Genomic DNA, 54,157 nt, shown 5'->3' on the forward strand with positions numbered 1-54,157 from the left:
AGGGTTGGCGGCGGCCTGCTTCTGCCTGTTGCCGCGCATCGGTTTTCTCAACGGCGAGCAGTTCGCCGCCGGGGTCAACGTGCGCACCTGTATTTACGTGGCGGGGATCCTGGGGCTGACTGCATTGGTCAGCCACTCGGGGCTCGGCGATCGGTTGGGCGGCGCGCTGCTGGCGATGATGCCGGATCTGCACGGCAAACCGTTTGCCGCATTCGGTTCGCTGGTGGGGATCACCGCGCTGTTGAATTTCGTGGTGACCGCCAACGGCGTGCCGGCGCTGTTTACCCCGCTGGCGCAGGCGTTGTCCGCAGGCAGCGGCTTGCCGCTGCTGACGGTGCTGATGACCCAGGTGATCGGTTACGCCACGCCGCTGTTGCCGTATCAGGCCTCGCCGATCGTGGTGGCGATGGGGATGGGCAAAGTGCCGGCGCGCGAAGGGCTAAAGCTGTGCCTGCTGTTGGCCGCGCTCAGCTTCGCACTGCTGGTGCCGTTGGACTATCTGTGGTTCAGGCTGCTGGGGTGGATCCCGTAAACAGCCCCGCGCCGCCGGCAAAACAGTCTTCGTCCAGCGTCAGGGTGGCGATTTTATGCACCGGTCCGCGCATGCTGACCTGAAAATCGCCGCTGAAGGCGATCTGCAGTTCGCCGCCCGGCATCCGCACACTAACCCGCTCGCCGACTCGTCCCAACTTGCGCATCACGCTGGCGGCGGCGCAGCTGCTGCTGCCGGAGGCGAGGGTAAAGCCGGCGCCGCGCTCCCAGATGCCGATGCGCAGCGTCTGGCGATCGACCACTTCCACCAGTTGTACATTGGTGCGTTTCGGGAACAGCGGATGGCGCTCAATCTGCGGTCCGAGCCGATGCACCTGCGCCAGATCCAGTTTTTCCACCGGCACCACGCAGTGCGGGTTGCCCATCGACACCAGCGAAACGCTTAACGTCTCCTCCTTCAGGGGCAGCGGATAGTTCAGCGCCTCCGGCAGATCGATCAAGGCCGGCAGCGCCGCCGGGCTGAAATTGGCGCGCCCCATCTCCACGGTTATCTGATGCGCGTCTTCCGCCACCTGGCAACGCACGTCGCCGCCGGCGGTGTGCACCAGAAACGGCTGATGCGCCACGCGCTTGCTGTCGAACAGATACCGCGCGTAGATACGCAAGCCGTTGCCGCTTTTCTCCGCTTCGGAGCCGTCCGGGTTGATGATGCGCAGGGTGGGATTGACGGCGTCGCCGCTGTCGATCAGCAGGCCGTCGGAACCGATGCCGTAATGCGGGTGGCACAGCAGGCGGATCTGTTCCAGGCTCAGGCGATCGGCGACCAAACGGTGGCATACCAGGTAGTCGTTGCCCAGACCGTGATATTTGTGAAACAGCAGGGGAGTCATGGCGTTGCTCGGCTCAGCGGGAAGAGGTCGCTACAGCTTACAACAGAACGTTGGCGTTAAAGCAAACAAAAGGCGGCCTGAGCCGCCCTTTTGCACGATTGCCGATCCGGCCATTAATTGTAGATGATCGCGGTGCCGTGCAGTTTGTTGTCACCGGTAGTGGCGATGATCTGGAAGGATTTGGCGCCCGCCGCGTCGGCTTTGGCCGCCAGTTTGTTTTCCAGGCTGCTCAGGTCGGACGCGCCGCTGACGGTAACGACGCCGGCTTTTTGCAGGTCGGCGGGTTGCGTGTTAACCAGTTCGGCGGCGAAGCTGCCGAAGGAGGCGGAAGCCAGTGCGATGGCTGCGATGGTCATTTTCAGGTTTTTCATGGTCTTATTTCCTATCAGTGTTCTTTACGATGTTTGTTTTGTAAGGTCGTTAAATTAATTAACGATCGATAATTTAATGTTAGATGCCGGTTTGACGGATTGCAAGTATTTTTTTAATGCTCGTTAATTAATTTTTTTACGCCCTGGCGTTGTGAGCAATAAGGATATGCAGTCCACAGGTTTAATGCTTTGTTATTGATAGATTTCTGCAGTGCCATGCAGCTGGTTGTTGCCGCCGGCGCTGGTGATGCGGAAGGATTTGGCGCCGGCCTGATCGGCTTTGGCGGCCAGGCTGTTTTCCAGCGAGGTCAAATCGGATGCGCCGCTGACGGTGATGACGCCCACTTTTTGCTGGTCGGCCGGTTGGCTAGTGACCAAATCGGCGGCGAAGCTGCCGAAGGAAACGCTGGCCAGAGTGAGGGCGGCTAAGGTTAGTTTTAAGCTTTTCATGATGTTAATTCCTTTTCGATAACGGTCAATAGAGGGTTTTAATCCGGTTCGCTAATTTTTATTAACGATCGATAACTAAATGCTAATCGGTTCTCGACGAGGGCGCAATATTTTTTTATAATGATCGTTAAGTTATTTGTGCTAAGCCTGCTGTGGAGCGGGATAGGAGAGGAACGATGAGCATCAATGAAGCGGTCTGCGGCAAGAAAAGCCGTGGCAGACCCAAACAATTTGATCGCGACCGGGCGTTGGAAAGCGCACTCGATCTGTTCTGGCGGCACGGGTATGAAGCCACCTCGCTGGCCGATCTGGTGGAAGTGACCGGCGCCAAGGCGCCGACGCTATATGCCGAGTTCGGCAACAAAGAAGGGATGTTCCGCGCGGCGGTGGAGCGCTATCTGCAAAAATACACCACCTGCACCAACCAGCTGTTGGAACAGGATGTGCCGGTGGCCGAGATCGTCGAGGCTTACGTGCGTTCTTCGGTTCAGGTCTTCACCGATCCCGATACCCCCTCCGGCTGCTTTATGGTGTGTGCCTCCGCTGCGCTGTCGTCCGCTTCCGACGACGTCGCCCAGATGCTGCGCAAAAAGCATCATGCGCAGGAAGCGGCGCTGAAGGCCTGCTTCGATCGCAAGGTGCAACAGGGCGAGCTGCTGGCGAAAACCGATACCGCGCTGCTGGCGAAATACGTGATTTGCACCATTGAAGGCATGTCGGTGCAGGCGCGAGAAGGGGCAAGCCGGGACGATCTGTTGCGGTTGCTGGAGGCGCTGATGCTGGTGTGGCCGCGGCTCAGCCAGATTGGCAATAAGGTGTAGAAACAGGCCCGGTTTTTACCGCAATGCTGATCAGTTAGCGTTTTTCTGCAGGCGTTCGTGACATTTTCGGTCGATAAAAGTGAGATGCCCCATGTGGCTCAGGCACCTCGACCGAGCCAGGGGCCGAAGGCGCGGCCCCTGGCAACCCGCGCCTTTGCCCTATCAGACGGTTGGCTTTGCCAACTCCCCTCTCTCCGCCATACCGCATTGAGGCCGGTTGCGACAGGCGTCCCTGCCTGTCTCACCTGAAACCGCCGTCCATGGCGGTTTCGCCTAATGCGCTATGCCTGCGTTCGGCGTCTTCAAGGGCGCCCAACACCGCGCTCATCTCCAACTTCTCTACCAGAACCTCATAAGCGACAGATTTCCCGGTAGCAGCCAGCTCAGGTGTTGACCTTTAGCGCGCATCACCGGCTGCCGAGCAAGACGGCGTTGTCAGGGGCAACCGGCCAGGGAAGGCCGGTTGAGGCGAGACTAACAGGGACGTTTGTCGCAGCCGACCCGCCCGGCAACGCAGACGCGGCGAGGGTATCCGCGTAGCGGACAGACGGTGTTAAGCGAAGGCGCGGGTGGAGGGGCCGCGCCATCGGCCCCTCCAATTGCCGTTCATATTGGCCACAGAGAAATGCGGACATTTACGGCAATTCCCCTGCACAGAACGTCCAGAGGCTGGATAAAAAAATGCCACTCAGGCTTAAGTGAGCGGCATTGCGGCTTTTACCGGGCCATTTAACCCACTACTGGTTGACCGGGATCACCGCGCCCTGGTACTTCTCGCGGATAAAGTCTTGAATCGGCTTGGAGTGCAGCACTTTCACCAGCGCCACGATCTCCGGCTTGTTCACGTCGGCTTTGTGCACGGTGATGATGTTGGCGTACGGGTTGTTTTCGCCGCTTTCGACCGCGATCGGATCCTTGGTCGGATTCAGCCCGGCGTCGATGGCGTAGTTGGCGTTGATCACCACGGCGTCACCTTCGTTGTTGTTGTACATCTGCGGCAGCAGCGCGCCTTCAACGTTAGCCTGGAACTTCAGGTGTTTCGGGTTTTCCACCACGTCGGCGATGCGTGCATCCACCTTGCTCACCCCTGGCTTCAGCTTGATCACGCCTTCCCGTTCAAAGATTGACAGAATGCGGCCTTCTTCCGCTACCGCGTCGCGCATGATGATTTTGCCGTTTTCCGGCAGATCTTTCAGGCTCTTGTACTTCTTCGAGTAGATGCCGATAGGCTCAATATGGATCGCGCCGGCGCTGACGAAGTCATAGCTCTTGTCGTCGGCGTGGTCTTTCAGCACCGAGTTCAGGTAAGGCACGTGCTGGAAGTAGTTGGCGTCGATGTCGTGGCTGGCCAGCGCGGTGTTCGGCAGGATGTAGTCCTGGAAGCGCTTGATCTGCAGATCGATGCCTTCCTTCGCCAGTATCGGTTTGGCCTGTTCGAGGATCTCGGCGTGCGGCACGTTGGAGGCGCCAACCACCAGCTTGGTCGCCGCGGCGGCGCCGTAAGAGGCGAGGGTGGCGACAGAGGCGAAAGCCAACATCAGTAGGTGCTTTTTCATCATCGTTTTCCTTGGTTAATTAACGTTTATCGAGCGTTCTTGTCAGGGTGTCGCCAATGAACTGAATGACGAAAACGATCAGCAGGATCGTCAGCGTCGCCACCAGCGTCACGTCACTGTGGTTGCGTTGGAAGCCTTCCAGATAGGCCAGGTTGCCCAGGCCGCCGGCGCCGATCACCCCGGCCATCGCGGTGTAGCTCACCAGCGCGATCAGGGTGACGGTGATGCCGGAAACCAGCGCCGGCGAGCTCTCCGGCAGCAAGACGCGGAAAATCAGGGTGCGGTTTTTGGCGCCCATCGAGCGCGCCGCTTCGATTACCCCTTTGTCGACCTCGCGCAGCGCGATCTCCACCAGCCGGGCGTAGAACGGCGCGGCGCCGACGATCAGCGCCGGCAGGGCGGCGTCCGCGCCGAGAATGGTGCCGATCAGCGACTTGGTGAACGGGATCAGCAGCACGATCAGAATGATGAACGGAATGGAGCGGAAGACGTTGACCAGCACGGAGATCAGGGTGTAGACCGTGCGGTTTTGCAGCAACTGCCCCTTCGAGGTTAAAAACAGCAGCACGCCGAGCACGATGCCCAGCACCAGCGTGGCCAAACCGGCGATGCCGGTCATGTACAGCGTTTCCCAGGTGGCGTCCCACAGTTGGTCCAGACGCAGGTGGGGGAACAGGGATTCAATCATGTTGGATAACCTCGACGGCGATGTCTCTTTCGTTCAGCAGGCTGAGCATGTCGGCGACGTGTTGTTCGTTGCCTTCGGCGTGGATGTACAGTTCGCCGAACGAACCGTTGAGGGTGTGGCTGATCTTGCCGTGCAGAATGTTGACGGTGAGTGGGTAGCGCCGAATCACCTCGGCGATTACCGCCTGATGAGTTTGTTCGCCGACGAAGGTCAGCTTGAAGATCGCCCCCGGCAGGTGGGCGGTGAGCTGCGGGTTGAAGCTCTCAGCCGTGTCCGCATACTGCGACACCTGTTTGACGAACTGCCGGGTGATCGGCTGCTGTGGCCGGGTGAACACCTCGAGCACCGGCCCCTCTTCGACGATGCGGCCGTTTTCCATTACCGCCACGCGGTGGCAGATTTTGCGCACCACGTGCATTTCGTGGGTGATCAGCACGATGGTCAATTTCAGCTGGCGATTGATGGCCAGCAGCAGGTCGAGAATGGCGTCGGTGGTTTGCGGATCGAGCGCTGAGGTGGCCTCGTCGCACAGCAGCACGCTCGGGTTATTGGCCAGCGCGCGGGCGATGCCGACGCGCTGTTTCTGGCCGCCGCTGAGCTGAGACGGGTAGGCGTTTTCGCGCCCCTGCAGGCCAACCAGCGCGATCAGTTCCGCCACGCGCGGGGCAATCTGCGCCTTGGGGACGCCGGCTATCTGCATGGAAAAAGCGATGTTTTGGCTGACGGTGCGCGACCACAGCAGGTTGAAGTGCTGAAACACCATGCTGATTTTCAGCCGCGCCTGGCGCAGGTGGCTACCTTTGGCGCGGGCGATATCGAATCCGCCCACGTCAATGCGGCCGCTGGTGGGCTTTTCCAGGCCGTTGAGCAGGCGGATCAGCGTGCTTTTGCCGGCGCCGCTGTAGCCGATGATGCCGTAAATTTGCCCGGCTTCTATCGCCAGGCTGACGTCGTCAACCGCCACGACGCGGCCCTGTGCGCTGTCAAAAGTTTTGCAAACGTTCGAAAGAACGATCATAGCGAAGCGGATCCTTATTGATACATCACAGCATTCCGTCCGGGGCGCGTCGCGCCGGACAAGGATCGTTCGGCTTTTCGGCGGGGCACAACCCGGCGGGAAGTGACGGACGGAACCTCTGTTGCGGGTGAATACCGGGCAATCCTACCGAGGGTTGATAGTGACAGGAAGAATGTAAAATCTATTACTTATTCTGATTTGATATATTAGGCGGCGGGCGAGAGAAGGGGGAGAAAACCGGCCGCAGGGCGGCCGGCGGAGGCGGACTAGCGTTTTTCCAGCTTCATGTGCAGCAGCGGGAACGGGTTGCCCTGGCCGTCGAGCGGTGAGCGGCCGGTGATGACAAAACCGTAGTGGCGGTAGAAGCCGCTGGCCTGCGGATTTTGCTCGTTCACGTCCAGCTGCAGCTCATTGTGCAGCGTTTCCGCGTGGGTCAGCAGCGCTTTGCCCACGCCTTTGCCGCGCTGATCGGCATCGATAAACAGCATCTCCACCTTGTTGCCGTTCAGACCGATAAAGCCGCAGGGATGCCCCGGCTGCTCTTCGGCTACCCAAACGTTGACCGCCGGCAGGTAGTCGTTCAGCACCAGCGGGAACAGCTGTGCGATGTTGTCTTCGGTTAAAAAGTGGTGAGTGGCGCGCACCGAACGCAGCCAGATATCTGCCAATTGCGCGTTGTCTTCCGCCGCGCGTGCTCTGATGGTAATCATCGAACTCTCTGCTATCTAAGTTGAAGGAAAAGAAACTAGATAGAGGTTTTGTGGGGTTAGTGCCGAATTAACGTGGGTTAACGCCCTGCAAAGCGCCTCTGCAGTGGATCGAATAGGCCCGCCTGGTTGCAAGCGGTATAACAACTGTAATTCAGTAAGTTAAAGCTTTCAACCGCCGCAGGGCGCAATGAGGCGCTCGCCGCGTGATACACTGGCCGCTGAATGAGCAAGAGGGCGGCAGGATGGAAGCGGTACGCGCAGCGATAGAAAAACAGGTGCTCAGCCTGACCGGGCTGGCGCTCGGCGGCGTCGATTTTGAGAATCCGCCCGGCGATCCGGGGCTGTTCGGCCCGCAGTCTGTCATCTGGCAGGTACACCGCGATTTCACCCCGATGCTGTGCGGCGGCGTCAGCGCCTTGCTGTTGCAAATGCTGCACCCGTTGGCGCTGGCCGGCGTATGGGATCACTCCAACTTCCGCGACGATATGATTGGCCGCCTGCGCCGCACCAGCCAGTTCGTGTCGGTCACCACCTTCGGCCCGACCGCCGAGGCGGAGCGGCTGATCGCCAAAGTCAAAGCCATCCACCTGCGGGTGACCGGCGTCGGCAGCGACGGCACTCCCTATGCCGCCAGCGATCCGGCGCTGCTGACCTGGGTGCACGTGGCGGAGAGCAGCCGTTTTCTGGCCAGCCACCTGCGCTACCGCAACCCGCATCTTTCCCGCGATTTGCAGGATCAATACTATCGCGAAGCGGCGCGCGTGGCCGCCGCGCTGGGGGCGACCGCCATCCCTCAGTCCTGCGCGGAGGTAGACGACTATCTGCAGGCGATGCGGCCGCAGCTGGTCTGTGACGAACGCACCCAAGAGGTGGCGCGCATTCTGCTGAAGGCGCCGGCGCCGAGCGCGTTGGCGCGCCCGCTCGGCGGGGTGGTGATGCAGGCGGGCATCGATCTGTTGCCCGATTGGGCGCAGCGGCAGTTCGGCTTTCATCCGGGCGCATTGCGGCGGCGGCTGGTGCGAACGGGGGCTGCAGGCCTCGGCAAAGTGCTGGGCGCGTCGATGCGCAACGGTTCCTATCAGCGCGCGGTGCGGCGCATCACTCAGCCGTCATGAGCCGCAGCCGCTATAATTAACCTTTGTTTATCTTCGTTTACGGCCGTTTTTGAGACTTTTACGGGTGATCCGGCCAGTAATGCGTTTTACACTTGGGGGCAAAGCCACATTCCATTTTTTGCGCGCAGCCGATTCTGCCGCGCCCTGACCCTATTGAGGTGATATGAACGAGTCATACGTACTTGCTGAAGTCAGCAATGAGAACCAGACGCTGGTCGCGGTGGTTCAGCAAGGGAGCAGGGCAGCCTATTTTTACATCTATCCCGCCGAAGCCTACAGCGATCGCTATCAGGTGCGCGCCTGCTGGCTGCGCAATCTGGCCGCCGCGCCGCTGCAGGAAGATCGCGCCGCGCTGGAGCAGGGGCAACCGCCGATGCTGGCGGCGGAATTTTGCCGCAACCTGGAAGGGGAAGCGCCGCTGAACCCGGAAGGGCTGATGGTGGTGTGGAGCGAAAGCGACGACGGCGCGGCCCTGTGGTATTACGGCCAACTGCTGGCGGTGATCCCCGGCTGGAGCCTGTATATCGACCATTCGGTGTGCTATTCGGCCAGCTGCATCAAGGAGAGCCCGTTGGCCTATCCGCTCGGTTCGGCCTCGACCAACACGCAATATGCGCAGGCGGAAAGCACCCGCCAGTTTTGGCGCAGCTGGCAGCGTGAAGAGGGCAATCCGTGGCCGAAGATGCAGCGCGATTTTCAGGCGCGCTATGAGCAGCATTTCGGCCCTTCGGTAAAATACTACGCCATCGATCAGGGCAAGTGGCCGCCGATGGCCATCACTCAGCACGAGCGCGACGGCATCTATTACTTCCTCACCATGGGCGTCAGCATTCGGCCGATGCCGTGGGTGGAGATCCTGTTCAACGACGAGGCTTCGCGCTATCGCCGCATGGAGATGGCGATCGCCATCGACAGCCAATACATGACCGAAGACAACGCGGTGCAGATGGCCAGCGCGCTGGCCGGTTTCGCTCACGCGCCTTGGGCGCGGCTGACCTGGATCGGCGAAGGGCATACGCTGGAGTCCGACGTGGCACCGTTGGGCTATGAAGGCTATATTTTATCGTCGTCCTTCTACCCGCATCACGCGCACCTGACGTTGCCTCAGCAGTATGGCGACCCGGTGAACCTGTTCTGGGCCAGCCCGGTGTTTACCGCCGAGCGCCAGCTGGCGCACGCCACGCCGAACGGCGGGCACGATCTGGTGCACAGGCTGCGCGAGCAGGGCGTCGACCATATTTTCCGCCCGCGCCAGCCGGTGTGCTGACGCGACTTGTCTTCTCTTCGGGAGCCGCCATGACCAGCGCGCTGTTGATTATCGATGTGCAGGAAGGGTTGTTTACGCCGCCGCCGGCGGATGCTGCGGGCACCGTTGCGCGCATCAACCAACTGAGCGAGCGCGCCCGCCGGGCGGGCGTGCCGGTGATCGTGATTCAGCACCATACGCCGGACGACGAACTGCCGCACGGCAGCGCCGCCTGGCAAGTGCTCGCGGCGCTGAAGGTGGCGCCGGGCGACCATCGGGTGGATAAAACCACGCCGGACTCGTTCCTGCGCACTTCGCTCGGCGCGTTACTGATCGCCAACGGCGTATCGCAGCTGGTGGTTTGCGGCTACTCCACGCCGTTTTGCATCGATACCACGGTGCGCAGCGCGGCGGCGCACGGTTATCCGGTGACGCTGGCGGCGGATGCGCATACCTGCCACGACAAATCCTATGCCGACGGTTTGCTGATCCGCACCCACCATAACGAGACGCTGTCGAATATCGACAGCTTCGGCGTGCCGATCCGCGCCGTGCCCGCGGCGGACATCGTGTTCTGAGAACGGAAAACGGGGGGCTAAGCCCCCGTTCGTTATTTCAGGCCCGCTCGTCGCGCCGCCACCTTGGCCAGCGCCGCCCAGTCCAGATCCGCATCCCCCTGCGCCATCGCGTCGAGGAAATTGTCTTTCAGCACCCCGGCGAACGGCATCGGCGTATGGCTGTCGGCGCCGGCGGCCAGCGCCAGCCCGACGTCCTTCAGCCCCAGCGCCAGCCGGAATCCGGCGGGTGAATACTTCTCGGCGGCGATCAGCGCGCCATAGCCCTGATAGGCCGGGGCGGCGAAGACGGTGCCGCTCAGCATCTGCAGGTAGTCGGCGCCGGAAACGCCGTAGTTGCGCACCAGCGCGCTGCCTTCCGCCATCGCTTCAATGGCGCTGGCCAGCGTAAAGTTGGTGGCGATTTTGACCACGTTGGCCTGCGCCGGATCGGCGCCGAAGTGCCAGGTTTTCTGGCCGAGGGCATCGAACAGCGGCTGCGCTTGCTTCAGCCGCTCGCTATCGCCGGCCGCCAGAATATTCAGCTTGCCGGCGGCGGCCACATCGACCCGGCCCAGCACCGGCGCGGCGAGATAACCGATGCCGTGTTCCGCATGCAGCGTCGTCAGGCGTTTGGCGAGTTCGACCGAGATAGTCGCCATATTGATATGCAGCGCGCCCGGTTTCATCCGCTGCAGCAATCCGCTGTCTACCACCACCTGTTGCGTCGCGGCATCGTCGGCCAGCATGGTGATCAGCACGTCGGCATCGGCCAACTGTTCCGGCCGTTCGGCCTGCCGCGCGCCGGCGCTCACCAGTGGCTGCGCCGCCTGCGGCGAACGGTTCCATACCGTCAACGCAAATCCCGCCTTCACCAGGTTAGCCGCCATGGCGCTGCCCATCCCACCCAGTCCGGCAAATCCGATCTTCATCATGCGCTCCTTTTTCAGGTTGAAGGTTTTACCCTAGCGCGCCGGGCCAGGAACGCAAATGCCGGAGTGTAACGCTGTCTTACGCGCCGGCGGCCGGCTATTGACGCATTGCCGCTGCGGGTATACCTTGATGGCATGAATATATCGATGCACTCCACCCACAATCAGTCATGGTGGCGCCTCTTCTGAGGCGGCACGAGTATTCACATCTCTTTTTAATGCCGCCGGTTTGGCGGCATTATCTTTTGTGGCGTTGATCCGGCGGTCTACAGACCTTCAGGAGCACTGTCATGAGTTACACCATTCTTACCGGCGATCGCGCCACCGGCCCACTGCATTTAGGCCACTTCGTCGGCTCGCTGCGCCAGCGCGTCGCACTGCAGCATCAGCATAACCAAACGGTGATGGTGGCGGATCTGCAGGGCCTGACCGACAACGGCAACAACCCGCAAAAAATCAGCGCCAACGTGCTCAACGTCGTGGCCGACTATCTGGCGGTCGGCATCGATCCGCACAAGACCACGATCTGCCTGCAGTCGGCGCTGCCGGCGTTGGCCGAGCTGACGATGTACTACCTCAACCTGGTCAGCGTGGCGCGGCTGGAACGCAACCCGACGGTGAAAAACGAAATCGCCGAGAAGGATTTCGCCCGCAGCCTGCCGGCCGGTTTTCTGATCTATCCGGTCAGCCAGGCGGCGGACATCACCGCCTTCGGCGCCACCCACGTGCCGGTCGGCGAGGATCAACTGCCGATGCTGGAGCAAACCAACGAGATCGTGCGGCGCTTCAACCACATTGTCGGCCAACCGATATTAACGGAGTGCCAGCCGCTGTTAAGCAACGTCGGGCGTCTGCCGGGGCTGGACGGGCAGGGCAAGATGTCGAAATCGCGCGGCAACGCCATCCCGCTTGGCGCCGGCGCCGACGAGGTGCACAAGGCGGTGATGAGCATGTTCACCGATCCCGGCCATCTCAACGTCAGCGATCCCGGCCGGGTGGAGGGCAACATGGTGTTCACCTATCTGGACGCCTTTTGCGAAGACGCCGCGCTGGTGGCGGAACTGAAGGCGCACTACCGCCGCGGCGGGTTGGGGGACGTGAAGATCAAACGGCTGCTGGAGGATTGTCTGCAGAGCCTGCTCGAACCGATCCGCACCCGCCGCGCCGAATTCATCGCCGATAAAGGCGAGCTGACGCGCATCCTGCAGCATGGCTCCCGCCGCGCGCATCAGGTCAGCCAGCAGACGCTGCAGCAGGTCAAGGCGGCGCTGGGGCTGGACTTCTTTAGCCTGGAATGATGCGCACGCCGGGGCGGCACGCGTCACGCCCCGGCCATAAAACCATCATCCCACTGTCATAAACTTATCCGTTAATAGGTGCCCATAATGATTAGCCACTGAAACCAGAGAAATCATATGGCTCAGGCACTGTTAAAATTGGCGCAGCACGAGTTCCCAGGGCAGCACGCCGCCGCATCCCGCAAAGTGTTATCGGTAAAGGGGCTCGGCAAAGCTTACAAAGCGCAGCAGCGCGTGCTGGATGACATTAATTTCGATCTGCACGCCGGCGAATTCGTGGCGGTGATCGGCCGCTCCGGCGCGGGCAAGTCCACGCTGTTGCATACCCTCAACGGCACCATTCCTTCCAGCTGCGGCGAGATGCTGCACTTCGAAGACGATGGCGTGGCGCAGGATATCGCCCAGCTTGCCGGCCGCCAGATGCGCCAGTGGCGCGCGCGCTGCGGCATGATCTTCCAGGATTTCTGCCTGGTGCCGCGGCTGGACGTGATGACCAACGTGCTGCTGGGGCGCCTGAGCCACACCTCCACCCTGAAATCCTTCTTCAAACTGTTCGATGACGCCGACCGCGCTCGCGCCATTGAGCTGTTGCAGTGGCTTAACATGCTGCCGCACGTGCTGCAGCGCGCCGAGCACCTCTCCGGCGGCCAGATGCAGCGCGTCGCCATCTGCCGCGCGTTGATGCAAAACCCGCAAATCCTGCTGGCCGATGAGCCGGTGGCGTCGCTCGATCCGAAAAACACCCGCCGCATCATGGACGCGCTGCAGAAAATCAGCGAAGACGGCATCGCGGTGATGGTGAACCTGCACTCGGTCGAACTGGTGAAAGAGTATTGCTCGCGGGTGATCGGCATCGCCCACGGGAAGATCGTGTTTGACGGGCATCCTTCGCAACTGAACGAACGGATCCTGCACCAGCTGTATGGCGAGGAAGCCAATCAGATCCATTGAAGCACTTTTGACCTTTACCCTTTACACACAAGGCACACCTGATGAAAAAAGTATTGAGTCTGACCACCCTGATGGCCGGCGCGATGATGGTATTTAATGCTGCCGCAGCGGATGCGCCGAAAGAGCTGAACCTGGGCATTCTCGGCGGCCAGAACGCCACCCAGCAGATCGGCGATAACCAGTGCGTGAAGCAGTTCCTGGATAAAGAGTTGAACGTCGATACCAAGCTGCGCAATTCGTCCGACTATTCCGGCGTGATCCAGGGCCTGCTGGGCGGCAAGATTGACCTGGTGCTCAGCATGTCGCCGTCGTCGTTCGCTTCGGTTTACATCAAGGATCCGAAAGCGGTGGACATCGTCGGCATCGCGGTTGACGACGTCGACCAGTCGCGCGGCTACCACTCGGTGGTGGTGGTGAAGGCCGGCAGCCCGTACCAGAAACTGGAAGACCTGAAGGGCAAGGCCATCGGCTTCGCCGATCCGGATTCCACCTCCGGCTTCCTGATCCCGAACCAGGCGTTTAAAAAGCTGTTCGGCGGCACGGTCGACAACAAATACAACAACACCTTCTCCAGTGTCACCTTCTCCGGCGGCCACGAGCAGGACATCCTCGGCGTGCTGAACGGCCAGTTCGAAGGCGCGGTGACCTGGGCGTCGATGATCGGCGACTACAACACCGGCTACACCAGCGGCGCGTTCACCCGCATGATCCGCATGGATCATCCGGACCTGATGAAACAGATCCGCATCATCTGGCAGTCGCCGCTGATCCCGAACGGCCCGATCCTGGTGAGCAACTCGCTGCCGGCCGACTTCAAGGCCAAAGTGGTCACCGCCATCAAGAAGCTGGATAAAGACGATCACGCGTGCTTTATCAAAGCGATGGGCGGCAAACAGCACATCGGCGACACCACCCTGGCGGAATACCAGACCATCATCGATATGAAGCGCGAGCTGACCAAAGGCGACCGTTGATTCCCGGCTGCCTCGGCCGCCCGAATGAAGGGGTTCAGCATGCTGAACCCCTTGTTCCATAACGATGGAAGACCTGTTTTGAATACCGATTTCGCACACTATTACCAACGGATCCGCAGCAAGCAAAAGCGCGAAGCGCTGCTGTGGTCGCTCGGGCTGGTGGTGCTGTACCTGGGCGCCGGCAACCTCGCCGAGTTCAACCTGCACACCGTCTGGGTGTCTATTCCGCACTTCTTCGACTACCTGGCCGAAACCGTGCCGACGCTGCACTGGAACCTGCTGTTCGCCGATGGGCGTACCGAAGGCTCGCTGGCCTACTGGGGCTATCGCCTGAACATTCAGCTGCCGCTGATCTGGGAGACCCTGCAGCTGGCGCTGGCGGCGACCATTTTCTCGGTGCTGGTGGCGACCGTGCTGGCATTTCTGGCGGCCGGCAATACCTATACTCCGGCCTCGGTGCGGCTCGCGATCCGCACGCTGGTGGCGTTCTTGCGCACCATGCCGGAGCTGGCGTGGGCGGTGATGTTCGTGATGGCGTTCGGCATCGGCGCCATTCCCGGCTTCCTGGCGCTGGCGCTGCACACCATCGGCAGCCTGACCAAGCTGTTCTACGAATCGATCGAAACCGCCTCCAACAAACCGGTGCGCGGGCTGGCGGCCTGCGGCGCCACGCCGCTGCAGCGCATGCGCTTCGGCCTGTGGCCGCAGGTGAAGCCGGTGTTTCTCTCCTACAGCTTCATGCGGCTGGAGATCAACTTCCGCCAGTCGACCATTCTGGGGCTGGTGGGGGCGGGCGGCATCGGCCAGGAGCTGATGACCAACATTAAACTCGACCGTTACGATCAGGTCAGCATGACGCTGCTGCTGATCATCGTGGTGGTTTCCGTGCTCGACTACGTGTCGGGCGAGCTGCGCAAGCGCGTGGTGGAGGGGGCAAAATGACAGCGGGCACTCCGGCATCGGCGGAAACGCTGCGCCAGTTGAAACAGCAGCATCCGGCGATCTTCGCGCAGCAGGGGCGCTACCTGCGCACCGTCGGCCTGATCGCCTTGGCGATCGTGCTGTACTACGTGTTCTTCTTCCTGGTCTTCGGCATTAGCTGGCCGCAGTTTATCAACGGCTGTCAGCAGCTGGGGCGCTATTTCCTGCGCATGTTCGTCTGGCATGACTTCGCCAACTGGCCGTTCATGTACTACTTCCAGCAGATCGGCATCACCATCGCCATCGTGTTCGCCGGCACCATCACTGCGTCGCTGATCGCGCTGCCGCTGTCGTTCTTCGCCGCGCGCAACGTGATGTCGACGCCGCTGCTGCGGCCAATTTCGGTGCTGGTGCGCCGCTTGCTGGACGTGCTGCGCGGCATCGACATGGCGATCTGGGGGCTTATCTTCGTGCGCGCCGTCGGCATGGGGCCGCTCGCCGGGGTGCTGGCTATCGTGATGCAGGACGTCGGGCTGCTGGGCAAACTGTACGCCGAAGGCCATGAGGCGGTGGACAAGTCCCCCAGCCGCGGACTGACGGCGGTGGGCGCCAACGGGTTGCAGAAGCACCGCTACGGCATTTTCACCCAGTCGTTCCCCACCTTCCTGGCGCTCAGCCTGTATCAGATCGAGTCCAACACCCGCTCTGCGGCGGTGCTGGGCTTTGTCGGTGCCGGCGGCATCGGCCTGGTGTATGCGGAGAATATGCGGCTGTGGAACTGGGACGTAGTGATGTTCATCACCCTGATCCTGGTGGTGGTGGTGATGATCATGGACAAGGTCTCGTCGCTGCTGCGCAACAAGTACATCATCGGCGAAGATATCCCGCTGTATCAGCAAAAAAGCCAAATCGATTGAGAAACCCCTTGCCGATCCCTATACTGCCGCACATTCAAGGTGTGCGGCCATACCCGTCATACTTGGAGCTGCCTCTTTGTTGGCTGCATTTGCGCGCCCCGGTCACATAGTTAACTATGCTCCGGGGGCTTACAAATTTGCCGCCGCGATGCAACTCCAATTATTTTGGGTATGGGGCATTTTTTTACAATGCGCACGTCCCCGTTAGACAAGTAAAGGCAATGCAATCCCATGATGAACAACGACGTGCTGCGCAGCGTGCGCTATATGCTGAGCATTAACAACGCCAAAATGGTCGAGATTATCAAACTGGACGATTTCGAGGTGGCGGTGTCGGCGATGGACGCTTACGTGATCAAAGAAGGCGAGCCGGGCTACGAGAAGTGCCCTGACGAAGTGATGGCGCACTTCCTCAACGGCCTGGTGTTCTTCAAGCGCGGCAAGGACGACAAGTTCCCGGCGCCGGCGGTTGAACTGCCGATCACCAATAACCTGGTGCTGAAAAAGCTGCGCGTGGCGTTCGAGCTGAAAGACACCGACATGCACCAGATTTTCACCGCGGTGGACTTCCGCATCTCCAAGCCAGAGCTGAGCGCGCTGTTCCGCAAAGAGGGCACCAAGAACTACCGCCCGTGCGGCGATCAGATGCTGCGCTACTTCCTCAAAGGGTTGGCGCAGCGCGTTCGCGGCGAGTAACGCGCAGCGTTCACCGAACATCAGGCGCAATCGCAAGGTTGCGCCTTTTTTTTTGTCTCCTCCCTCCTACCTTTGTTGTACTGGCCCTCAGCCACCCGCCATCGATGGAGGGCGTGCCGCCCATCCGGTTACTTTTTTAGGGTTCGTTCAATTCAATGTCGATTGAAACGTAAAATCCAGAGGAGTAATTCAATGGCTCAAATGTCAAAAGAAGATCCGCAGCTCAACGCAAAAAATGTCGCCGCTCAGGTCAATGACGGCGGCGAATTCGCTGAATATACCCCTGAGCAGTTCGGCGCCGTAGGCGATGGCCTGGCTGACGATCGAGACGCTGTTAGCGCCATGTTCGCTAAAGTGGCGATTGACGCCGCTAACTCGATGAAAAAACGCCAGGTCAGAATGGCGAATGTCTATCGGTTGACGTTGGGTTCGGCTTGGCAGTCTCTACAGATCCCCAGCAACTGCCATATTTATGGCGGTGGTGAAATTCACCTGGATGACGATACGCCTCAAATCAACATTTTTAATACCGTGGAACAGTCGAATTTCATCGTGGAAGATCTGAGGATCACGAGAAAGGTGACTCAGAAAGATGCAGATCCTATTTGGTGGTATGCCACTCGCGCGTGTACCGGCATGGCTTTCACCCGTTGTGAAAACTTCACCGTGAGAAATTGCGTCATCAGCATGCATACCGATGCTTTGGGCCTTTCTGACTGTACGTCAGTTACCCTTGAGAACAATTTACTTAAAGATCTGGGTGAAGAACCTATCGCCGTTCGTGGCGGACGCCATATTACAATCCAGAATAACGAACTGACGAATCACCAGGGTGACGGGATCTTGCTGAAAACGGGCGTGAACCGAGATGCTTATGACATCTTGATTGTGAACAATCATATTCATGATGGACATAAACCCGCTAAACCTGCTGGGGCCGGGCATACGCAAAGAGGGGGCGGGGTGACATTGAATAATGAAGTGACCGGTACGCCTCATTCATTCACTAACCTGACCGTTGCCAATAACCATATTGTTAATACCAGCTATGGCATCTCGCTGGGTGGAATCAGTGACATTAATATCTCTAATAACTACATCAAAACGATCGAAAGGTTCGGCATTCAGATCGACTATTCCTTAGTGAATAACCCCACCAAAATCCCTACGAATAATTCACGAATTATCGGGAATCACGTTGAAGATACCGTTGAGAATGGCATCGACTATCACGGCAATAACGATATTTCTGTCGCTGAGTCCGTTATCGCAAATAATTTTTTAAATTTCTGCGGCACCTCCAATTCCTCGGCCTTCAATGGCATTGCCGCAACGGAGGCGACCCTCTCAGGCAATATTATCAATAATTGCAAGGTTGCCCTGTTCACCAATAGCTGCGTGATGACCGGCAACAAGATAACCAACTCCGGATGGACCAGCAGCCAGGTATGGATCAAGCTGTACGGCGACCGTACGGTGTTTTCCGGCAATCGGGTCACGGACTCTGGGTTTGGTTATATCCGTTTCTTGAATGGGAAAAACGCCATTATTGAAGGGAATGTGATTAAACTTGCTTCTCCCGCTCGGGCGCTGGAGTTAGGCGGGGCATTTGACGAAACGACTCTCATTGGCAAGAACGTCTGGGATTGCGCTTTTAAACCGATTCTCTCTACGCTTGCAGGGGTAACGGGCAATCAACTCATTCAGTATTCCTTCCCGAATGAAGGCGTGCCCCACATTACCCCTCAGATGTTCGGCGCGAAGGGCGATTGGAATGATACAGCTGGCGTTGGTACGGATGATACGCAGGCGTTTAAACAGGCTATCGCTTATGCGATTAGCCAAGGCTACAAGAAGCTCTATGTTCCTGCCGGCAACTATTACATTACAGATACCTTAAATTTAGGGGGAGAAAACTACACCGGAGATAAAGGCATTGCGATAGAGGGTGAAAATTGGATTAGTACGAAATTCTTCTTTAAGCCGACGTCTAATGATCATGCGTGTTTTGAGTCGAAAGGCGGTTCCGGGATCCATACCAACAGATATATCAGCGATGTGACGATTACGCCGGCCAAGGGCGCGTTATATACGGGCACCGGCTATCGGATCAATGGTTCCTGTTTCATGCGGCATGAAAGATTGCTGATTATGAAGTTTTTTGTGAACTTACATCTGTTGAACGGCTATGCCGGTGCGTTTACCGAGTTCGTCAGTTTTCACTCTTGCCGGTTCCACCGTGGCTTGTCGAACATCTTGATGGAAAGCAATGGCGGGGATAGCTCCTTCCACGGCGTGGGGTTCCATGAAATTCAATGTCAGATCAAGGTCTCCGGCAATCCGGGCGATGGTGGCACAAATACGGATGCCGGCGTGGGGCTGGAGTTGAGAGGAAACGCCAACAGCGTAACGTGGTACAACGGTTTCTGCTATATCCACCTGTTCGGCGGCGTCGGCGCTACGGCGATCAAACTCACCCGAACCAACACCGATAACATCCTGGGGCAGTTTACTTGCGAAGGTGAAACTATTCTTCAGAGTGATGGAAGCACCTTTGAATGTCGGGGCGGTTTCTATAACGTGGGTAATACCACTTACAATGTGGCTGCAGAACCGGTAAACGGCATCGCGGCGGCATTTGTGTTTGATAACATGCTGAGCAATACGACAAGATTCGCCAACGCGGCAATCGCCGATATGGCTCCTAGGCAACTTCCGTGGTCCTTGGCGGACAGGGCCAGCCATGGCGCTTATCCGGCCATTTTCCATGGTATCAAGGACGGCTCCGATAACCTGTTCTATGCCGCCAAAGGAGGGAGTACCAGCTACCATTACTTTGGCGGCATTTCTCCAGGCAATAACCTTCAGGGGTTTGAACCGGGCGTCAGGTTGGCTCAGGACGGGGCTTCTTTAATTAGTTTTGCACCTAAGTTTACGCTTGGCGCTAATAACAATACGACCAGCAGCGGCGTATCCATCTCCCCGGCGGATTTTTCGCCGCAGAAGGATATCGCGACCGCCTTAGGACAACCCTCATTTAAATGGAGCGGGTTGTACACCAAGCAGTTAACGGTTGCGGATAATGGCATCTATCCGGCCGGTAACGGCGCTTATCCTATTGGTGGGCCGAATAACCAATTCTCCTCCGGCCACATAAAAGTGTTGAATATTTATGATTCAGCGAACGTGAACGGAGATCCTGTAGGTGTCAGAGTTGCTGTCCCCGCTTCGGCCGTTGCACCCGGTAAAATAGGCCAATGGTCGGCAGACTCCACGTTTTTTTATATTTGCACGGCGGCCAATACCTGGAGAAGGGTAGCGCTCACCACATGGTAGGTACTGAGCTTGCGGCTGGCGGTTGACCTATCCCCATCGGCCTGCGGGGCGGCGAGTGCGTCGCCCCGGTTTTTCCTCTGCATCATCCCGCCATTGCACTCTTTTTGTTCTCCCGCTGCGCGCCGCTGGTGCAGCCCGTTTGCCGCCGCCGTCATAAGTTTTAATTATAATTTATTGAAATCATGAGATTAAAAATTGGCACGCCGGTTGCTCTGTTGAATCCCATCTTGTGTACCAGATGGAATTCAGTCGATGAGCGAATCTGTTGTAGCGTGCGGTTTTACCCTCAGTGAATGGCAACACCATTACCAAACCCGCCCGGCGGGCGAGCGCCTTGCCTGCGTCAGTGCGACGATCGAAACGCTGGTCGCCGGGCTGAACCCAGACGATAACGCCTGGCTGTATCTCGCCACGCCGGCGCAGCGCGAGCAGCAGTATCGGCAGTTGGCGCAGAGGCTCGAGGCGGTCGCCGGCGATCTCAGCCGCCTGCCGCTGTTCGGCGTGCCCTTCGCCATCAAAGACAATATCGACGTTGGCGGCTGGCCGACCAGCGCCGCCTGCCCGGCGTTCACCTATCAGGCCGCGGCGGACGCCACCGTGGTCGCCCACCTGCGCGCCGCCGGGGCGATCGCCCTTGGTAAAACCAACCTCGACCAGTTCGCTACCGGGTTGGTAGGCACTCGCTCACCGTATGGCGCAGTGGTCAACAGCTTCGACAGCCGCTACGTCAGCGGCGGTTCCAGCTCCGGCTCCGCCTCGGCGGTGGCGCGCGGCCTGGTGCCGTTCGCGCTCGGCACCGACACCGCCGGTTCGGGGCGCGTGCCCGCCGGTTTCAACAACATCGTCGGGCTGAAGCCGACCAAGGGGCGGTTGTCCAACCGCGGCGTGGTGCCGGCCTGCCGGTTGAACGATACGGTGTCGGTCTTCGCGCTGACGGTGGCCGACGCCGCGCTGGTGGCGGAACTGGCGAGCGGCTTTGACGCGGCAGACCCGTATTCCCGCCCCGATCCGCATACCGCGCCGGCGGATATCCCCGCCGCGCCGCGTTTCGCCGTTCCCGCCCAGCTGGAGTTTTTCGGCGACGTTCAGGCCGAGCGGGCGTTTCACCGAGCGCTGGCGCAGCTGCAGGCGGGCGGCGCCACGCTGGAACCCCTCGATTTCGCGCCGTTTCGCACTCTGGCGGAACAGCTGTATTACGGCCCCTGGGTGGCGGAGCGCACGGTGGCCATTGAGCAGGTGCTGGAAGCGAGCCCGCAGGCTATCGATCCGGTGGTGCGCGGCATCGTCGGCAACGGCCTCGGCTACAGCGCCTGCGACGCCTACAAGGCGGAATACCTGCGCGCCGAGCTGGCGCGGCAAATCGCCCAGCGGCTGGCGCCGTTCGACGCGCTGGTGGTGCCGACCGCGCCCACTATCCGCACCCTGGCGGAGATGGCGCAGGAGCCGGTGCTGTTCAACTCGCAATTCGGCACTTACACCAATTTCACCAACCTGGCCGATCTGAGCGCGCTGGCGCTGCCGGGGCCGCTGCGCGAAGACGGTCTGCCGGCGGGCATCACCCTGATTGCGCCCGCCTGGCATGACCGGGCGCTGGCGGCGTTTGGCCTGCGCTGGCAACGGCAAAGCGCCTTGCCGCTCGGCGCTATCGGCCGGGCATTGCCGCCGCAGCCGGCGCCGGCCTCGTCTTCGGGACACGTGCGTTTGGCGGTAGTGGGCGCTCACCTTAGCGGCATGCCGCTCAACGTCCAGCTGACACAGCGCGACGCGGTGCAGGTGGAGCAAACCGCTACCGCCCCCTGTTATCGCCTGTATGCGCTGGCCGATACCGAGCCGCCGAAGCCGGGGCTGGCGCGCGCGGCGCAGGGGGCGGCGATCCGCGTTGAGCTGTGGGACATCCCGCTGGCCCGTTTCGGCGAGTTTGTGGCGGAAATTCCGGCGCCATTGGGCATCGGCACGCTGCTGCTGGCGGACGGCCGGCGGGTGAAGGGGTTTATCTGCGAAGCCTGGGCGCTGGAAGACGCGACGGATATCACTGAGTTTGGCGGCTGGCGCGACTATCTCGCCAGCGTTAAGGGGGCATGAACATGTTTACTACCGTACTGATCGCTAACCGCGGCGAAATCGCCTGCCGCGCCATTCGCACCCTGAAACGCCTGGGCGTAACCAGCGTGGCGGTCTATTCCGACGCCGACCGCAATGCGCCGCACGTCGCCGAGGCCGACAGGGCGGTGGCGCTCGGCGGCGACAAGGCCGCCGACAGCTACCTGCGCATCGACAAGATCCTCGCGGCGGCAGCGGCCACCGGCGCGCAGGCGATCTACCCCGGCTACGGCTTTTTGTCCGAGAGCGCCGAGTTTGCCGACGCCTGCGAAGCGGCGGGCATCGCCTTTATCGGCCCGACGGCGGCGCAGATGCGCGAGTTCGGCCTCAAGCACCGGGCGCGCGAGCTGGCGGCGTTGGCCGGGGTGCCGATGACGCCGGGCACCGGCTTGCTGGAGAGCGTTGAGCAGGCGGTCGCCGCCGCCGCGCGCATCGGCTACCCGGTGATGCTGAAAAGCACCGCCGGCGGCGGCGGCATCGGCCTGACGCGCTGTGACGACGAGGCGGCGCTGCGCGACGCGTACGACAGCGTCAAACGGCTGGGAGAGCAGTTCTTCCGCGACGCCGGCGCCTTTATCGAACGTTTCGTCGATCGGGCGCGCCACGTCGAGGTGCAGATTTTCGGCGACGGCCAGGGGCGGGTGGCGGCGCTCGGCGAGCGCGACTGTTCGCTGCAGCGGCGCAACCAAAAGGTGGTGGAGGAAACCCCGGCGCCGCATCTGCCGGCGGCGACCCGCCAGGCGCTGCACCGGGCGGCGGTGGCGCTGGGCGAGTCGGTGAATTACCGCAGCGCTGGCACCGTAGAGTTTATCTATGACGCTGCGCGCGACGAGTTTTATTTCCTGGAGGTGAACACCCGCTTACAGGTCGAGCACCCGGTCACCGAAATGGTCACCGGCCTGGATCTGATCGCATGCATGCTGCAGGTGGCGGCGGGCGACGCGCTGGATTGGGTGGCGTTGCAACGCGCGCCGCAGGGCGCGGCGATTGAGGTGCGCCTCTACGCCGAAGATCCGCTGAAAAACTTCCAGCCCAGCCCCGGCGTGCTGACCGAGGTGCATTTCCCTGACGACGTGCGCCTCGACGGTTGGGTGGCGACCGGCAGCGAAGTGTCGGCGTTTTACGATCCGATGATCGCCAAGCTGATCGTGCACGGCGCCGATCGGGTACAGGCGCTGGAAAAATTGCGCGTGGCGTTGGCGGCGACCCGTTTGCACGGCATCGCCACCAACCTCGACTATTTGCGGCAGGTGATCGCCACGCCGCAATTTCAGCGCGGCGACGTCTGGACGCGCCTGCTGGACGATGTGCGTTTCCAGCCGCACTGCCTCGAAGTGCTGCAACCCGGCACCTACAGCAGCGTGCAGGATTATCCCGGCCGCCTCGGCTATTGGGACATCGGCGTGCCGCCGTCCGGCCCGATGGACGACTTCGCGTTTCGGCTGGCCAACCGCATCGTCGGCAACCACCCGGCGGCCGCCGGGTTGGAGTTTACCCTGCAGGGGCCGACGCTGCGCTTTCACTGCGACGCCACCCTCGCGCTGACGGGCGCGAGCTGCCCGGCCGATCTGGATGGCGAGGCGGTCGCCTACTGGCGGCCGATCGCGGTGCGGGCCGGGCAGGTATTGACGCTGGGGCGCGCCACGCAAGGCTGCCGCACCTATCTGGCGGTACGCAACGGCTTTGACGTGCCGGTGTATCTCGGCAGCCGCTCCACCTTCGCGCTGGGCCAGTTCGGCGGCCACGCCGGGCGCACCTTGCGCGTGGCGGACATGTTGGCGATCGCCCAACCGTCGCTGGCGGCCAGCACCACGCCGGCGCCGATCGCCGCGCCGCAGGCGATGGACGACAGCCTGATCCCGCACTACGGCGACCAGTGGCACATCGGCGTGCTGTACGGGCCGCACGGCGCGCCGGACTTTTTCACCGCTGAATCGATAGAGGCCTTCTTCGCCACCGACTGGCAGGTGCATTACAACTCCAACCGCCTCGGGGTGCGCTTGGCGGGGCCGAAGCCCGAGTGGGCGCGGGAGGACGGCGGCGAGGCCGGTTTGCATCCTTCCAACGTGCACGACTGCGAGTACGCCGTCGGCGCCATCAACTTCACCGGCGACTTCCCGGTGATCCTGACCCGCGACGGGCCCAGCCTCGGCGGCTTCGTTTGCCCGGTGACCATCGCCAAGGCCGAACTGTGGAAAGTGGGGCAGGTGAAGCCGGGCGACCGCATCCGTTTCCATCCGATCGGCTTCCGGCAGGCGCAGTCGCTGGAGCAGGCGCAGCTCGGCAGCATCGAAGCGCTGGCGGCGGTGAAGGCCATCACCCTGCCGCCGCCGGATCTGGCCCCGGCGGAGACCGTTTCCGCCGCGGTGCTGGCGGCGCTGCCGGCGGCGGACGGGCGCCCGGCGGTGGCGTATCGCCAGGCGGGGGACGGCTACATCCTGATGGAGTACGGCGACAATGTGCTCGATCTGGCGCTGCGGCTGCGCATTCATCTGCTGATGCAGTCGCTGCGTGAGGAGGCGATACCAGGCGTGGCGGAGCTGGCGCCGGGCGTGCGTTCGCTGCAGATCCGCTACGACAGCCGGCAGATTAGCCAGGCCGACCTGCTGCAGCGCCTGCTGGCGCGCGAACGGGCGCTGGGGGACGTCAGCCGCCTGAAGGTGCCGACGCGCACCGTGTGGCTGCCGATGGCGTTTGAGGATTCGGCCACGCTGGGGGCGGTGGATCGCTATCAACAGACGGTGCGCGCCTCGGCGCCCTGGCTGCCGAACAACGTCGATTTCATTCAGCGCATCAATGGCCTGAGCCGACGCGAGCAGGTGCGCGACATTCTGTTCGACGCCTGCTACCTGATCCTCGGGCTGGGCGACGTCTACCTCGGCGCGCCCTGCGCGGTGCCGCTCGATCCGCGCCATCGTCTGCTGAGCTCCAAATACAACCCGGCGCGCACCCACACCGCCGAAGGGACGGTTGGCATCGGCGGCATGTACATGTGCATCTACGGCATGGACTCGCCGGGCGGTTACCAGCTGGTGGGACGCACGCTGCCGATCTGGAACAAGTTTCTCAAAAACCCGCAGTTCACCGCCGGTGAGCCCTGGCTGCTGCGCTTCTTCGATCAGGTGCGCTTCTACCCGGTCAGCGAGCAAGAGCTGGACGAGCAGCGCGAAGCGTTCCGTGAAGGGCGCATGCAGGTGCGCATCGAAGAGAGCGAGTTCGACTTCGCCGCCTACACCCGTTTCCTGGCCGACAACGCCGAGGCGATCGCCGACTTCCAGCATCGCCAGCAGCAGGCGTTCAGCGCCGAAGTGGCGCGCTGGCGCAGCGATGACGACGAGGCCGAGGCGCAGCTGTTGCCGCCGGAGGAAGAAGACGCCATCGACGGCGATTTGGTCAGCGCCGATCTGAACGGCAGCGTGTGGAAGATCCTGGTGGAACCGGGGCAGGCGGTGGCGGCCGGGCAGCCGCTGATCGTGGTCGAGGCGATGAAAATGGAGCTGGCGGTCACCGCGCCGCGCGCCGGGATCGTTAAACGCATCAGCTGCCGGCAGGGGCGGCCGGTCGGGCCGGGCGACGCCCTGCTGTGGCTGGAAAAGGCGGTCTGAACGGAGGAGCGATGATGCAAATCACCAACGGAGAGCACAAGGCGCGCCCGGAGGGGCTGGCGGAGCGCATTTATCTGCAGCTCAAGGCCGACATCTTCGAGTTTCGCCTGCTGCCGGGCGATCGCTTCAGCGAAAGCGACGTGGCGCAGCGCATGGCGGCCAGCCGCACGCCGGTGCGTCAGGCGCTGTTTCGGCTGGAGCGCGAAGGCTATGTCGAGGTGCTGTTTCGCAGCGGTTGGCAGGTGCGGCCGTTCGACTTCGCCTACTTCGAAGAGCTGTACGACCTGCGCATCGTGCTGGAGCAAGAGGCGGTGAAACGGCTGTGCGAACGCCCGGCCGGGGAAACGCCGGACGCGCTGGCGGCGCTGAGCCGTTTTTGGACCGAAGCGCCGCGTCTGGCGGACGGCAAGGCGGTGTCGCAGCACGATGAGCAGTTTCATCAGGCGTTGGTGGCCGCGGCGGGCAACGGCGAAATGGCGCGCATTCACCGCGAACTGACCGAAAAGATCCGCATCATTCGCCGGCTGGATTTCACCCAGCAGGCGCGGGTGGACGCCACCTACCGCGAGCACGCCGCCATTTTGCAGGCGATCCTGCAGCGGCAAAGCGGGGAGGCGCAAACGCTGCTCGGCGAGCACATCGCCGTCAGCAAGGCAGAAGTGCGAAAAATAACGCTGCACATGTTGCACCAGGCGCGGGCTCAGCAGCCTGCGCGCTCGGCGTAACGATTTTGATTTCATACACATCAGGAGTTTGAACTATGCAACGTCGTCGTTTTATCAAAGCTTTTGCGCTGTCCGCCGCCGCTGTCGGCCTGGGCCTGGCCTGGAGCGCGCAGGCCGCCGACACCATCAAGGTCGGTATTCTGAGTTCGCTCTCCGGCACCATGGCGATTTCCGAGACGCCGCTGAAGGATGTGGCGCTGATGACCATCGACGAGATCAACGCCAAAGGCGGGGTGCTCGGCAAAAAGCTGGAGCCGGTGGTGGTGGATCCGGCCTCCAACTGGCCGCTGTTCGCCGAAAAGGCGCGCCAGTTGCTGAGCCAGGACAAGGTGGCGGCGGTGTTCGGCTGCTGGACTTCGGTGTCGCGCAAGTCGGTGCTGCCGGTGTTTGAGGAGCTGAACGGCCTGCTGTTCTATCCGGTGCAATACGAAGGCGAAGAGATGTCGCCGAACGTGTTCTACACCGGCGCGGCGCCGAACCAGCAGGCGATCCCGGCGGTGGAATACCTGCTGAGCGAGGACGGCGGCGGCGCCAAGCGCTTCTTCCTGTTGGGCACCGATTACGTCTATCCGCGCACCACCAACAAGATCCTGCGCGCCTTCCTGCACAGCAAAGGCGTGCAGGACAAGGATATCGAAGAGGTCTATACGCCGTTCGGCTACAGCGATTACCAGACCATCGTCGCCAACATCAAGAAGTTCGCCGCCGGCGGCAACACCGCGGTGATTTCCACCATTAACGGCGATTCCAACGTGCCGTTCTACAAAGAACTCGCCAACCAGGGCGTCAAGGCCACCGACGTGCCGGTGATCGCCTTCTCGGTCGGCGAGGAAGAGCTGCGCGGCATCGACACCAAGCCGCTGGTGGGCAACCTGGCGGCCTGGAACTACTTCGAATCGCTGGATAATCCGACCAACAAACAGTTTGTCAGCCAGTGGAAAGCCTACGCCAAGGCGCACAATCTGCCGAATTACGCCACTGCGGTCACCAACGATCCGATGGAGGCCACCTACGTCGGCCTCCACATGTGGGCGCAGGCGGTGGAAAAGGCCGGCACCACCGACGTCGATAAGGTGCGCGCGGCGATGGCCGGGCAAACCTTCGCCGCGCCGTCGGGGTTCACGCTGACCATGGACAAGACCAATCACCACCTGCACAAGCCGGTGATGATCGGCGAGATCGAGGGCAACGGCCAGTTCAACGTGGTGTGGCAGACCGAGGCGCCGGTGCGCGCGCAGCCGTGGAGTCCGTATATCGCCGGCAACGACAAAAAACCGGATTACCCGGTGAAAGGCGGCAAGTAACGTCACTCAGCGCCGGCGCGGCCCGACGCGCGCCGGCTCAACAGAAGAGGCAGCTGATGCAATCTCCGTTTTTATCCTCTCTGCGCGCCGGGCTGTGGCTGTTGTGCGCCTGGCCCCTGCTGGCGCAGGCTGGGCCGGCCGATGAGTTCGCGGCGGCCACTCGCGCGCAGCAGGCCAAACTGCTGCAGGCGTGGGCGGCCGAGCCGGACGCCGCGCGCCTGCCGTTGCTGCAGGGGCTGCAGCAGGAAACCGTGGCGATCGACGGGGCGAAACGCGCCTTTATCCGCCAGGGCGACCGCTATCTGCCGCTTGAAGGTGAGGCGGCCCCGGTTGGCGAGCCGAAGAAGGTGTGGCTGAACAACCGGCTGCGCATTCTGATCGCCAACGCGTTGTCGGCGCAGCGGTTGGTCAGCGCGGACGCGGCGGTGCGGCTGCAGGCGGCGACCGCGCTGCAGCGTGAGGCGCAGGGCGAGCAGTTGCCGCTGTTGACCCGGCGGCTGGCGCAGGAGAAAGACCCGCAGGTACGCGACGCGCTGAGCATTGCGCTGGCGAACCTGCAATTGGCCGACGCCAGCCCGCAGGTGCGCTTCAATGCGGTGCGGCTGCTGGGGGAATCGGGCGAGCCGGAAACCCGCGCGCGGCTGCAAGCCTTGACCGATGCGGCCAATGAGCCGGACGCCGCGGTGCGCGCCGAGGCGCAGCGCAGCTTGCAGCGCGTGCAGCACCGCCTGATGATCGGCGATCTGCTCGGCCAGGCGTTCAGCGGCCTGTCGCTCGGTTCGATCCTGCTGCTGGCGGCGCTTGGCCTGGCGATCACCTACGGCCTGCTCGGCGTCATCAATATGGCGCACGGCGAAATGCTGATGCTCGGCGCCTATTCCGCCTATCTGGTGCAGGGGTTGTTTCAGCAATTTGCGCCGCAGTGGCTGGCGCTCTACCCGCTGGCGGCGCTGCCGGTGGCGTTCGCCATCACCGCCGGGATCGGCATGCTGCTGGAGCGCACGGTGATCCGCCACCTGTACGGCCGGCCGCTGGAAACCCTGCTGGCCACCTGGGGCATCAGCCTGGTGCTGATCCAACTGGTGCGGGTGCTGTTCGGCGCGCAGAACGTCGAGGTCGCCAACCCGGCGTGGCTGTCGGGCGGCGTGCAGCTGTTGCCGAACCTGGTGTTGCCGTGGAACCGCATCGCGGTGATCGCGTTCGTGCTGCTGGTGCTGGCGTTGACCTGGCTGCTGCTGAACAAAACCCGGCTCGGCATGAACGTGCGCGCGGTGACGCAAAACCGCGCGATGGCGGCCTGCTGCGGCGTGCCCACCGGGCGGGTGGACATGCTGGCCTTCGGGTTGGGATCCGGCATCGCCGGGCTCGGTGGGGTGGCGCTGTCGCAGTTGGGCAACGTCGGACCGGAGCTGGGGCAAGGTTACATTATCGACTCGTTCCTGGTGGTGGTGCTCGGCGGCGTCGGCCAGCTGGCGGGGACGGTGGCGGCGGCCTTCGGCCTCGGCATCGTCAACAAGATCCTCGAGCCGCAGATCGGCGCCGTGTTGGGCAAGATCCTGATCCTGGTGCTGATCGTTCTGTTTATTCAAAAGCGTCCGCAGGGGCTGTTCGCCCTTAAGGGCAGGGTGATTGACTGATGAGCCAACCATTGACAGTAACCGGCGTGCAGAAAGCGCCCCGGCTGGCGTTGAGCATCGGCGGGCTGGCGTTGCTGGCGCTGCTGGTCATGCCGTTCATGACGTTGTTGCCGGCGGATCATCCGCTGGCGGTGTCCACCTATACCCTGACGCTGGCGGGCAAGATCCTGTGCTACGCGGTGGTGGCGGTGGCGCTCGATCTGGTGTGGGGCTATGCCGGGCTGCTGTCGCTCGGCCACGGGCTGTTCTTCGCGCTCGGCGGCTACGCCATGGGCATGTACCTGATGCGGCAGGCGGCGGGCGACGGGCTGCCGGCGTTTATGGCGTTCCTCTCCTGGAACGAGCTGCCGTGGTTCTGGAGCGGCACCCAGCATTTCGCCTGGGCGCTGTGCCTGATCGTGCTGGTGCCGGGCCTGTTGGCTTTCCTGTTCGGCTACTTCGCCTTTCGCTCGAAAATCAAAGGGGTGTACTTCTCGATCATGACCCAGGCGCTGACCTATGCCGGCATGCTGCTGTTCTTTCGCAACGAGACCGGTTTCGGCGGCAATAACGGCTTTACCGGTTTCACCACGCTGCTCGGCTTTCCCATCACCGCCGCCGGCACGCGGGTGGCGCTGTTCCTGGCGACGGTGCTGCTGCTGGCCGCCAGCCTGGCCATCGGCTTTGCGCTGGCGCGTAGCAAGTTCGGCCGGGTGCTGACCGCGGTGCGCGATGCGGAAAACCGCCTGACCTTCTGCGGCTACGATCCGAAGGGCTTCAAGCTGTTCGTCTGGACACTGTCGGCGGTGCTGTGCGGGCTGGCCGGCGCGCTCTATGTGCCGCAGGTCGGCATCATCAACCCCGGCGAAATGTCGCCGACCAACTCCATCGAGGCCGCCATCTGGGTCGCCCTCGGCGGGCGCGGCACCCTGGTGGGGCCGCTGCTCGGCGCCGGCATCGTCAACGGCGCCAAGAGCTGGTTCACCATGGCCATTCCCGAATACTGGCAGTTTTTCCTCGGCCTGATGTTTATCGTCGTCACGTTGTTTCTGCCCAAAGGGGTGATTGGCCTGCTGCGTCGGAGGAAATCCTCATGAAGGCGATGCAAGTGACCGACGAACTGTTTACCCATCCGCTGCCGGCGGACAAATACCGGCAGCAAACCGATCCGGTGCTGCAGCTCGACAACGTCAACGTCAGCTTCGACGGTTTTCGCGCGCTGACCGATCTGTCGCTGCGCATTGGCGTCGGCGAACTGCGCTGCGTGATCGGCCCCAACGGCGCCGGCAAGACCACGCTGATGGATGTGATCACCGGCAAAACCCGGCCGGACAGCGGCAGGGTGTTTTACGACCAGACCGTCGATCTGACCCGGCTGGCGCCGATGCAGATCGCCCATGCGGGCATCGGCCGCAAGTTTCAAAAACCGACGGTGTTCGAGGCGCTGACGGTGTTCGAAAATCTGGAGATCGCCCAGAAAACCCGCAAGTCGGTATGGGCCTGCCTGCGCGCCCGTTTAAGCAGCGAACAGCGCGACCGCATCGACGAGATGCTGAAGACCCTGCGGCTGGGGCATGAGCGCCACCGGCCCGCCGGGTTGCTGTCCCACGGGCAGAAACAGTTTCTCGAGATCGGCATGCTGCTGGTGCAGGAACCGCACCTGCTGTTGCTCGACGAGCCGGCGGCCGGCATGACCGACGCTGAAACCGACTACACCGCTGAACTGTTCCGCGAGCTGGCGGGCAAGCATTCGCTGATGGTGGTGGAGCACGACATGGGGTTTGTGGAAACCATTGCCGATCGCGTGACGGTGCTGCATCAGGGACAGGTGCTGGCGGAAGGATCGCTGGCGCAGGTGCAGGCCGATGAACGGGTGATTGAGGTATATCTGGGGCGCTGAGGAGGCGTAATCATGCTGCAGGTAGAGGAATTGAATCAGTATTACGGCGGCAGCCACATTCTGCGCGGCCTGTCGTTCGAGGCGCGCATCGGCGAGGTGACCTGCCTGCTGGGGCGCAATGGCGTGGGCAAGACCACGCTGCTGAAATGCCTGATGGGGCTGATCCCGGCGCGCAGCGGCAGCGTCCGTTGGCGGGGCGAAACCATCACCGGTAAAAAGCCGCATCAGCGGGTGCAGGCGGGCATCGCCTATGTGCCGCAGGGGCGGGAGATTTTTCCGCGCCTGACGGTGGAGGAAAATCTGCTGATGGGGCTGGCGCGTTTTTCCGGCGCCGACGCGCGCGCGGTGCCGGATCCGATCTATGAACTGTTTCCGGTGCTGCGGCAAATGAAGGATCGGCGCGGCGGCGATCTTTCCGGCGGGCAGCAACAGCAGCTGGCGATCGGCCGGGCGCTGGCCTGCCGACCGCAGCTGTTGATCCTCGACGAACCGACGGAAGGGATCCAACCTTCGGTGATCAAGGAGATCGGCGCGGTGATCAAACAGCTGGCGGCGCGGGGCGATATGGCGATCCTGCTGGTGGAGCAGTTCTATGACTTCGCCGCCGACCTGGCGGACAGCTATCTGGTGATGTCGCGCGGCAGCATCGTGCAGCGCGGCGCCGGCAGCGCTATGGAACAGGACGGCGTCCGCGCGCTGGTGGCGATTTAACGTTGGGTCAGCTGAAAAAGGATTGGCTGAGCGGATCGCGGGAATGATGCAGCACTCTGATGATATTCACCTCCCGCCTGTGCTGTCGAAAATAAATCAGGTGGTTGGCGACGGGCAATACCCATAGGCCGGGGCCGATTGCATCGATGTTTTTGCCGAGTTGGTGGTGGCTAAGGTTATCGAAAGCCAGATGCAGGCGGCGCAGATAATCTTCGGCCACCTGCAAGCCAAAGTGCGCCAACCCGTAAAAATAGATCTCTTCCATATCGTCCAACGCTTTTGGACGAACGGTTACTCTCCTGCGCATCCTTTTGCTTTGCTCCGTATTCTTTCCATGAACACATCACGATCCCATTCGACGGCTTCGCCGCTGTTCTCTCCTTCGGCGATCAAGCGCCTAAGCTCTTCCAGTTTTGAGGCGGCGGTACGTTCGCGCAAAGTGCGCACGGATTCGCGGATGACTTCACTGGGCGTTCGGTAATCGCCGCTGGCCACCAGGTCTTCGACGAAGCTACGCAGTTCGTCACCCAGATCTACCGTTAGTGTTCTGCCCATTGTTCCTCCTCACTTTCGGCTATGCTGCGTCATTGTAAGATTAGTTCTTACATTGTGCACGTCAAACTATCAGGATCTCAATAGCGGTCCCGTCATGAGGACGGGAGCCACCCGTTTATTCATTAAGGATAACCATGAACGAAATCACTGTGTCACGCCTCGGTTGCATCGTCCTGTCCCTGTTTCCGGCCCTGTGGGGGCTGTTTAGCCTGTTGAACAATACGGCGGATTTCGCCGGCACCGCGCGCAATGCGGTGGGGCCGCTGCTCGCCATGCAGGATACTTATCAAACGCCTGGGCTGATGTGGCGCGCGATCAGCGCCGACTGGGCCTGCATGTTGGGGTTGGCGGTCATCACCGCGCTGGAAACGCTGGCCGGCCTATTCGCGACGGCGGGCGTGGCGTTGATGATCGGGCGATTGAAAGGCTCTTACGCCGCTTTCGCCAAGGGCAAAGCCTGGGCGATGCTGGGGGCGCTTTGCGCGATAACGGTGTGGGGCGTCGGCTTTATGGTGGTCGCCGGCGACTGGTTTATGGCCTGGCAGGCCAAGAAGGATCCGCTGGCGGTGCAGCTGGGGGCGCTGATCTACCTGGCGCCCAATGCGTTTGCCTTGCTGTTCCTGATGCTGCAGCGGGAACCGCGCTAAACGACGGCGGAGCGGGGCGCGGTTACAGCGTCTTGCTCATATACCAAATGCCTATCGAGCCCTGGGCGCTGGTGTAGCAGGTCTCGCCACAAATGCTCAATCCTTGACGCTGATAAAAACGTTGGGCGCGGGTGTTGCGTTGCAGCACTTCCAGCCACAGCGTTTTTTGCCGACGGTCGATAGCCCGCTGCTGCACCTGTTCGTACAGGCGCTGGCCATAGCCGTTGCCGGCATGGCCCGGCAGAAAATAGATTTTCTGCAGCTCTGCGCCGATGTGCTCGGTTGGTGCCAGCAGGCTGTCGAAGTTCACCCGCGCATAGCCGACGAGGGCGTCATCCTCATGGGCCAACAGCCAGCATACGTCGGGATCGCGCAGCGTCCGTTCCAGCGCGGAGACGGAAAAATCCTCCGCCAGAAAGGCCTCCAGCTCGTGCGGGTAGCGCCACAGCTCACCGAAGTGGGCGCGGTAGGTGCGGATGCCGATATCGCGCACTTGCGTTAAATCTTCCAGCAATGCCTGACGGACGGTGAACATCAGTGCCCCTTTGAGTAAGAAAAATTACAGCCGTTGTTCCAGATGCCGGTGAGGCACCATCGCCTGATGCAGAATGGCGAGAACGGTGATGCCGGTAGGGCGGTTGCGGTAGTAGATCCTATGGCTGGCGTAAGGAAAACTGCGTATCTCTTCGCCCAGATCGTGGAAGTGAGCTTTACCCGCTTCCGGCATATCTGCCAAATGATGCATGACCTCTCTCAACTGCTCAAGATAGCGGCGAGATTGCGCTTGGCCCCAGTGCTCGATGGTGAAATGACGAATAGCCAGCAGATCTTGTTGGGCCTGCGGGGTGAGGCGAAACGCGGGCATCTCAGTCTGTTTCATCGGTGAGCAGACGGTTGAAGAAGGCATCGCCGTCTACCGCCTTACCGGCGTCTTCCTCGGCGGTAGCCTGCGCGATTTTTTGCTGCAGTGCGCTTAATTTGAGATCTTCCAGCGCCTGGTAATCTTCTACAGACATGACGACGGCGACCGGTTTGCCGTTGCGATTGATTTGCACCGGTTCACGCTGCGCCTTGAGCAGCAAATCGCCGAATTGGGTTTTGGCCTCGTTCGCGGTGAGTGCGTACATTTAATCGCTCCAGTTAATTAAATCGTTCGATTTAACCATTATACGGCGCGATGAAAAAATCACCAATGCTATTCCGGCGGGCAGATTTCGTTGGACAGATGCCGCGGTGTTTCACGGCGAAAACCCAGGCCGATGATGCGGCCGAACAGGCGCGGCAGCCAGCGGCTGTTGCCGACGCGGGCGATCAAGCGCGAGCCGCCCGCCGCGCGGCGTTCGCCCGGCTTGCGCTGGCTCATTTTGATCTGCAAAAACTGGATGGCGCGAGTGGGGAATTCGCGCCGGCGCTGCACGCTCAGCAGATGCTTCAGCTGCAGCCGATGCTGGCGCAGCGGCGGGATCAGGGCGTTGGCGGCGGCCACCGCGTCCTGAATCGCCAGGTTGACGCCCACGCCGCCGATCGGCGACATGGCGTGCGCGGCGTCGCCGATGCACAGCACTCCCGGTTTGGCCCAGCGATCCAGACGATCGATGCGAATGCTCAGCAGTTTGACCTGATCCCACTCGACGATCTCCTGCAGGCGATCGTCCTGGAACGGCGCCACCTCAGCGAGGTGCAGTAAAAATTTCTCCAGCCCGCTGTGGCGGATCGCATCGAAGCTGCCTTTGTCGATCGAGTAACCGCACTGCCAGTAGTCGCCGCGATCGATCATGATGAAGTTCTGTTTCGGCCCGGTGTGGCCCATCGACCAGGCCGGATCGCCCGGCTGCTTGCTGAGCTTCATCCATAATACGTCGCGCGGCGCGCCGAAGGATCGGCTGCTGAGCGCCGCCTGTTCGCGCACCACCGAGTTGCGGCCGTCGGTACCGACCACCAACTGGCTGCGCACGCGGATCGGGCCTTCCGGCGTGTCGGCCAGCACGCCGCACACCTGGCCGCGGTCGTACAGCAGCTGGTGAACCTGCGTTGAGGTCAGCAGCCTGAAGTTGGGGAAGGCGGCGGCCTGCTGGGCCAAAAAGTTGAGGAACTCCCACTGCGGCATAAAGGCGATAAATTTGCAGCGCGTCGGCAGGCGGGTGAAATCCGCCAGCTTGATGTCGCGTCCGGCGACTTCGGCGTGCAGAGATTCCGCGCGCTGATGCGGCAGCGTCAGCAGTTCGTCGAGCAGGCCCAGTTGATGCATGACTTCCAGCGTCGACGGGTGAATGGTGTCACCGCGAAAATCGCGCAGGAAATCGGCGTGCTTCTCCAGCACCGTCACGTCGATCCCCGCCCGCGCCAGTAGATAGCCGAGCATCAGCCCGGCGGGGCCGCCTCCCACGATGCAGCAGGTGGTGGCGTAAGGTGTGATTGGTGATGACGACATGACGGTTGACCCCGGAGAACGGCCCGCATCCCGCGAGCCGCAAATGAATATGCAATATTGATAATGATTATCAATATCACATTGAGCTGTCAACCCGCGGCGCAGTGTGGTCAAAGGGAGCGGACAGAGGGGCGGAACCGGCGGGCAGGGGAAAACGGTATTGCATCGCGAGTATAAGGATTCTCCGGAAAGACATTGACCCGGAGCGCGTGACACGCCATCTTTATCAGTAAAATCGGTATTATTTTGATTGATGGTTCAGAAAATCAGGATGGTCAGCATGGGGCGAATAACGTTCGATCTCGAGGATTTGCGCAGCTTCGTCACCGGCGTCGAGCTGGGCAGCTTCGCCAAGGCGGCTGAACGGCTGGGGCGCTCGACGTCGGCGGTCAGCGCCCACCTGAAAAAACTGGAACAGCAGGTTGGCGCGCCGATCCTGCGCAAGGCCGGGCGCGGCATGGTGATGACCGAGACGGGGGAAACTCTGCTTGGCTACGCGCGCCGCCTGCTGGAGCTTAATGACGAAGCCGCCGCCGCGGTGCGCGGGCTGGATCTGCAGGGCACGGTGCGGCTGGGGTTGCAGGAGGATTTCGGCGAGACGTTTCTGCCGCAGGTGTTGGGCAGCTTCGCGCGCGCCAATCCAAAGGTGAGGATCGAGGCGCGCATCGCGCGTAATGCCGAGCTGATCGACTGGGTGCTGAAAGGCCAGCTGGATCTGTCGCTGGCGTGGGATGGCGGTCTGAGCACGCCGTTTCATCAAGCGCTGGGGCAGCGGCAGTTGCACTGGATCGCGTCGTCCGGCTTCGCGCTGGCGCCCTGGCGAGAAGGGGATGAGCCGCTGCCGTTGGTGATGTTCGACGCGCCCTGTCTGATGCGCAGCGCGGCGACGCAGGCGCTGGATCGCGCCGGCATACCCTGGCGCATCGCCTTTAGCAGCCGCAGCCTGAACGGCGTGTGGGCGGCGGTGAGCGCCGGGTTGGGCGTTACGGTGCGCACGGCGGCGGGCTTGCCGCCCGGCCTGTCGCCGCTGGCCCCCGATCTGCTGCCCGCTCTCGGCCAACTCGGCGTGGTGTTGCACCGCGCCGAGGATCAGCCTTCGGCCGCCGTGCAGCGGCTGGCGCAGATCGTGGTCGAGCGGATCGAAACTTAATCTTGGGCGATAGGCTGCTTGCCGCTCAGCTGGCCCCATTCGCTCCAGGCGCCGTCATACAACTTGACCTGCGGCGCGCCGAGCGACAGCAGGCCAAACGCCAGCACCGCCGCCGTCACGCCGGAGCCGCAGCTGGTGATGATTGGGCCGTTGATGTCCACCCCCTTGTCGCTGAAGGTTTGGCGCAGCGCTTCCAACGATTTGAAGCGGCCGTTTTCCAGCAGCTCGCCGTACGGAATGTTGATGCTGCCGGGAATATGGCCGCGGTGCAGGCCGGGGCGCGGCTCTGGCGCTTCGGCATAAAAGCGCGGCGCGGCGCGGGCGTCGAGAATTTGCACCGGTGTGCCTAACGCTTGCTCCACTTGCCGCATATCCACCACCGCGTCGGCGTTGAACCGGGCGTTGAACGTCTGCGGGGCAGGCTGCGCCGGGCCGGTTTCCAGCGCTTGCCCCAGCGCGGTCCAGCCGTTCAGCCCTTCATCCAGCACATAAACGCGCTCGGCGCCGAAATTGCGGAAAGTCCACCAGCCGCGCGGTGCGGAGAACTGGTTGCCCTCGTCGTAAATCACCAGGGTATCGCGCTCGCTGATGCCCAATTGGCCCGCCGCCGCGGCGAATTCCGCCGCCGTCGGCAACATGTGCGGCAGCGCGGTGTTTTTGTCCGCCACGTCGTCGATATCAAAATAGACCGCGCCGGGGATATGGCCGCGTTCGAACTCGGCAAGCATGTCTTTTTTCGGCGTCAGCCCGACCGGCGACATCCGAACGTCGATCACCACCAGATTTTCATCGTTGATATGTTGCGCAAGCCATTGGGGAGTCACCAGAAACGGAGAGTTCATCGTCATTGTTCGCCTGTTGTGAAAACGGATTTTCACTATACACCAGGCCGCGCGGGGATGAAGTATGATGTTCAGTCAAAGGCGATGGGGCCGGGAGCGGAGAAATCATGACGGACGAGGCGTTTGGCGGGGCCAAGATCGCGCTGCTGTGCGACGGTCTCTTGCTGGTTTACCAACGGGACGACAAGCCGGGCATTCCGTGGCCCGGTCAGTGGGATCTGCCCGGCGGCGGGCGGGAAAACGGCGAAACGCCGCTGCAGTGCGTGCAGCGGGAAACGCGGGAAGAGTTCGGCGTGGCGATCGCCGAACACCAGGTTGTCTGGCGGCGACGCTACGCCGGCATTTTGCCCGGCTCCCCGCCGACCTGGTTTATGGCCGGCGAGATCGCCCCGGCGCAGATCGCCGCCATTCGCTTCGGCGACGAAGGCCAGCGCTGGCGGATGATGCCGGTGGCGCAGTTTATTGAGCATCCGCAGGGCATCGAGCATCTGCGCCGCCGGGTGGCGGAGTATTGGCGGCGGCGCGGTTGATGACGGTATTTCAGCGCGTCGCCAGTTGATTGATCTGCGGCGGCTCCAGGATGCGCAAGGCCGTTTCCCGGCGCGCCACCGCCAGCATCGCCAGCCCGATTCGTTCGGTGCTGCTCACCTGCGCGGGAAACAGTCGCAATGCGCCGAGCCACAGCGGCTTGAACAGCCGATAAATCAGATCGTATGCGCGGACTTTGGAGCGAATGCCGTGCAGCGGCACAATGGCGCCGGGGCGGAACATCACCGCGTGGAACGGCAGCGCCAGCAGCGCGTTTTCGGTGGCACCCTTGACCCTGGCCCACATGCTGCGGCCGCGTTCGCTGCTGTCGGTGCCGACGCCGGAAACGTAGAGGAAGACCATCGTCGGATTCAGCCTCGCCAGCGGGCGGGCGGCGGCCAGCGTCAGATCGTAAGTCACCGCGCGATACTCGGCTTCGCTCAGGCCGGCGGACGAAATCCCCAGGCAGAAGAAACAGGCGTCATAGCCGGCGAGCTGCGGCTCCAGCGCCGACAGATCACGCAGATCGGGCACAGAAAGCTGGCGCAGTTTGGCGTGGCTCTGCGCCACCGGACGACGGCCGATGCTGAGCACTTCGCTGACCCGCGGATCGCGCAGGCATTCCCGCAGCGCGCCCTGGCCCACCATGCCGCTGGCGCCGAAGATAATCACTTTCATGCCCTGTTCTCCCACTGGCCGGCGGTGCGCTGCATGCGCCAGCGGCTGGGCGTCAGCGCTTCCCACTGAATAAAGGCGCGGCTGAACGAATTCAGCTCTTCGAATCCCAGCACAAAGGCGATTTCCCCTGGCTCAAGATCGGTCTCCGCCAACAAGCGGCAGGCGGTGCGGTGGCGGGTTTTGTCCAACAACTGCTGGTAGCTGTAGCCGTGCCGTTGCAGACGGCGCTGCAGCGTGCGTGGGCTGAGATAGAGCTCCGCGGCCACGCTGTTGACGCTGGGGCGCTGGCCGCGCATGCTGCGGCCGAGGATCGTCGTCACCTGTGTGGGCAAGTCTTGCTCGGCGCGCGCTTCGGCCAACTCGGCCTCCAGCTCCGGCAGCAGCAGCGCCAGCATGTCCTGGTCGTGGGTGATAAGCGGCTGCTGCATCAGCGCACGGTCAAATACCAGCACGTCCAGCGGCGCGTCGAATCGCACCGGGCAGCCGAAGTGGCGCAGCAGCGGTGAGTGGGGATCGCGACGGCGGGTCACCTCAAGCGCCTTGGGCTGCAGCGGTAAACCGGTGCCACGGCGGCACAGGGTGGTGATAGAGGCGAACATGGTGTCTATCAGCAATTCCGGCGTATGGTCCTCGATCATCGTCCAACGCGTATGCAGCCGAACGCTGTCGCCATCTTCCTCCAGCATCAGTTCTTCCGGGCACACCAACCGTTTGTAGCGCGCGACTTTACGCAGGGCCTCGCCCATCGTGGCGGAGTGCAGTGCGGCGACTGACGCGATATCGTAATGCTCCGGCGCGACGTCGCCGCCCAGCCGCAGACCAAAGGCGGGATCGTCGCTCAGTTGGGCGAGGGCGCGCCAGACGGCGAAGAACTGGTGGGTGGTCAACCGCACTTTTACGCGCCGCTCGCTGAGCAGCCCGGCGGGCAAGCCGGCTAACTGACCGACCCGTTCGAGATCGACGCCTTGCGCCGCGAGGCGCACCGCCAACGCGTTGGAAACCGGAATTTGATCGCTGCTCATGGTTGTTGCCTGCCAGTGGTAAGAGAGGGCATTACTCTAAAACAGCCTGTCCGCGTGCCGATAATCCGATCGCGTCAAGATTTAATCCGATTGCGCCAAACTGTCGGTTGGCATCAGCGCCTGGATGGTGGCGCCGACCCGTTGTACCGCCTGTTCGATCTCCGTCGTCAGCGTCGGCGCATAGTTGATGCGCAGACAGTTGCGGTACTTGCCGGCGGCGGAAAAAATGCTGCCGACGGCGATTTGCACGCCTTGCTGTTCAAGATGGCGGTTCAGCCGCAGGGTGTCGAACGCCTCGTCCAGTTCGATCCACAGCATAAAACCGCCGCGCGGCCGGCTGACGCGGGTGCCGGCCGGGAAGTATTTCAGGATCAGATCGGTCATGCGGTCGCGGTTTTGCTGGTAGCGGGCGCGCATGCGCCGCAGGTGCTTCAGATAGTGCCCGCCGCGGATGAAGTCGGCGATCGCCAGCTGCGGCTGGGTGGCGGTGGCGCCGGAGCCGATGAACTTCATGTGCAGCACCCGCTCCAGATAGCGGCCGGGCGCGATCCAGCCCACGCGCAGCCCCGGCGCCAACGTTTTGGAAAACGAGCTGCACAGCAGCACGCGGCCATCTTCGTCGAACGATTTGATGGTGCGCGGCCGCGGGTAGTGATAGGCGATGTCGCCGTAAACGTCATCCTCGATGATCGCCGCGTCGTGGCGCTGCGCCAGCGTCAGCAGCCGCTGTTTATGGGCGTCGGGCATGATGTAGCCCAGCGGGTTGTTGCAGTTGGGCGTCAGCAGGACGGCCTTGACCGGCCACTGTTCCAGCGCCATCTCCAGCGCCGCCAGGCTCACGCCGGTCAGCGGATCGGTGGGGATTTCCAGCGCTTTGATGCCCAATCCCTTCAGCGTTTGCATGGTGCCGTGGAAGCAGGGGGAATCGACCGCCACGATGTCGCCGGGTTGGCAAACGGCGCGCAGCCCGGCGGAGATCGCTTCCTGACAGCCGGTGGTGATCAGCAACTGATCGGCGCCGATTTGGCAGCCGGAATCCAGCAGCAGGCGAGCGACCTGTTCGCGCAGCGCGGTCACGCCCTGAATGCTGTCGTAATACAGGCTGCGCAAGTCGCCGTGACGGGCGGCGTTGCGCAGGGCGACGATCAGCGGTTTCATCGTCGGCTCGGCGATGTCCGGCATGCCGCGCCCCAGTTGGATCAGGCCCTCGCGCGGCCGGGTGCGCACCAGTTCCAGCACCTGTTCCCATTGCGAAATGTCCACCGGCCGCTGCGTCGGCGCCGTCATGGCGGGCAGCTCGGCCTGCGTGCGCTGCGCATGCACGAAGTAGCCCGATTTCGGTCGCGCTTCCACCAGGCGCCGTTCTTCCAGCAGGCGGTAGGCTTGTTGCACCGTGCTGATGCTGACGCCGTGTTCCAGGCTCAGCGCGCGCACCGAAGGCAAGCGGTGGCCGACCGGATACAGCCCTTGCTGAATGCGTTGGCTGAGAATGGCGGCCAGCGTGGCGTAGCGTGTCATACAGATATCCCTCATCAGGAAAAGTAACCGAAAAACCGGTACAGATGCCTCAAAAGTAAACCATTCAGCGCATTTTGGTATGCAGCTGTATGAAAAAAATAGCGCTAACGTGCATCTGTATTGTTTTTTGCCCGGCGCGCATCATCACAACAAGGCGAAAACATCAGGGGGAATAATAAGATGGCTCTGTTTGATGGCATGACGACGTGGCGACGGGGAGGCTGGTCACGCTGGCGTTGGTATTTGTTGCGTCGCAGAACGCGCAGAGAGTTACTGCTGCTGAACGACAGGCAACTGGCGGATATCGGCCTGACGCGGGCGGATGCCTGGCGAGAAGGGTATAAACCGTTCTGGAGAGAATAAGGAAAGCGGATGCTGAAATTATTGGGCAAAGCCTCATCGATCAACGTGCGTAAAGTGCTGTGGACCAGCCATGAGCTGGGGCTGACGCTGGAACGGGAAGACTGGGGCAGCGGCTTTCGCTCCACGCAGGAACCCGAGTTTTTGGCGCTCAATCCCAACGGCCTGGTGCCGGTGCTGATCGACGGCGCACGGGTGCTGTGGGAGTCGAACACCATTTGCCGCTATCTGGCGGGGCGGGAAGGGCGCCGCGATCTGCTGCCGCAGGAACCCGGCGCGCGCGCGGCGGTGGAGATGTGGATGGACTGGCAGGCCACCGATCTGAACGGCGCCTGGCGCTATGTGTTCATGTCGCGCGTGCGCGGGCATGCGGATTATCAGGATGCCGCCAGCCTGGCCGCCGCCGAGCGCGAGTGGAATCGGCTGATGGGCTTGCTGGATGCGCATTTGGCGCAGCACGGCCCTTATGCCGCCGGCGCCGCCTTCACGCTGGCGGACGTGGTGCTGGGGCTGTCGCTCAACCGCTGGCTGATGACGCCGTTCGAGCGGCCGGAGTATGCGGCGCTGGCGGCCTATCAGCAGCGCCTGCTGCAACGCCCTGGCTACGTTCAGCACGGTGCCAACGGTTTACCGTAATATGAAATAAATGGTTCATTTTACCTTATCCGGATACGGCAACGCCGCGTTCGGATTTTCCTTTTGCATCATCCTGTCAACGTTTCATGAACGACATCACGAATCCGAACTTTCTTTTTCCGTGCGCTTGTTATTGAAATTTATATTCCATATAAAACCGTTATCAGCTGGCGCGTTTCACTCAGGGCGCCGGGTTTCAGGCAAGATTTCGGTCACGGGAGAGGATGATGAAACAGGTACGCGTTGGGTTAATCGGCACCGGCTATATCGGGCGTTGTCACGCTATCGCTTATGCGCAGGCCCCCACGGTATTTCCCCTTAAAGGGGATCTGGTGCTGGAGATGCTGGCGGAGGTGACGCCCGAGCTGGCGGCGCAGCGCGCGGCCGAGTTCGGCTTTGCGCGTTCGACCGGCGACTGGCGGCAGCTGGTGGCCGATCCGGCGATCGACGTGGTGGACATCTGCGCCCCCAACTTCTTGCACAAAGAGATGGCGCTGGCGGCGATCCGCCACGGCAAGCACGTGTATTCGGAAAAACCGCTGGCGCTGGACGCCGCCGACGCGGCGGAGATGGTGCAGGCCGCCCGCGCCAAGGGGGTGAAAACGCTGGTCGGTTTCAACTACATGAAAAACCCCACCAGCCAGCTGGCGCGCGAGATCATCGCCAACGGCGAAATCGGCGAGGTGGTGCATTTTTACGGCACCCACAATGAGGATTACCTGGCCGACCCGCGCACGCCGATCGACTGGCACTGCCGCCGCGCCAGCGCCGGGCTGGGCGCGTTGGGGGATCTGGCGGCGCACATCGTCAATATGGCGCACTACCTGGTGGGCGATATCGTGGCGGTCTGTGGCGATATGCAGACCGTGATCAAACAGCGGCCGGATCCGCAAGACCCGTCGCGTATGCATCCGGTGGAAAACGAAGATCAGGCCAGTGCGCTGCTGCGTTTCGCCGGCGGGGCGATGGGCACTATCGAAACGTCGCGCATCGCCTGCGGGCGCAAGATGGGGCTGACCTATGTGGTTACCGGCACCAAAGGCACGCTGAGTTATACCCAGGAACGGATGGCCGAACTGAAGCTGTATCGACACGATGAACCGGCGGAGCGGCAGGGGTTCAAGACGTTGCTGGTGGGGCCGAAGCACCCGGACTATGCGGCGTTTTGCATCAGCGCCGGGCACGGCATCGGTTTTAACGATCAGAAGACGGTGGAGATCCGCGATCTGGTCAACGGCATCGCCGCGGGCGATCGCATGTGGCCGGACTTTGAAGAGGGCTGGAAGGTGTCGTGCGTGCTGGACGCGATAGCCGCCTCCGCCGAGCAGCGGCGCTGGCTGGAGATCAACCGCGATTGAAAAGGAAATGGCGCTCTCCGCGGACAGCGCCATTAATTTATTATGTTGCCAGCTTAATAGCTTATTAAATTAATTTTATAACAAGTTATTGGCTTGATAACTTAGAACGAGAAACACGAACAGCCGAACGCGCCCCAGAAGGCATTCTCGTCCGACACCGGGATGCTGGAGCGGCGCGCGATGTCATGCTGGTGCGCGTGCACGCCGCACGGGCCGCAGCATTGGTGCGCCTGGCTCACTACCCCGACGCGGGCCGCCGCCGACGGCGGCGCGGAGCGGTAATGGCCCGGCACCTGGGTGACCGGCGACCACTCCGGCAGCACCGGCAGCGGCGGCGGCGCCAGCGGCGAGAAGCTGCCGGCGGCGTAGACCACCTTGCCGTCCACCACCGTCATTACCGACTCGATGCCTTTGATCTGCTCTTCCGGCACGCTGAAGTAGTCCTGCGACAGCACCGCCAAATCCGCCAGTTGGCCGACCTTGATCTGGCCTTTCTTGCCCTGTTCGGTGGAGAACCAGGCGCTGCCCTGGGTCCACAGCATCAGCGCCGTTTCGCGATCCAGCCGGGCGCTGTCGTCGTACATCGCCATGCCGCCGACGGTGCGGCCGGAGACCAGCCAGTACAGCGCCGTCCACGGGTTGTAGCTGGCGACGCGGGTGGCGTCGGTGCCCAGCCCGACCGGCAGCTCGGCCGCCAACATTTTCGCTACCGGCGGCGTATGTTTGGTGGCTTCGATGCCGTAGCGGTCGGCGAAATATTCCCCCTGGAACGCCATGCGGTGCTGGACCGCAATGCCGCCGCCCAGCGCCTTGACGCGCTCGATATTGCGTTCGGTAATGGTTTCGGCGTGGTCGAACAGCCAGTGCAGGCCGTTGAACGGAATATCGCGGTTCACCTTCTCGAACACGTCCAGCATGCGGCTGATGGATTCGTCATAGGTGGCGTGCAGGCGGAACGGCCAGCGGTGCTCGACCAGATGGCGCACCACCCGCTCCAGCTCGTCTTCGGTGCCCGGCGGCAGATCCGGGCGCGGCTGCAGGAAGTCTTCGAAGTCGGCGGCGGAAAACACCAGCATCTCGCCGGCGCCGTTGTGGCGATAGAAGTCGGTACCCTGGCCCGGTTTGAGCATGTCGGTCCACAGCTCGAAGTCTTCCAGTTCCTGCTTCGGCCGCTGGGTGAACAGGTTATAGGCGATGCGGATGGTCAGCTGCTTTTTCTCGTGCAACTCGGCGATCACCTGATAATCCTCCGGGTAGTTCTGGAAACCGCCGCCGGCGTCGATGGCGCTGGTGAGGCCTAGGCGGTTCAGCTCACGCATAAACTGGCGGGTGGAGTTGACCTGCTGTTCCAGCGGCAGCTTCGGCCCTTTCGCCAGCGTGGCGTAAAGGATCATGGCGTTGGGTTTGGCGATCAGCATGCCGGTCGGGTTGCCGTTGGCGTCGCGCTGGATCTCCCCGCCCGGCGGGTTCGGCGTGTCTTTGGTGTAGCCGACTACCTTCAGCGCCGCGCGGTTGAGCAGCGCGCGATCGTATAAATGCAGAATAAATACCGGCGTGTCCGGCGCCGCCTGGTTGATTTCGTCCAGCGTCGGCATGCGGCGTTCGGCAAACTGGAACTCGGTCCAGCCGCCGACTACCCGCACCCATTGCGGGCTCGGCGTGCGCAGCGCCTGCTCTTTCAACATGCGCAGCGCGTCGGCCAGCGAAGGCACGCCTTCCCAGCGCAGCTCCAGGTTGTAGTTCAGGCCGCCGCGGATCAGGTGCAGGTGCGAGTCGTTCAGGCCCGGAATGGCGGTGTGGCCGTGCAGATCGATCACCTGGGTTTCCGGCCCGGCGTGTTGCATGACTTCGGCTTCGCTGCCGACCGCCAGAAACTTGCCGTCGCGAATAGCGACCGCCTGCGCGGTGAGGTTTTGGCGGTCAACGGTGTGAAATTTGCCGTTGGTGAGGATCAATGAAGCGTGGTGGTTCATAACATTCTCCCGGCGAACCGCCTAGCGGCGGATCAGCCATTGATGAAAAACGCGAGTCACGATGGGCATCCACAGGTACACCACCAGAGCGACCACGGTGGCGTCATTGAGAAAATGGCCGAGCAGCGTGCCGTTCAACTGCGGCAGCGCCAGCCCCCAAAACCAGGGCACCAGGTTGGTGGAAGGGAAGATCACCAGCAGGGTGATGATGAACTGCTTCCACTGGGGCGGTTGGCGCACGCCGGGGTTGGGCGGGGTAAACCAGAACTCCGCGCCGGGGCGGATCTCGATATGGTCATTCTCCAGCAACAGCGGAGTGACTTCTTCGATGTATTGCTTGCGCAGCGGCGAGTTGAGCCAGCGGTAGAGATTATCGACATTGTCGAAGCGGACCAGCACCGTATAGGCCTGTTCGCTGTCGGATGGGCGGATGACGTTGACGCCCAGATGGCCGGTGAAGCCCGCGGCGTCCGGCATGATGCGGTTCAGCCAGGCCTCATAGGCCTGCTCGTTCCCCGGCGCCAAACGGTGGGTGATCACCAGCGTGACATGCTGCGGATGGGCCATAAAACCGACTCCTGAAAATACCCCGGCGCGGAGCCGGGGCAGGGGGAATTATTTCACCGTGCGGGCCGGTGCGTGGTGCACCATGGTGTAAGCGTAGTCGACGCCCATGCCGTACGCGCCGCTGTGTTCGCGCACCAGCGCCATCACCGCGTCGTAGGTGTCTTTGCGCGCCCAGTCGCGTTGGTACTCCAGCAGCACCTGCTGCCAGGTCACCGGTACGGCGCCGGCCTGCACCATGCGTTCGATCGAGCGCTCGTGCGCATCGACGGAGGTGCCGCCGGAGGTGTCGGTCACCACATACACTTCATAGCCGGCTTCCAGCGCCATCAGCGCCGGGAAGGTCAGGCACACTTCGGTCCACAGCGCGGAGATCACCAGCTTTTTGCGGCCGGTGGCTTCCACGGCTTTGACGAAGGCCGCGTCTTCCCAGGAGTTCATCGAGGTGCGTTCAATCGGGGTGATTTCAGGGTGTACCGCCAGCAGCTCCGGCCAGATATAGCCGCTGAAGCTTTCGGTTTCGACCGAGGTGAAAAGGGTAGGAACGTTGAAAATCTTGCCTGCCTTCGCCAAACCAACAACGTTGTTTTTCAGTTGCTGACGATCAATATTAGCCACGCCGAAGGCCATTTGCGGTTGATGATCGATAAAAATCAGTGCGGAGTTGTCTTTATCAAGCAGTTGAAACTTGGACATAATTTACCTTCCCAGTGATATTTCGGTTGAACATCTGATGAGTGTAACGCCGATAAAACCCATGGTAGGCAGAGGGCGATTTCAAAGATACCGCAGAATTTTTGCCGACTTGTTGAGTTTTTTTATACACGGGAGAAAACATGAGATTAAACCTGGAAGCGCTGCTGATTTTGGACGCGCTGGACCGGCACGGATCTTTCGCCGCCGCGGCCGCCGCACTGTTTAAAACCCCTTCGGCACTGAGCTATATGGTGCAAAAGCTCGAGAACGATCTCGACATCACCCTGCTCGATCGCTCCGGCCATCGGGCGAAGTTCACCGATACCGGCAAGCTGATGCTGGAAAAAGGGCGGGTGCTGCTGCGCGCGGCGCAGGATCTGGAACAGCAGGCGCGCTATGTCGAAAACGGCTGGGAAAGCGAGATCACGCTCGGGATCGACGCCTCCTTCCCGTTTGCCCGCCTGTTGCCGCTGATAGAAGAGTTCTACCGGCAGCATCACCATACCCGGCTGCGCTTCAGCCACGAGGTGCTGGCCGGCTCCTGGGAGTCGCTGGTTTACGGCTGCGCCGACATTATCATCGGCGCCATCTGCGAGCCGCCGTCGCGGGTGGGCTATGCGTTCAGCCGCCTGGGGCAGCTGGATTACGTGTTCGCCGTCGCGCCGCAGCATCCGCTGGCCGCGCTGCCGGAACCGTTGCCGAAGGATGAGATCCGTCAGCACCGGGCGGTGGTGGTGCGCGATACCTCGCGCGTCAACGCGCCGCAGAGCCTGAACCTGCTGGAAGAGCAAGACACGCTGACAGTCTTCGGCTTCGACGCCAAACTGCAGGCGCAGCTAGCCGGACTGGGCTGCGGCTATCTGCCGCGCGCCTTGGCGGAACCTTACCTGAACAGCGGCGAACTGGTGGCGAAACGCGTCGAATCGGAACGTTGCAGCGACATCGCCTACTTCGGCTGGCGGGAAAGCGCCAGCGGCCTGGCGGTCAAGTGGTGGCGCGAGCGGCTGCAGCGTTACGCGGATGACGGTGAGGCTTACCCAGCGGCGCAGTAAGGGCGATCGATAAAGATTAATCCCCAATAAGGACATAGGGAATGAAAAAGACACTAAGCCTGTTGGCGCTGTTACTGTTGAGCGGCTGCGGCGCGGGCGCCGGGCGTCAGGCCGGCACCCCCTTGCCGTCGCCGCAGACCGAGGCGCCGGTTGCGGCGCCGCTCAGCTATCCGGTGCGGGTGCATAACGCGGTGAGCCGCGAGCTGCGTTTGCCGGAGCACGCGCGCGGCCAACGCTGCACCATCAGCATCCGTTTGCGGCCGGACGGGAAACTGGCGAGCAGCAAGATCGTAAGAGGCGATGCGCCGCTGTGCGCGGCGGCCAACGCGGCGGTGCAGCGCGCGCAGTTTCCACCGATGGCCAGCGCCACTGAATACGCGTTGTTCAACGCCGTGGTGCTCGATTTCGTTCCCTAAAGGGATGTGACCGACGGGCTGCCTGCGCGGCCCGTTTTTTCTCGTTTCGTCGTTTGCGTATTCACGCTTTTCCGCCAATAGTGTTCTCCGGGCATGCACCCAGACAATTTTTCATTGGCCGGCCAACGGGAGCAAAAGACATGAAAGGCGAGCATCATTATCAGGTCTCGGTGACCTGGCAGGGAAATCTGGGCGCAGGCACGGAAGATTATCGCGCTTATGGACGCGATCACCTGATCGGCGCCGTGGGCAAGGCCGATATCGCCGGCTCAGCCGATCCGGCCTTCCGCGGTGACGCGACGCGCTGGAATCCGGAGGATTTGCTGGTAGCATCGCTCAGCGCTTGCCACAAATTATGGTACTTGCATCTGTGTGCCACCTCGGGAATTTCGGTGCTGGCCTATCAGGACGATGCCGTGGGCGTGATGCGCGAAGACGCCGCGCGCGGCGGCTTTTTCACCTCGGTGACGCTGCGGCCGCAGGTCACGGTGCGCGACGGCGACGATCTGCAACTGGCGCAACAGCTGCATGAGAAGGCGCATCACCTGTGCTTTATCGCCAATTCGGTGAATTTCCCGGTGGCGTGCGAACCGCAGGCCGTGTACGCAACCCGCTGAATTTTCACTTAGCTTTGCCATTTTCGTTATTTTGAACGTCACTGCGGCTCACGGATACTGGGGGAAAATCCCCAACCGCGAGCCGCAGCATGTCCCACGCCCACTATTTGCACCCCGAACAACGCGACCGGATCCGGCGGCTTTATCAGCGTTGGCACTGGCGGCTGGAACTGCCCACCTGGGGGATCATAGCGGCAGTGTACGGCGGCTGGTTTGGCGTGGCGCATTATTGGCAGGCGCTGGGCCCGTGGCTTGGCACGCCGCTGCTGATCCTGCTGACCACCGGGTATATGTCGCTGCAGCATGAGCTGATCCACGGCCATCCGACGCGCCGGCCGCGCGTCAATCAGCTGTTCGGCCTGTTGCCGCTGGCGGTGTGGTATCCCTATGGGCTGTATCGCGATTCGCATCTGCGCCACCATCGCAATGAACACCTGACCGATCCGCACGAAGATCCCGAAAGCTACTACTTCAGCGCCGCGCAGTGGCGGCGTTATCCCCGCCTGTTGCCGCTGCTGGCCGCGGTGCGCAATACGCTGATCGGCCGGGTGCTCCTCGGCCCGGCGCTGGATATCGCCGCGACCCTGGCCGCGGCGGTGAAGGCGCTTGCCGGTGGCGCATGGCGCGTATGGGCTATGTGGCTGGTGCACCTGTCGTTGTTGGCGGCGCTGCTGCACTGGCTGCAGGCGCAGGGTATCGGTACGGCGTTTTACCTGTTGGCCATCAGCTATCCGGCGCTGGCGCTGACCAAGGTAAGATCGTTTTTTGAGCATCGCGCCGTGGACGCACCGCAGGCACGTTCTATTATTAATGAGGCGGGCTGGCCGTGGCGGCTGTTGTTTCTCAATCTGAACTACCATTTAGTGCATCACGATCTGCCCGGCCTGCCCTGGTATGGTTTGCGCGAAGTCTATCTGGCGGAACGCGAAGCGTATCAGCGCCGCAGCCAGGGATTTGTCGCGCAAGGCTACGGCGAGTGGCTGCGCGATTACGCGCTGACGCCGATCGACGTCGGCGTGCATCCGCTGAGCGCCGGCGAACGGCGGGAGGAACGCGGTGCCCGGCCGAAGAAAAACTTTATTGCGCGCTGGAAGCGCGTTTCTCAGGATTTTCCAACCGAACTGGCCCATGAGCCGGAAAACATATAACCAGAGGAAAAGTATGGCAATCACCTTATCACGCGGACGTTCCTTTGCCGTCGCGCTGGTTCTGCTGGCCACCGGCGGCCTGGCGCAGGCGGCCGACTCGGTACGCGTCGGCTCCAAGATCGATACCGAAGGTTCGCTGCTCGGCAACATCATCGTGCAGGTGCTGGAAGCCAACGGCATCAAAACCACCAACAAACTGCAGCTCGGCACTACCAAGGTGCTGCGCGGCGCCATCACCTCCGGCGAGATCGACATTTACCCGGAGTACACCGGCAACGGCGCGTTTTTCTTCTCCGATGAGAAAGATCCGGCATGGAAGAACGCCCAGGCTGGCTTCGAGAAGGTGAAACAGCTCGACTACGACAAAAACAAAATCGTCTGGTTGGACGCGGCGCCAGCCAACAATACCTGGACTATCGCCATTCGGCAGGACGTGGCGGACGCCAACCATCTCAAAACGCTGGCGGATCTCGGCAAGTGGATTAACGGCGGGGGCAAGTTCAAGCTGGCGGCCTCGGCGGAGTTTATCGAGCGGCCGGATGCGCTGCCGGCGTTCCAGAACGCCTACGGTTTCAAGCTGAATCAGGATCAGCTGCTGTCATTGGCCGGCGGCGACACGGCGGTGACCATCAAGGCGGCGGCGGAGCAGACCTCCGGCGTCAACGCGGCGATGGCCTACGGCACCGATGGCCCGGTGGCGGCGCTGGGGTTGCAGACGCTGGCGGACCCGAAAGGCGTACAACCCATCTACGCGCCGGCGCCGATCGTGCGCGAAGCGGCGCTGAAAGCGCACGCCAATCTGCCTGAACTGCTGAAGCCGGTGTTCGCCTCGCTGGACGGGCCGACGCTGCAAAAGCTCAACGCGCAGATCGCCGTGGAAGGCCAGGACGCCAAACAGGTGGCGGCCGCTTACCTGAAAGAGAAAGGATTTGTTAAGGGATAACGCCGAGGTGCCCCCTCTTGCTACGGGAGAGGGGGAAAACCGATGGCGCCGGAGAGTTTCTTTGACTATTGCCGTAAAACATCGCGTGTTGTTAACGCTGTTCGTGCTGTTGCTGCTGGCCGCCTTCGGCCTGCCGTTCCTCAGTTATGCCCCCAATCGTCTGCTGTCGGGTAAAAGCCTGTCCTTATTCTCCCTGTTGCACGGCCCGGCGCTGTGGCTGCTGTTGCCGCTGGCGGCGTTGGCGATCCTCAGCCTGTTGCCGCCGACGCGGGGGCGTGCGCTGTTGACGGCGCTGGCCGCCTGCGGGGTGCTGACGCTGGTCTTTTGGATCGGCGGACAGGCCGCTGAACGCCTGGCGCAGGAGGGATCGCGCCTGGCGCGCACCTCTTGGGGCAGCGGTGCCTGGTTGACGATGGCGCTGAGCCTGCTGATCGCCGCCGACGCCATGACGCGCCTCACCGCGTCGCACCTGCGGCGAATGCTCGGCAACGCGCTGGTGCTGGTGCCGCCGGCGCTGCTGCTGTTCGGCCATCAGCTCGATCAGCTGTCGCTGCTGAAGGAGTACCACAATCGGCAGGAGGTGTTTGACGCCGCGCTGTTGCAGCACCTGACCATTCTGCTGGCGACGATGGCGCCGGCGCTGGCGATCGGCGTGCCGCTCGGGGTGCTGTGTTTTCGCTCCGAGCGCTGGCAGAGGCCGATCTTCTCCGCGCTGAACATTATCCAGACCGTGCCTTCCATCGCGCTGTTCGGCCTGCTGATCGCGCCGCTGGCGGGGCTGGCGGCGGCGGTGCCCTGGCTGGCGGAACACGGCGTCAGCGGCATCGGCATGGCGCCGGCGATCGTGGCGCTGGTGCTGTACGCGCTGTTGCCGCTGGTGCGCAGCGTGGTGGCGGGGCTGCAGAGCGTGCCGGCCGGGGTGATTGAATCCGCCACCGGCATGGGGCTGACGCGCGGGCAGATCTTCCTGCGCGTGCAACTGCCGTTGGCGTTGCCGCTGTTCCTGACCGGCGTGCGCATCCTGGCGGTGCAAACCGTCGGCATGGCGGTGGTGGCGGCGCTGATCGGCGCCGGCGGCTTTGGCGCCATCGTGTTTCAGGGGCTGCTCAGCAGCGCGCTGGATCTGGTTCTGCTGGGGGTGATCCCGGTGGTCATGATGGCGGTCATCGTCGATTCGCTGTTTAAATTTTGGGTTTCAATCCTGGACGTATCGCGCCGATGATTCACTTTGAGCAAGTCAGCAAAATTTTTCAGGGCAAGCCGGCGGTGGACGATCTCACGCTGCACATCGCCGAGGGCGAATTCACCGTGTTGATCGGCACCTCGGGTTCCGGCAAGTCCACGACATTAAAAATGATCAACCGCCTGATCGAACATGATCGGGGCAAGATTCTCTTTGCCGGCGAAGAGATCCAGTCGTTTAAACCGCAGGATCTGCGGCGGCGCATGGGCTATGCGATCCAATCGATCGGCCTGTTTCCACATTGGACGGTGGAGGAGAACATCGCCACCGTGCCGCAGCTGCTGAAATGGCCGCGCGCGCGCATTCGCGATCGGGTTACCGAGTTGCTGGAGCTGCTGCACCTGGAACCGGATCTGTTTCGTCGCCGCTATCCGCACCAGCTTTCCGGCGGGCAGCAGCAGCGGGTCGGAGTGGCGCGCGCGCTCGCCGCCGATCCCGAGGTGTTGTTGATGGACGAACCGTTCGGCGCGTTGGATCCGGTCACCCGCGCGGCGCTGCAGGCGGAGATCGCCCGCATTCATCAGATCTCGGGCCGCACCATTGTGCTGGTGACGCACGACATCGACGAGGCGTTGGGTCTGGCGGATCGCCTGGTGCTGCTCGATCAGGGGCGGGTGGTACAACAGGGCACGCCGCTGACGCTGTTGACCGCCCCGGCCAACGACTTCGTGCGTGACTTCTTCGGGCGGAGCGATCGCGGCATCAAGCTGCTGTCGCTGGGGACGGTGGCGGAGCGGGTGCGGCCCGGTGTCGCCGGGGGCGAACCGATCGCCGCTGCCATGAGCCTGCGCGAGGCGCTGTCGGTGTTCGTGGCGCGCGGCAGCGACTGCCTGCCGGTGGTGGATGAACGGGGCGAAGCGTTGGGGGTTCTGCACTTCCACGATCTGATCGCCGGGCAGGCGCTGTCATGAGCGGGCGTCTCTGGCGCCTGCTGCGCGATCCGCTGCCCTGGACGCTGGCGCTGCTGTTGGCGCTGGTGTTCGGCATGGATCATCTGCGCGGTCTGTTTGCCGCCTGGTTCCCCGATCTGGACCGGCCCATTTATCAGCAGGACAGCTTTATCGCGCTGGTGGGGGCGCACCTGTCGCTGGTGGCGATCTCCAGCCTGATTGCGGTGGCTCTCGGCGTGGCGGCGGGCGTCGCCGTGACCCGACGCGGCGGCCGGGAGTTTCGTTCGCTGCTGGAAACGGTGGTGGCGGTGGGGCAGACCTTCCCGCCGGTGGCGGTGTTGGCGGTGGCGGTGCCGGTGATGGGCTTCAGCGAGCAGCCGGCGATCATCGCGCTGGTGCTGTACGGCTTGCTGCCGATCCTGCAGGGCACGCTGGCGGGCATCGAATCGGTGCCGCCCGCCACGCGCGAGATCGCCCGCGGCGTGGGGATGAGCGCCTGGCAAATACTGTGGCGGGTTGAACTGCCGCTGGCGGCGCCGGTGATTGTCGCCGGGATCCGCACGTCGGTGATCATCAACATCGGCACGGCGGCCATCGCTTCCACCGTCGGTACCAAAACGCTCGGTTCGCCGATCATCATCGGCCTAACCGGGTTTAACACCGCCTATGTGATCCAGGGCGCGGCGGTTGTGGCGTTGTTGGCTATTATCACCGATATGCTGTTCGAACGTTGGGTGCGTTATCTCACCGCCTGGCGTCAGCAGACGCTGGCGGCCACTCCGGCGGGGTAAGGGGGAAATGATGCAGGTGTCTCTACCGATGTACGGCGTTGGCCGGGAGCAGGCCGACGCTTTCTGGCAGGTCTTGCGCGGCAAGCTGCTGCGGCTGGGGCTGCCGGCGGCGCCGGAACGGCTCAGTTGGCCGGACGATTTGGCGCAGCATTGGCGGCGCGAGGATCTCTTGCTCAGCCAAACCTGTGGTTATCCGTTGGTC

The 54,157-nt window shown here is 62.2% G+C and carries 56 protein-coding genes (2 of these 56 cut by a window edge); 35 read left to right on the plus strand and 21 right to left on the minus strand.

What is annotated here, in order from left to right; genetic code table 11:
- Positions 1-532 carry the final stretch of an SLC13 family permease gene (locus ACSBQS_RS02570; protein ID WP_046686636.1) on the plus strand. 767 nt of this gene lie to the left of the window's left edge, so 532 of the gene's 1,299 nt are visible here — the last part of the coding sequence; its start codon lies off the left edge, out of view; its stop codon occupies positions 530-532.
- Here the strand turns inward: ACSBQS_RS02570 and dapF are convergent.
- The 3 genes from dapF to bhsA (ACSBQS_RS02585) form a co-directional block, all read right to left on the minus strand.
- The gene (gene dapF / locus ACSBQS_RS02575; protein WP_089191342.1) at positions 507-1,382 is read right to left on the minus strand and encodes a diaminopimelate epimerase; all 876 of its coding nucleotides are present in this window, start codon (positions 1,380-1,382) and stop codon (positions 507-509) included. The two genes, ACSBQS_RS02570 and dapF, sit on opposite strands and share 26 nt — an antisense overlap.
- A gap of 113 nt (positions 1,383-1,495) precedes the next feature.
- A complete protein-coding gene (gene bhsA, locus ACSBQS_RS02580; RefSeq protein WP_033642311.1) occupies positions 1,496-1,753 on the minus strand; it encodes a multiple stress resistance protein BhsA in 258 nt (85 codons plus the stop codon).
- Positions 1,754-1,945: 192 nt separating this feature from the next.
- Positions 1,946-2,203, minus strand: a complete 258-nt coding sequence (gene bhsA / locus ACSBQS_RS02585) for a multiple stress resistance protein BhsA (protein WP_033642312.1) — start codon at positions 2,201-2,203, stop codon at positions 1,946-1,948.
- Positions 2,204-2,379: 176 nt separating this feature from the next.
- Between bhsA (ACSBQS_RS02585) and ACSBQS_RS02590 the strand changes: the two genes are divergently transcribed.
- Entirely contained in the window at positions 2,380-3,024 is a 645-nt protein-coding gene (locus ACSBQS_RS02590; RefSeq protein ID WP_033642313.1) for a TetR/AcrR family transcriptional regulator, read from the plus strand.
- 737 nt (positions 3,025-3,761) lie between these two features.
- Here the strand turns inward: ACSBQS_RS02590 and ACSBQS_RS02595 are convergent.
- From ACSBQS_RS02595 to ACSBQS_RS02610, 4 genes are all read right to left on the minus strand, one after another.
- Positions 3,762-4,580, minus strand: a complete 819-nt coding sequence (locus ACSBQS_RS02595) for a MetQ/NlpA family ABC transporter substrate-binding protein (protein WP_033652662.1) — start codon at positions 4,578-4,580, stop codon at positions 3,762-3,764.
- 19 nt (positions 4,581-4,599) lie between these two features.
- Entirely contained in the window at positions 4,600-5,268 is a 669-nt protein-coding gene (locus ACSBQS_RS02600; RefSeq protein WP_033642316.1) for a methionine ABC transporter permease, read from the minus strand.
- On the minus strand, positions 5,261-6,286 hold the full coding sequence (locus ACSBQS_RS02605) for a methionine ABC transporter ATP-binding protein (RefSeq protein ID WP_033642317.1): 1,026 nt from the start codon (positions 6,284-6,286) through the stop codon (positions 5,261-5,263). Before ACSBQS_RS02605 ends, ACSBQS_RS02600 begins: the two co-directional genes overlap by 8 nt.
- 266 nt (positions 6,287-6,552) lie before the next feature.
- Complete coding sequence (locus ACSBQS_RS02610) at positions 6,553-6,996, minus strand: acetyltransferase (protein WP_117189253.1); 444 nt, start codon at positions 6,994-6,996, stop codon at positions 6,553-6,555.
- Between the two features lie 242 nt (positions 6,997-7,238).
- On the opposite strand from ACSBQS_RS02610, the gene ACSBQS_RS02615 reads away from it, so the two are divergent.
- The 3 genes from ACSBQS_RS02615 to ACSBQS_RS02625 all read left to right on the plus strand — a co-directional run bounded on the left by ACSBQS_RS02615 (position 7,239) and on the right by ACSBQS_RS02625 (position 9,935).
- Positions 7,239-8,111, plus strand: a complete 873-nt coding sequence (locus tag ACSBQS_RS02615; RefSeq protein WP_033652666.1) for an oxygenase MpaB family protein — start codon at positions 7,239-7,241, stop codon at positions 8,109-8,111.
- Positions 8,112-8,274: 163 nt separating this feature from the next.
- Complete coding sequence (locus ACSBQS_RS02620; protein WP_033652667.1) at positions 8,275-9,378, plus strand: suppressor of fused domain protein; 1,104 nt, start codon at positions 8,275-8,277, stop codon at positions 9,376-9,378.
- A gap of 29 nt (positions 9,379-9,407) precedes the next feature.
- The gene (locus ACSBQS_RS02625; RefSeq protein WP_042783932.1) at positions 9,408-9,935 is read left to right on the plus strand and encodes a cysteine hydrolase family protein; all 528 of its coding nucleotides are present in this window, start codon (positions 9,408-9,410) and stop codon (positions 9,933-9,935) included.
- Positions 9,936-9,967: 32 nt separating this feature from the next.
- Here ACSBQS_RS02625 and ACSBQS_RS02630 read toward each other — a convergent pair whose 3' ends face one another.
- Entirely contained in the window at positions 9,968-10,843 is an 876-nt protein-coding gene (locus ACSBQS_RS02630; RefSeq protein ID WP_033652668.1) for an NAD(P)-dependent oxidoreductase, read from the minus strand.
- Between the two features lie 290 nt (positions 10,844-11,133).
- On the opposite strand from ACSBQS_RS02630, the gene trpS reads away from it, so the two are divergent.
- The 15 genes from trpS (at position 11,134) to urtE (ending at position 31,897) form a co-directional block, all read left to right on the plus strand.
- A complete protein-coding gene (gene trpS / locus ACSBQS_RS02635; protein ID WP_197666262.1) occupies positions 11,134-12,141 on the plus strand; it encodes a tryptophan--tRNA ligase in 1,008 nt (335 codons plus the stop codon).
- Positions 12,142-12,258: 117 nt separating this feature from the next.
- Positions 12,259-13,092, plus strand: a complete 834-nt coding sequence (gene phnC, locus ACSBQS_RS02640; protein WP_434989597.1) for a phosphonate ABC transporter ATP-binding protein — start codon at positions 12,259-12,261, stop codon at positions 13,090-13,092.
- A 41-nt stretch (positions 13,093-13,133) separates the two neighbouring features.
- A complete protein-coding gene (gene phnD, locus ACSBQS_RS02645) occupies positions 13,134-14,066 on the plus strand; it encodes a phosphonate ABC transporter substrate-binding protein (protein WP_004939482.1) in 933 nt (310 codons plus the stop codon).
- Between the two features lie 78 nt (positions 14,067-14,144).
- Positions 14,145-15,008, plus strand: a complete 864-nt coding sequence (phnE, locus tag ACSBQS_RS02650) for a phosphonate ABC transporter, permease protein PhnE (protein WP_016928590.1) — start codon at positions 14,145-14,147, stop codon at positions 15,006-15,008.
- Positions 15,005-15,904 carry a phosphonate ABC transporter, permease protein PhnE gene (gene phnE, locus ACSBQS_RS02655; RefSeq protein ID WP_033633798.1) on the plus strand — a complete coding sequence of 300 codons (900 nt, stop codon included), beginning with the start codon at positions 15,005-15,007 and terminating at the stop codon, positions 15,902-15,904. The genes phnE (ACSBQS_RS02650) and phnE (ACSBQS_RS02655) overlap by 4 nt, the downstream gene beginning before the upstream one ends.
- Before the next feature lie 231 nt (positions 15,905-16,135).
- Complete coding sequence (locus tag ACSBQS_RS02660) at positions 16,136-16,600, plus strand: DUF1456 family protein (protein ID WP_004939471.1); 465 nt, start codon at positions 16,136-16,138, stop codon at positions 16,598-16,600.
- Between the two features lie 192 nt (positions 16,601-16,792).
- A complete protein-coding gene (locus ACSBQS_RS02665; protein WP_342163170.1) occupies positions 16,793-19,936 on the plus strand; it encodes a right-handed parallel beta-helix repeat-containing protein in 3,144 nt (1,047 codons plus the stop codon).
- 252 nt (positions 19,937-20,188) lie between these two features.
- Positions 20,189-22,018: an allophanate hydrolase gene (atzF, locus tag ACSBQS_RS02670; protein ID WP_434989602.1), complete on the plus strand. Its 1,830-nt coding sequence runs from the start codon at positions 20,189-20,191 to the stop codon at positions 22,016-22,018.
- A 2-nt stretch (positions 22,019-22,020) separates the two neighbouring features.
- Positions 22,021-25,641 carry an urea carboxylase gene (gene uca / locus ACSBQS_RS02675; protein ID WP_342163167.1) on the plus strand — a complete coding sequence of 1,207 codons (3,621 nt, stop codon included), beginning with the start codon at positions 22,021-22,023 and terminating at the stop codon, positions 25,639-25,641.
- A 14-nt stretch (positions 25,642-25,655) separates the two neighbouring features.
- On the plus strand, positions 25,656-26,366 hold the full coding sequence (locus ACSBQS_RS02680; RefSeq protein WP_033652689.1) for a GntR family transcriptional regulator: 711 nt from the start codon (positions 25,656-25,658) through the stop codon (positions 26,364-26,366).
- Between the two features lie 35 nt (positions 26,367-26,401).
- Entirely contained in the window at positions 26,402-27,670 is a 1,269-nt protein-coding gene (gene urtA / locus ACSBQS_RS02685) for an urea ABC transporter substrate-binding protein (protein ID WP_025302020.1), read from the plus strand.
- Between the two features lie 56 nt (positions 27,671-27,726).
- Entirely contained in the window at positions 27,727-29,307 is a 1,581-nt protein-coding gene (gene urtB / locus ACSBQS_RS02690) for an urea ABC transporter permease subunit UrtB (RefSeq protein WP_060447578.1), read from the plus strand.
- Positions 29,307-30,383, plus strand: coding sequence for an urea ABC transporter permease subunit UrtC (urtC, locus tag ACSBQS_RS02695; RefSeq protein WP_025302022.1), 1,077 nt, complete (start codon positions 29,307-29,309; stop codon positions 30,381-30,383). The genes urtB and urtC overlap by 1 nt, the downstream gene beginning before the upstream one ends.
- Positions 30,380-31,186: an urea ABC transporter ATP-binding protein UrtD gene (gene urtD / locus ACSBQS_RS02700; protein ID WP_015377102.1), complete on the plus strand. Its 807-nt coding sequence runs from the start codon at positions 30,380-30,382 to the stop codon at positions 31,184-31,186. The genes urtC and urtD overlap by 4 nt, the downstream gene beginning before the upstream one ends.
- A 12-nt stretch (positions 31,187-31,198) precedes the next feature.
- Positions 31,199-31,897: an urea ABC transporter ATP-binding subunit UrtE gene (gene urtE / locus ACSBQS_RS02705; protein ID WP_046686646.1), complete on the plus strand. Its 699-nt coding sequence runs from the start codon at positions 31,199-31,201 to the stop codon at positions 31,895-31,897.
- Positions 31,898-31,904: 7 nt separating this feature from the next.
- On the opposite strand, the gene ACSBQS_RS02710 is transcribed toward urtE, so the two are convergent.
- Both ACSBQS_RS02710 and ACSBQS_RS02715 read right to left on the minus strand, forming a co-directional pair.
- Entirely contained in the window at positions 31,905-32,204 is a 300-nt protein-coding gene (locus ACSBQS_RS02710) for a type II toxin-antitoxin system RelE/ParE family toxin (protein WP_434989607.1), read from the minus strand.
- Positions 32,189-32,452 (minus strand): type II toxin-antitoxin system ParD family antitoxin, encoded by a 264-nt coding sequence (locus tag ACSBQS_RS02715; RefSeq protein WP_004939442.1) that lies wholly within the window; start codon positions 32,450-32,452, stop codon positions 32,189-32,191. The genes ACSBQS_RS02710 and ACSBQS_RS02715 overlap by 16 nt, the downstream gene beginning before the upstream one ends.
- Before the next feature lie 134 nt (positions 32,453-32,586).
- Between ACSBQS_RS02715 and ACSBQS_RS02720 the strand changes: the two genes are divergently transcribed.
- Positions 32,587-33,099 carry a DUF2165 family protein gene (locus tag ACSBQS_RS02720; protein ID WP_085819318.1) on the plus strand — a complete coding sequence of 171 codons (513 nt, stop codon included), beginning with the start codon at positions 32,587-32,589 and terminating at the stop codon, positions 33,097-33,099.
- A gap of 22 nt (positions 33,100-33,121) precedes the next feature.
- On the opposite strand, the gene ACSBQS_RS02725 is transcribed toward ACSBQS_RS02720, so the two are convergent.
- From ACSBQS_RS02725 to ACSBQS_RS02740, 4 genes are all read right to left on the minus strand, one after another.
- Positions 33,122-33,634 (minus strand): GNAT family N-acetyltransferase, encoded by a 513-nt coding sequence (locus tag ACSBQS_RS02725; protein ID WP_197666270.1) that lies wholly within the window; start codon positions 33,632-33,634, stop codon positions 33,122-33,124.
- Positions 33,635-33,658: 24 nt separating this feature from the next.
- Positions 33,659-33,964 (minus strand): type II toxin-antitoxin system RelE/ParE family toxin, encoded by a 306-nt coding sequence (locus ACSBQS_RS02730; protein ID WP_232091342.1) that lies wholly within the window; start codon positions 33,962-33,964, stop codon positions 33,659-33,661.
- Between the two features lies 1 nt (position 33,965).
- Positions 33,966-34,226 carry a type II toxin-antitoxin system Phd/YefM family antitoxin gene (locus ACSBQS_RS02735; RefSeq protein ID WP_016928576.1) on the minus strand — a complete coding sequence of 87 codons (261 nt, stop codon included), beginning with the start codon at positions 34,224-34,226 and terminating at the stop codon, positions 33,966-33,968.
- 68 nt (positions 34,227-34,294) lie between these two features.
- A complete protein-coding gene (locus ACSBQS_RS02740; protein WP_197749648.1) occupies positions 34,295-35,530 on the minus strand; it encodes an FAD-dependent oxidoreductase in 1,236 nt (411 codons plus the stop codon).
- 280 nt (positions 35,531-35,810) lie between these two features.
- Between ACSBQS_RS02740 and ACSBQS_RS02745 the strand changes: the two genes are divergently transcribed.
- Positions 35,811-36,680, plus strand: coding sequence for a LysR substrate-binding domain-containing protein (locus ACSBQS_RS02745; protein WP_089196767.1), 870 nt, complete (start codon positions 35,811-35,813; stop codon positions 36,678-36,680).
- On the opposite strand, the gene sseA is transcribed toward ACSBQS_RS02745, so the two are convergent.
- The gene (gene sseA, locus ACSBQS_RS02750) at positions 36,677-37,522 is read right to left on the minus strand and encodes a 3-mercaptopyruvate sulfurtransferase (protein WP_033652690.1); all 846 of its coding nucleotides are present in this window, start codon (positions 37,520-37,522) and stop codon (positions 36,677-36,679) included. The two genes, ACSBQS_RS02745 and sseA, sit on opposite strands and share 4 nt — an antisense overlap.
- A 107-nt stretch (positions 37,523-37,629) precedes the next feature.
- Here sseA and ACSBQS_RS02755 point away from each other — a divergent pair, with 107 nt between their 5' ends.
- Positions 37,630-38,052 carry an NUDIX hydrolase gene (locus ACSBQS_RS02755; protein WP_033642342.1) on the plus strand — a complete coding sequence of 141 codons (423 nt, stop codon included), beginning with the start codon at positions 37,630-37,632 and terminating at the stop codon, positions 38,050-38,052.
- Positions 38,053-38,062: 10 nt separating this feature from the next.
- Here the strand turns inward: ACSBQS_RS02755 and ACSBQS_RS02760 are convergent, their stop codons facing one another.
- From ACSBQS_RS02760 to ACSBQS_RS02770, 3 genes are all read right to left on the minus strand, one after another.
- Entirely contained in the window at positions 38,063-38,728 is a 666-nt protein-coding gene (locus ACSBQS_RS02760) for an epimerase (RefSeq protein ID WP_197666273.1), read from the minus strand.
- On the minus strand, positions 38,725-39,750 hold the full coding sequence (locus tag ACSBQS_RS02765; protein WP_434989611.1) for an AraC family transcriptional regulator: 1,026 nt from the start codon (positions 39,748-39,750) through the stop codon (positions 38,725-38,727). Before ACSBQS_RS02765 ends, ACSBQS_RS02760 begins: the two co-directional genes overlap by 4 nt.
- An 81-nt stretch (positions 39,751-39,831) precedes the next feature.
- Positions 39,832-41,268 (minus strand): PLP-dependent aminotransferase family protein, encoded by a 1,437-nt coding sequence (locus tag ACSBQS_RS02770; protein ID WP_033642345.1) that lies wholly within the window; start codon positions 41,266-41,268, stop codon positions 39,832-39,834.
- A gap of 180 nt (positions 41,269-41,448) precedes the next feature.
- Between ACSBQS_RS02770 and ACSBQS_RS02775 the strand changes: the two genes are divergently transcribed.
- The 3 genes from ACSBQS_RS02775 (at position 41,449) to ACSBQS_RS02785 (ending at position 43,622) form a co-directional block, all read left to right on the plus strand.
- A complete protein-coding gene (locus ACSBQS_RS02775; protein WP_071845081.1) occupies positions 41,449-41,631 on the plus strand; it encodes a DUF1127 domain-containing protein in 183 nt (60 codons plus the stop codon).
- 9 nt (positions 41,632-41,640) lie between these two features.
- Positions 41,641-42,264: a glutathione S-transferase family protein gene (locus tag ACSBQS_RS02780; protein ID WP_033642346.1), complete on the plus strand. Its 624-nt coding sequence runs from the start codon at positions 41,641-41,643 to the stop codon at positions 42,262-42,264.
- Positions 42,265-42,491: 227 nt separating this feature from the next.
- Complete coding sequence (locus ACSBQS_RS02785; protein WP_142075190.1) at positions 42,492-43,622, plus strand: Gfo/Idh/MocA family protein; 1,131 nt, start codon at positions 42,492-42,494, stop codon at positions 43,620-43,622.
- A 101-nt stretch (positions 43,623-43,723) separates the two neighbouring features.
- On the opposite strand, the gene ACSBQS_RS02790 is transcribed toward ACSBQS_RS02785, so the two are convergent.
- Genes ACSBQS_RS02790 through ACSBQS_RS02800 form a run of 3 tightly spaced genes read right to left on the minus strand, consistent with a single transcriptional unit; the run spans position 43,724 to position 46,855 of the window.
- On the minus strand, positions 43,724-45,595 hold the full coding sequence (locus ACSBQS_RS02790) for an amidohydrolase (RefSeq protein ID WP_033652684.1): 1,872 nt from the start codon (positions 45,593-45,595) through the stop codon (positions 43,724-43,726).
- 21 nt (positions 45,596-45,616) lie between these two features.
- On the minus strand, positions 45,617-46,162 hold the full coding sequence (locus tag ACSBQS_RS02795; protein ID WP_033652685.1) for an antibiotic biosynthesis monooxygenase: 546 nt from the start codon (positions 46,160-46,162) through the stop codon (positions 45,617-45,619).
- A gap of 48 nt (positions 46,163-46,210) precedes the next feature.
- Positions 46,211-46,855 carry a hydrolase gene (locus tag ACSBQS_RS02800; protein ID WP_046686653.1) on the minus strand — a complete coding sequence of 215 codons (645 nt, stop codon included), beginning with the start codon at positions 46,853-46,855 and terminating at the stop codon, positions 46,211-46,213.
- Positions 46,856-46,995: 140 nt separating this feature from the next.
- On the opposite strand from ACSBQS_RS02800, the gene ACSBQS_RS02805 reads away from it, so the two are divergent.
- From ACSBQS_RS02805 to ACSBQS_RS02845, 9 genes are all read left to right on the plus strand, one after another.
- Positions 46,996-47,907 carry a LysR substrate-binding domain-containing protein gene (locus ACSBQS_RS02805; protein ID WP_342163142.1) on the plus strand — a complete coding sequence of 304 codons (912 nt, stop codon included), beginning with the start codon at positions 46,996-46,998 and terminating at the stop codon, positions 47,905-47,907.
- 41 nt (positions 47,908-47,948) lie between these two features.
- On the plus strand, positions 47,949-48,323 hold the full coding sequence (locus ACSBQS_RS02810) for a cell envelope integrity TolA C-terminal domain-containing protein (protein WP_047572209.1): 375 nt from the start codon (positions 47,949-47,951) through the stop codon (positions 48,321-48,323).
- Between the two features lie 140 nt (positions 48,324-48,463).
- A complete protein-coding gene (locus ACSBQS_RS02815; protein WP_197666275.1) occupies positions 48,464-48,940 on the plus strand; it encodes an OsmC family protein in 477 nt (158 codons plus the stop codon).
- A gap of 89 nt (positions 48,941-49,029) precedes the next feature.
- The gene (locus ACSBQS_RS02820; RefSeq protein ID WP_197666276.1) at positions 49,030-50,088 is read left to right on the plus strand and encodes a fatty acid desaturase; all 1,059 of its coding nucleotides are present in this window, start codon (positions 49,030-49,032) and stop codon (positions 50,086-50,088) included.
- A 13-nt stretch (positions 50,089-50,101) separates the two neighbouring features.
- A complete protein-coding gene (gene osmF, locus ACSBQS_RS02825; RefSeq protein ID WP_042783952.1) occupies positions 50,102-51,031 on the plus strand; it encodes a glycine betaine ABC transporter substrate-binding protein OsmF in 930 nt (309 codons plus the stop codon).
- A 61-nt stretch (positions 51,032-51,092) separates the two neighbouring features.
- Complete coding sequence (locus ACSBQS_RS02830) at positions 51,093-52,253, plus strand: ABC transporter permease (protein ID WP_072628081.1); 1,161 nt, start codon at positions 51,093-51,095, stop codon at positions 52,251-52,253.
- A complete protein-coding gene (locus ACSBQS_RS02835) occupies positions 52,250-53,185 on the plus strand; it encodes an ABC transporter ATP-binding protein (RefSeq protein ID WP_025302043.1) in 936 nt (311 codons plus the stop codon). Before ACSBQS_RS02830 ends, ACSBQS_RS02835 begins: the two co-directional genes overlap by 4 nt.
- Positions 53,182-53,955 carry an ABC transporter permease gene (locus ACSBQS_RS02840; protein ID WP_046896907.1) on the plus strand — a complete coding sequence of 258 codons (774 nt, stop codon included), beginning with the start codon at positions 53,182-53,184 and terminating at the stop codon, positions 53,953-53,955. Before ACSBQS_RS02835 ends, ACSBQS_RS02840 begins: the two co-directional genes overlap by 4 nt.
- Positions 53,956-53,983: 28 nt before the next feature.
- On the plus strand, positions 53,984-54,157 hold the start of the coding sequence (locus ACSBQS_RS02845) for a phosphate/phosphite/phosphonate ABC transporter substrate-binding protein (RefSeq protein WP_089191356.1). Its footprint extends 588 nt past the window's final position; 174 of the gene's 762 nt are visible here — the first part of the coding sequence; its start codon is at positions 53,984-53,986; its stop codon lies beyond the right edge, outside the window.

Source organism: Serratia sp. H402Y (assembly GCF_051172415.1).
Taxonomy (GTDB): Bacteria; Pseudomonadota; Gammaproteobacteria; order Enterobacterales; family Enterobacteriaceae; genus Serratia; species Serratia ureilytica.

What these genes read in the sequence shown, in the direction of transcription:
- dapF (WP_089191342.1), bottom strand. Translation starts at nt 1,382, where the DNA reads ATGACTCCCCTGCTGTTTCACAAATATCACGGTCTGGGCAACGACTAC.
- bhsA (WP_033642311.1), bottom strand. Translation starts at nt 1,753, where the DNA reads ATGAAAAACCTGAAAATGACCATCGCAGCCATCGCACTGGCTTCCGCC.
- bhsA (WP_033642312.1), bottom strand. Translation starts at nt 2,203, where the DNA reads ATGAAAAGCTTAAAACTAACCTTAGCCGCCCTCACTCTGGCCAGCGTT.
- ACSBQS_RS02590 (WP_033642313.1), top strand. Translation starts at nt 2,380, where the DNA reads ATGAGCATCAATGAAGCGGTCTGCGGCAAGAAAAGCCGTGGCAGACCC.
- ACSBQS_RS02595 (WP_033652662.1), bottom strand. Translation starts at nt 4,580, where the DNA reads ATGAAAAAGCACCTACTGATGTTGGCTTTCGCCTCTGTCGCCACCCTC.
- ACSBQS_RS02600 (WP_033642316.1), bottom strand. Translation starts at nt 5,268, where the DNA reads ATGATTGAATCCCTGTTCCCCCACCTGCGTCTGGACCAACTGTGGGAC.
- ACSBQS_RS02605 (WP_033642317.1), bottom strand. Translation starts at nt 6,286, where the DNA reads ATGATCGTTCTTTCGAACGTTTGCAAAACTTTTGACAGCGCACAGGGC.
- ACSBQS_RS02610 (WP_117189253.1), bottom strand. Translation starts at nt 6,996, where the DNA reads ATGATTACCATCAGAGCACGCGCGGCGGAAGACAACGCGCAATTGGCA.
- ACSBQS_RS02615 (WP_033652666.1), top strand. Translation starts at nt 7,239, where the DNA reads ATGGAAGCGGTACGCGCAGCGATAGAAAAACAGGTGCTCAGCCTGACC.
- ACSBQS_RS02620 (WP_033652667.1), top strand. Translation starts at nt 8,275, where the DNA reads ATGAACGAGTCATACGTACTTGCTGAAGTCAGCAATGAGAACCAGACG.
- ACSBQS_RS02625 (WP_042783932.1), top strand. Translation starts at nt 9,408, where the DNA reads ATGACCAGCGCGCTGTTGATTATCGATGTGCAGGAAGGGTTGTTTACG.
- ACSBQS_RS02630 (WP_033652668.1), bottom strand. Translation starts at nt 10,843, where the DNA reads ATGAAGATCGGATTTGCCGGACTGGGTGGGATGGGCAGCGCCATGGCG.
- trpS (WP_197666262.1), top strand. Translation starts at nt 11,134, where the DNA reads ATGAGTTACACCATTCTTACCGGCGATCGCGCCACCGGCCCACTGCAT.
- phnC (WP_434989597.1), top strand. Translation starts at nt 12,259, where the DNA reads ATGGCTCAGGCACTGTTAAAATTGGCGCAGCACGAGTTCCCAGGGCAG.
- phnD (WP_004939482.1), top strand. Translation starts at nt 13,134, where the DNA reads ATGAAAAAAGTATTGAGTCTGACCACCCTGATGGCCGGCGCGATGATG.
- phnE (WP_033633798.1), top strand. Translation starts at nt 15,005, where the DNA reads ATGACAGCGGGCACTCCGGCATCGGCGGAAACGCTGCGCCAGTTGAAA.
- ACSBQS_RS02660 (WP_004939471.1), top strand. Translation starts at nt 16,136, where the DNA reads ATGATGAACAACGACGTGCTGCGCAGCGTGCGCTATATGCTGAGCATT.
- ACSBQS_RS02665 (WP_342163170.1), top strand. Translation starts at nt 16,793, where the DNA reads ATGGCTCAAATGTCAAAAGAAGATCCGCAGCTCAACGCAAAAAATGTC.
- atzF (WP_434989602.1), top strand. Translation starts at nt 20,189, where the DNA reads ATGAGCGAATCTGTTGTAGCGTGCGGTTTTACCCTCAGTGAATGGCAA.
- uca (WP_342163167.1), top strand. Translation starts at nt 22,021, where the DNA reads ATGTTTACTACCGTACTGATCGCTAACCGCGGCGAAATCGCCTGCCGC.
- ACSBQS_RS02680 (WP_033652689.1), top strand. Translation starts at nt 25,656, where the DNA reads ATGCAAATCACCAACGGAGAGCACAAGGCGCGCCCGGAGGGGCTGGCG.
- urtA (WP_025302020.1), top strand. Translation starts at nt 26,402, where the DNA reads ATGCAACGTCGTCGTTTTATCAAAGCTTTTGCGCTGTCCGCCGCCGCT.
- urtB (WP_060447578.1), top strand. Translation starts at nt 27,727, where the DNA reads ATGCAATCTCCGTTTTTATCCTCTCTGCGCGCCGGGCTGTGGCTGTTG.
- urtC (WP_025302022.1), top strand. Translation starts at nt 29,307, where the DNA reads ATGAGCCAACCATTGACAGTAACCGGCGTGCAGAAAGCGCCCCGGCTG.
- urtD (WP_015377102.1), top strand. Translation starts at nt 30,380, where the DNA reads ATGAAGGCGATGCAAGTGACCGACGAACTGTTTACCCATCCGCTGCCG.
- urtE (WP_046686646.1), top strand. Translation starts at nt 31,199, where the DNA reads ATGCTGCAGGTAGAGGAATTGAATCAGTATTACGGCGGCAGCCACATT.
- ACSBQS_RS02710 (WP_434989607.1), bottom strand. Translation starts at nt 32,204, where the DNA reads ATGCGCAGGAGAGTAACCGTTCGTCCAAAAGCGTTGGACGATATGGAA.
- ACSBQS_RS02715 (WP_004939442.1), bottom strand. Translation starts at nt 32,452, where the DNA reads ATGGGCAGAACACTAACGGTAGATCTGGGTGACGAACTGCGTAGCTTC.
- ACSBQS_RS02720 (WP_085819318.1), top strand. Translation starts at nt 32,587, where the DNA reads ATGAACGAAATCACTGTGTCACGCCTCGGTTGCATCGTCCTGTCCCTG.
- ACSBQS_RS02725 (WP_197666270.1), bottom strand. Translation starts at nt 33,634, where the DNA reads ATGTTCACCGTCCGTCAGGCATTGCTGGAAGATTTAACGCAAGTGCGC.
- ACSBQS_RS02730 (WP_232091342.1), bottom strand. Translation starts at nt 33,964, where the DNA reads ATGCCCGCGTTTCGCCTCACCCCGCAGGCCCAACAAGATCTGCTGGCT.
- ACSBQS_RS02735 (WP_016928576.1), bottom strand. Translation starts at nt 34,226, where the DNA reads ATGTACGCACTCACCGCGAACGAGGCCAAAACCCAATTCGGCGATTTG.
- ACSBQS_RS02740 (WP_197749648.1), bottom strand. Translation starts at nt 35,530, where the DNA reads ATGTCGTCATCACCAATCACACCTTACGCCACCACCTGCTGCATCGTG.
- ACSBQS_RS02745 (WP_089196767.1), top strand. Translation starts at nt 35,811, where the DNA reads ATGGGGCGAATAACGTTCGATCTCGAGGATTTGCGCAGCTTCGTCACC.
- sseA (WP_033652690.1), bottom strand. Translation starts at nt 37,522, where the DNA reads ATGAACTCTCCGTTTCTGGTGACTCCCCAATGGCTTGCGCAACATATC.
- ACSBQS_RS02755 (WP_033642342.1), top strand. Translation starts at nt 37,630, where the DNA reads ATGACGGACGAGGCGTTTGGCGGGGCCAAGATCGCGCTGCTGTGCGAC.
- ACSBQS_RS02760 (WP_197666273.1), bottom strand. Translation starts at nt 38,728, where the DNA reads ATGAAAGTGATTATCTTCGGCGCCAGCGGCATGGTGGGCCAGGGCGCG.
- ACSBQS_RS02765 (WP_434989611.1), bottom strand. Translation starts at nt 39,750, where the DNA reads ATGAGCAGCGATCAAATTCCGGTTTCCAACGCGTTGGCGGTGCGCCTC.
- ACSBQS_RS02770 (WP_033642345.1), bottom strand. Translation starts at nt 41,268, where the DNA reads ATGACACGCTACGCCACGCTGGCCGCCATTCTCAGCCAACGCATTCAG.
- ACSBQS_RS02775 (WP_071845081.1), top strand. Translation starts at nt 41,449, where the DNA reads ATGGCTCTGTTTGATGGCATGACGACGTGGCGACGGGGAGGCTGGTCA.
- ACSBQS_RS02780 (WP_033642346.1), top strand. Translation starts at nt 41,641, where the DNA reads ATGCTGAAATTATTGGGCAAAGCCTCATCGATCAACGTGCGTAAAGTG.
- ACSBQS_RS02785 (WP_142075190.1), top strand. Translation starts at nt 42,492, where the DNA reads ATGAAACAGGTACGCGTTGGGTTAATCGGCACCGGCTATATCGGGCGT.
- ACSBQS_RS02790 (WP_033652684.1), bottom strand. Translation starts at nt 45,595, where the DNA reads ATGAACCACCACGCTTCATTGATCCTCACCAACGGCAAATTTCACACC.
- ACSBQS_RS02795 (WP_033652685.1), bottom strand. Translation starts at nt 46,162, where the DNA reads ATGGCCCATCCGCAGCATGTCACGCTGGTGATCACCCACCGTTTGGCG.
- ACSBQS_RS02800 (WP_046686653.1), bottom strand. Translation starts at nt 46,855, where the DNA reads ATGTCCAAGTTTCAACTGCTTGATAAAGACAACTCCGCACTGATTTTT.
- ACSBQS_RS02805 (WP_342163142.1), top strand. Translation starts at nt 46,996, where the DNA reads ATGAGATTAAACCTGGAAGCGCTGCTGATTTTGGACGCGCTGGACCGG.
- ACSBQS_RS02810 (WP_047572209.1), top strand. Translation starts at nt 47,949, where the DNA reads ATGAAAAAGACACTAAGCCTGTTGGCGCTGTTACTGTTGAGCGGCTGC.
- ACSBQS_RS02815 (WP_197666275.1), top strand. Translation starts at nt 48,464, where the DNA reads ATGAAAGGCGAGCATCATTATCAGGTCTCGGTGACCTGGCAGGGAAAT.
- ACSBQS_RS02820 (WP_197666276.1), top strand. Translation starts at nt 49,030, where the DNA reads ATGTCCCACGCCCACTATTTGCACCCCGAACAACGCGACCGGATCCGG.
- osmF (WP_042783952.1), top strand. Translation starts at nt 50,102, where the DNA reads ATGGCAATCACCTTATCACGCGGACGTTCCTTTGCCGTCGCGCTGGTT.
- ACSBQS_RS02835 (WP_025302043.1), top strand. Translation starts at nt 52,250, where the DNA reads ATGATTCACTTTGAGCAAGTCAGCAAAATTTTTCAGGGCAAGCCGGCG.
- ACSBQS_RS02840 (WP_046896907.1), top strand. Translation starts at nt 53,182, where the DNA reads ATGAGCGGGCGTCTCTGGCGCCTGCTGCGCGATCCGCTGCCCTGGACG.